Below are 53,287 nucleotides of genomic sequence, written 5' to 3'. Positions count from 1 at the left end.
TCGCGCGGAAGGATTGTTGCCTGTTACGCAAAACAGGTCGTGGGCGGTGAAGTGGAACTCCTGCGACACCTCCCCCCCGGCCTCCAGGCGAGCGATCATCAAGCTCGCGATGTAGAGGACGATTTCCTTGTCGTAGATCGTCGCGGCGCCCTTCGACGTCGGCACGATCTCGATCGATACCGACCCGTTCTCATAGGACAGCGGTTTCGTCCATTTGCCCTTGCTCAAGGCGAAGAACGGAAACGCCATGAGCGATCGTTCGCCACGCACGTCAGCGAGAAGGGGGCTATCCAGCACGAACAGGTCGCCTTGCTTTGCGGGCATCACCGTTGCCAATGCCCGACCTCCGTTGCCGCGTCATCCGCGAAAGCACGAACCCTTGGCCTTCGCGCATCCGCGATAGCACGAATCGAGGGCGCTTTCCCTTTGTGGAACGGGGGGAAAGCTGGCGATCGGGCTCCATCTTCGTGCTTTCGCGGATGGAGGGGACCGACCGGCATCTCTCTCTCAAACGATCGATTTTGAAGCGCCGCCATGTGAGAACACTTAACAGACGCATCGTCGTTCTCAAAACGCATTCTCTATTCATGCGCGCCATGCTAGGCATCGGTGATGAGTTCTGAGAACAATCCATGCTGATCGGCTACGCGCGGGTGTCTACCGCCGAGCAGGACCTTACGCCGCAGCTAGGCCCGTTGCGCGATGCAGGCTGCGAGAAGGTTTTTTCCGATAGGGCGAGCGGCGCAAAAGCAAACCGCCCCGGCTTGGCTGACGCGCTCTCGCACGCGCGCGCCGGCGACGTGCTGGTGGTGTGGAAACTCGACCGTCTCGGCCGAACGATGAAAGGGCTCGTCGACCTCGCGGCCGACCTGGCGGAGCGCGGCATCGGCCTTCGCTCCCTCACGGATGGAATCGACACCGCTGGCACTGCTGGCAAGCTCGTGTTTCACATCATGGCTGCGATGGCGGAGATGGAACGCGATTTGGTTCGCGAGCGCACGACGGCCGCGCTGATCGTAGCGCGGAGTGAGGGCAGGGTTGGGGGACGAAAGACGGTTATGACCCCGGAGCGGATCGCGGCGGCCCGCAAACTTCTCGCTTCCGGCATGAAGGGGCGCGAGATAGCGGCGGCGATCGGCGTCTCGGTCCCGACGCTCTACCGCCACCTGCCGGCGTCGGCTCAGGAGCCGGTCATCGTGGAAGGGGAAGGGGCGGGCGGGTGAACGTCTGGCTCTTTTCCGGGGCGCAAGGCCTGTCAGCCCTGACGGTCGACGGGGACGGGGGCAACCTCCCCGACGAGTTGGGGCCTTGGTCGAAGGTTCGGGCGGTCGAGCTGCAGAACGACACGCCCGACGAGCAGGAAGCCATCGCCCTGATTGGCGAGCATGGATTTTGCTGCTTCGATTGACCGCCGTCGCTAGCGGCTCGCTATTGCATCTAGGACCGTGCTGCAATGCGTTGAACGGTTCATCTAGCTCGTTCACTTTTCGTTCTGTCGCGCGTTACAAGGGCTGCGAAGGGAATCATGATGCTGCCACTGATGCAGCCGGTCCCGCTCGCCGACGTGCCGATGGGGACTGTCCTACGTGTCGTTGGTGCTGCGGGGGCCGGCTTTCCAAGCCCCGCCCAGGATTGGGAGGACGACGCGATCAGCCTGATCGAGCTGCTGCGGCTCGATCGACCGGCGAGCTTCGTCTTTCGGATCAGCGGGAGCAGCATGGTCGAGGCCGGCATCTACGATAACGACGTCGTAGTGGTGGACCGCGACACCCGCCCAGCAGAAGGGCATATCGTCATTGCGCTCGTCGACGGTGGGTTCGTCTGCCGCCAGCTCGTCCGTCGCCGCGGCGCGATCCAGCTCGAAGCGCGCAACAGTCAGCAATGCTATGAGCCCATCTCGGCCGAAGGCATCGAGATTTGGGGGGTCGTGCGGACCGGCGTCCGCGACTATCGGCGCTAGCCGCATGTCGTGGGCGATCGTCGACATAGCCAACTTCTACGTCAGCGCCGAACGGCTGTTCGACCCGAGCCTGCGGGGCGTGCCGGTTATCGTCCTGTCCAACAACGATGGGTGCGCGGTCGCCAGGAGCGAGGAAGCGAAGGCTCTCCACGTCCGCATGGGGGAGCCAGTCTTCAAAATCCGCGACCGCATCAAGCGGCACGGCATCCAACTCCGGTCTAGCAATTATGAGCTGTATGCGGACCTCAACCGGCGCTTCAACGCCGTCATCGCCGACCACGCCGACACGGTGGAGATCTACTCGATCGACGAAAGTTTCTTCCGGCTGCCGGTCCTCCGGACCGGCCTCGGCGATGTGAACGCCGCGCACCTGGTCCGGGAGGACATAGCGCGATCGGTCGGCTTGCCGACCCGGATCGGGCTGGGGCCGACCCGCACCCTGTCGAAAGTCGCCAATGCGCTAGCGAAGGCGACCGAGAAAGTGTGGGGCGGGGTGGTCGACCTGCACGACGTGGAGTTGCGCCGGCGACTATTCGAGCAATGGCCCGTCGGGGAGGTATGGGGGATTGGCGGGGCGCTGGAAGCGCGGCTCCGGCCCCTGGGCGTCAAGACGGCGGCCGATCTGACGGCGCTGACCCCTGCGGTCGCGCGTGACGTGGGGACGGTGGTGCTCGAACGCCTCGTGCGCGAGCTGGGCGGCGTCGAGTGCGATGACTTCAAGGTCGCACCCGAGCCGCTGAAGGCGACCGCGGTGACGCGGCAATTCGGCGAGCCCGTTACGGCGCTGGTCGAGCTGCGCGAGGCAATGGCGCGCCGCGCTGCGCGCGCGGCCGAGAAGATCAGGGCGCAGGGGCTGATGGCGAGTCGATTGATCGCGTTCGCGCACGGCTCCCGATACCGGCCCAACCCGCCGTCGGCGTCGCGCTCGGTTCGGCTCTCCCCTCCGACAAACGACTCTCGCGTGATCGTCGGATTCGCGGGAAAGATGATGGAGGCGATGTTTCAGCCGGGCGGCATCTATACGAAGTGCGGCGTGCTGCTGGAGGACCTGGTGCGCGAAGGGGAGGGGCAGGCGGACCTGTTCGCTGCTCCTGACCCCAAGGCGCCGGCGTTGCTCGCCGCGATGGACGGCCTCAACGATCGGTTCGGACGGAATACTGTCTTGCTGGCGGCCCAAGGGTGCGGGGCGCGGTCGTTCGACACCAAGCGGTCGCAGAAGAGTCCGGCCTGGACGACGCGGATCGGGGAGATACCCGTGGCGCGATAGTGTGCCACGTGGCACACTTACGCCGATGAAAACCGAGCCTGATGGATTTGAACAATCGGCCCGCATCGTCGCAGCCTTCGCGCAAGGCGAGGCGAACGATCGGGTGCTGACGTCGCTGGGTCAGATTGCCGAGGCGATCCGCGCCCGCCCAAGCGACGACTAGTCGCCGGCCATGTGCAATCGCGCCCGCATGTCGAACGAACCCGAAACCCTGTTCGGGTCGGCTGCGAAGCTCTTTAGCGAGCGGCCGCGCGACAATCGGTTCGACCCTCGCGAGCTGCGACCGAAGAGCCGCAATTACGTCATCCGGGAACAGGACGGGGAACGGGCCTGGGACGTGATGAGCTGGGACGTTCTCGGCGGTAAGGCTCGCTATCCCATGACCAACGTCCGCGACCTGGCGCTCCCACAATGGCGTAGGCTCGCGGCCAGCCGGAAAATCGGTGCGTCGTCCCGCTAACCAAGTTCTGCGAGTTCACCCCTGAGAAGCACGACCTGGGCGATGGCAAACCCCCGCTGAAAGGCGAGATGTGGTTTGGCGTCGTGGATCAGCCAGTGTTCGCGGTCGCGGGCTTCTGGCAACGAACCGAAGAGGGCAACGGCTTCACGATGGTCACGTGCGACCCCAACACGTTGGTCGCGCCGATCCATCCTAAGGCGATGATAACGATCCTAAGCCCCGAGGACGTCGATACCTGGCTGCGCGGTTCCTATGACGACGTGGTGGCCCTGCAGAAGCCCTACGACCCCGATCTGATGACGGTGCGCGGGCCTGTGTTCCCCACCCGTCGCCCCGAGCGGTGAAACCGCTCTAGCGGCTCCGATCCTTGTCGCGGGGCGGGGGAACTGCGCCGCGATCGGGGGTGCGGCCAAGGTCGGCGTTCAGCTCGCCCCCCGACTTGATCCGATCGGCGACAAGCTGGCGCGTCGACTCCGCGATCGTGGTCATCATGCGCGCGCTCTCGCCCCGATCGCGCGCGGTCTTCAACGCCGCGTCGACGATCGCCTGGGCGGGTGCGAGACGCGGATCGGCGTTGTTCTTCTCGGCCGTGTTCTTGAGGAACAGGGCGGCAAGGCGCTCCTGCCCCGGCGAATGGCCGGGGGGAAGAACGGGCTTCTCGAGCGCGCGAACCGCGCGCTGAAGGTGCGCGGGCTGCTGCGTGTTGATCTGGACGCCCAGCGCCGCGCCGATCTCGCGCACACGCTCAAGCGGCGTCTGCTGCTGGCTGATAACGGCGTCGACCTGCCGGACGCCCAAATAGGTGAGAAGGTGGGACTGATAGACCGGCCCCTTGGCGTGCCGGACATAGGCGAGTTCCGTGCGCGCATTCTCGATCGCGCTCGCCGGCGCATCCTCCTTCATCAATCCGCGAAGTCGCTCGGCCGCCTGCTGCCGCGCCACTGGAAGGAGACGCTCCAGTTCGTCGCGCACCTTGCCGAGCGTCATCCGGTAACGCTGTCCCTCGGGCGGCGCGCGCTGGGGGAGCATGGCGATGCCGGCGGGGCCGATGCGCGCCTCGGGCGCGAGCTCGCGCCGGATCGCCGCGGCGGCGAGGACCGCGCTCATGGCGCGGTGATCGCCGGTCAGAAAGCCGTGGCGGGAGGCTTCCATCCATGCCGTCTTGTCGATCGCCGAAATGCGGATCGGGTGGCCGGCCTCGCGCGCGACCTGGGCGGCGTGGTGCCGCATGGTGCGGCCATTGCCTTCGCGGAAGGGATGAACGGCGTTCAGCTCGTTAATGTGATTGCCAAGCCGGTCGAAGAAGTCCTCGCGCGCAAGGCCGCGAAAGCCGTTCTTCGCGGCCATGTCGCGGAAGACGGCATCAAGGCTGCTGGCGATATAGGGGGAATGTGCGAAGCGCGCCCCGCCCTTCGCGGTGTCGACGGTGCGGTCTTTGCCCGCCCACTCGTAGACGTCCTGAAACAGGTGCTTGTGAAGGGCGCGATAGCCGTTCGCCGTGTCCGGAAAGGTGAGGCGCGCGGCCTCCGCGCCGCGCGCCATCGTCAGCTTCAGCTCAAGCTCGGTTAGGGCTTTGTCGTCGGTGATCCCATGCAGATTCCGAAGCGTGTCGGTGCCGGGATAAACGTAAGGATCGTTCGCCAACGTCAGGCTGCGAGCTGGCCGGTTCCCGATTTATAGATGTCGAGGATAATCGACGGCATGAGCGCGGGCGGCACGCCCTCGTCCAGCATGAGCGCGAACATCGCATCGTCCTCGTCGGTCGGGATCATGTCCTCGATGACAAGATTGGCGCGCGATTCCGCGACGTCCTCGCGCCACAGCGCGACCTGCTCGGGGGTGCCACGCTCGAAGGTCATCGAGCGGATACGTCCGCGCAGCAGCTCAAGATCGATGTGGGCCATACCGTCTTCCTCTCGTCATAACCCTACGCTTTCCAAGGTGATTCCTCAACAAATCACTTTAAGCAACCGCCGAGAATCGCGTTGCGGACCGCGCTCGGGAGGCACGGTCCGCACGACGCTAACCGTCAGTATTCGCTCGCCAGCATGATGGTCAGCACGCGCTTGGTCCGCTCGGCATCCCACGGCGCGTCGCTGCCGAACGTCAAGGTCTGATCGTAGTAATCCACTTTCCAGAACACCGTCGCGGCGATCATCGTCTCGTCCCTCGGTCGGTCCTGCGTCCACGTGCGGTCGGGGAGCTGGTAGATCGCGCCGAAATCATGCTCGCCGTAAGGGTCGTTGTCGCCGTCGAACTTGGAGAACCGCATGATGGTCGACAGCGCGGCGAGGCGGTCCGCGTCGGGGAGGGACTGGAATCCGATCGTGACGTTCGCGAGCGTAGCGACGCCGGGGTTACTGCGCGCCTCGTCGTTGAGGCGACGGATGGCGTCGATATGGGCCGGGTCTCGCATTGCTGATCGTCCTTCTGGCATGGGCCGCAAGGCCGCTCGGCCTCACGGCCCTGCCGTTCCGGCGAGGAACGGGATGGGGAGGGGGAGCGAGAATCTTGGCGCTGGCGCGGGCGAGCCGCCTAGCGCGGCCGGAGCTGTGCGACGGGTGCCGCGCTTGGCGGATTACACGGGCGGCACGATTGTCGTTCGGGGACGAAAGGGCAGCGCCCTTGGTGTTCCCCTCGCGCCGATCGCGGCGGCGATCGGCGTCGGATGGTGCGGTGCGGATCTCCGCACGGCCTTTTCGCGCGCAAGCGCGCCCCCGTCAGGAGGGCGCGTTGCGTGCATCGCGAGCGGCCAAGACCAGTTCGACGATACGCGGCTGATGAAACAGCTCGCCGCGCTCGACCACGCCAAAGCCGGGACCGTCCAGCACGTCGCGGATGCGATCCTGCACGACCTCCTCCAGCTCGCCGACGAGAACCCAGAAGTGGATCGGGTCACGGTCACGCCCTGCGGCGCGGAACTGCTCGCTCTCGGCGACGGCCTGGGCCAGCGAACTGATCGCGGCCATGCCAAGCGCGCGCTCAAAGGCGAGCTGCGCGAACACGCGATGATGGGACATGGAAACCTCCGTGATGCCGTGATTGGCATCGCCATCGGGAGGGGCGCGCCGCGCCGGGTCACCGACCGCGGATGCGGCCGGCTTGCCGGGCGGCGGGGGAGCCGATTTGCGTGAGCCAAATTGGGGGGACCGCCGATCCTTGAGGCGGCGTGGCGCGTCCCTCACGATAGGAAGAGACTGACGAACTGCCTCTATAAACCACGCCCACCCGGCACGGGTGGTCCGCTGCCCTAGGCGCTTCTCTCGAAGCCCCCGGCGACTATGCGCCAGCAACGATTTTCTGCTTTCGTTCTCGACTCGGCTGACTCATAGACTCGTCATGCCGATCATGGCCGAACATCGCTGGCTCTACCCGATCGACTGGCCCGAACTGTCGAGGCTGATCCGCTTCGGCCGCGCCAAGGGCCGGTGCGAGCATTGTCAGCGTCCGCACGGTCGGCACGTGTTCCACCTGGGCGACGGCCGCTGGTGGGACGCCGATCGCCGGCAGTGGCGCGACGGGCGCGGGCGCCGGGTGCGAGCGCCAGGCCCCGGCACGTTGGCGTTCGTCCGCGTCACGCGGGTCTATATCGCGTGCGCGCATCTAAACCATGATCCGACCAACAACGCCCCGCGCAACCTCGCTGCGCTCTGCCAGCGCTGCCACATGATCCATGACGCGGCCGAGCATCGCCGTCGGCGCTGGCGGAACGCCTATCGCCGGCGGGCGCTGGGCGATCTGCTCGCCGTGCTCGATGCCTCTCCGGCGACCGTCAGGGGTGTGCCACGTGGCACACCTGCGGCGGTTCTAGCGGGCTAGATCCGCGGCGCGGTGTCAGCCGCCCGTCGACACGCCGAGCTTGCGACGACGTGGTTTGGGGGCTTCGGCGGGTGCGGCCGGCTTGCGGCCGAGCCCGATCTTCTTCGCCATCGCGCGGCGCGCCTCGCTGTAGGCGGGCGCGACCATCGGATAATCGGGCTTCAGGTTGTAGCGCGCGCGATACTCGTCGGGGGTGAGGCCGTGCGTGGAAAGGTGGCGGCGCAGCGTGCGATAGGGCTTGCCATCGATCATTGATATGATCCGCTCGGGCGAGGCGAGCGATTTCCGGGCGGTCACGGCCGGAACGTGCTGCTCGGCGATCTCGGCCGCGGCCTGGTCCGTGGCCGGCTCGCCGCCCTTAGCGAGCTGGGCGAGGGTGGCGTGAATGGCGTTCAGGAACGCCGGCACCGCATCGACCTCCGCGCGCGTATTGGGGTTGGCGAGCCATGCGGCGGTCAGCTCGGCCGCCAGCTCGAGCGTGTTCGGTGTGCCGTCCATTCGTCCCCCTGCGCGCGTGGTCGCCCATTTTCAGGATGGATCGTCATCCTGCTATTGGTTGTTAAGCCGGAAAGGCGTATATGGGCGATGCTTCATCGACTCAATCGATGCACCTACCTGGCCCCGTCGCGCTGTGAACGCGGCGGGGCCAAATAGTTGGGGCGGACACCCCTGTGAAGGCATCCGCCCCACCGGGTCAGTCCTTACGGTTCTGCCCCAGCTTCACAATCGCGATCACGAGCCCGAGGGCTGCGATCGTCAATTGCACTGCTTCAACATTACTCAATCAAATACACCTCCTTTGACCGGCGAGATTGCGATGCGGGCTGTGAACACCACACCGCTGCCGATCGAGATGATTGTAGCCGATCCGCGCTCACGCTGGCGATATTTCCGCCTCGCTCCCGAGCACGATCGCGTGAAGTCGCCACCGCGCCGCCCGGCCTTGGTCGGGCGGCGCGCGCGGGCCTGAAAGGACTGCGGGCGCGGGCCTGAAAGGACTGCGGGCGCGCCGGCGACGGGGCCGCTCCTGGGCGAACCGCTCGGAAAGAAAGGGGGTCCGATCAACACCGGACCCCCGATCGCTGTCATGCCATCTCGTCGTCGGCCATGCTCTCGTCGGCCATGTCCCCGAAGTCTTCGCCGTCCGTATCGGCGTCGAAGTCCTCGGGGTCGCGCTCGGCCCGGTCGAATGCGCCGATCTTCATCGGGGCGGGAAGCCAACCGGACGGAAGCCGCTCGGACACGTTGACGGCAAGGTCAGCCTTCTTCTTGATGGTCGCACAATTCTCGGCGCTCGGCGCGCCAACCTCCGCGCGCAACAGGTCGATCATCGCGGCACGGCGCATCTTGTCGAACAGGCCGATGGGTGCGGACCAACGCGCCGCAATGTCCACGCCGCTCGCCCGCGCGATCTGCTCGAAGTGGTGGTGGCGCTGACCGGGTGAACCGCCCGCGAACACCGTGCCGTCCAGCGTCATCGCGACAAGCCCGGCGAGCAACGTCATCTTGTCGTCGGCGCTCATGGCGCGGATCGCCTCGAACCGTCCGTCCTCGGGAATGGACGCGAAGCGGGTCGCCATCGTTTCCTCGATCGGGCGAACGTCGCTGGTCGCCATAAGCTCGTCGGGAACGGCGGTGGTGACGGTCTTGGCCTGAACCTCAAGCGCCATCTGGTAGCTGTGCGCGCCGTGGAGCAACTGGCCCGCAAGGCTGTCCAGCAACACGTCCAGCGCCAGCGTCGGGTCCGCTGCGACTGCCTCCTGCACGATCTGCGTCTTGATGCGCGACAGGTCCGCGAACAAGCTGTTGCTATAGAGCGGCTGCGGCTCGCTGCTGCCGGATTTCGGCTTCGGCTCCGCCTTCGCACGATAGAAGCTCTTGCCGAGCGAACCGTCATGCGAAACCCATAGCGCCACGCCTCCGACCGCGACCTGTGCGGCATTGAAGCCGCGCAAGCCCTCGGTGATCGCGTCCCGCTCGTCGGACAACGGGGCGATGCGGTTGCTGTCCTCGCCCTCGACTTCCGCGATGCTCTCGATCTCGGCCTCGATCTCCGCGATGCGCGCCGCCTCGGCCTCGGTCGGCTCGCGCGTGGACGGATACATGCTGCCCTTCATGTAGAGGTCGTAAGGCCGGTCCAGCGTGGCGCGGACCTGATGCCAACCGATCGCGCGATACTCGTCGGCAATGGCGTCCAGCTTTTCCTCCGCCAGCTCCTGCACAAGCTCGGGATTGTCCGCGAAGCCCTCGGCCCCTTGGCTGAACAGGTCCACCGTGATCGTGCCGCCCTTCGCCTCATAGGCTTCCCGCCCGACGAAGCGGAACGCGCCGCTGGTGGTGTCCACCTTCTCCGTGGTGAGCATCCGGCGGATGGTGTGGGCGTGGCCGTTCGCCGCCTTGCAGACCTTTAGCTGCTGGTCGTGGTCGTCGGTGAGGGTCAGCGCGCGCGCCGCCTCAAGCGACAACTGGTCCTTGGCGATCAGGTCGATCAACGCGGGTGCGAGCGCGGAAAGGCGAAGCATCTTATAGACGAAGCTGACCGCCTGACCGAACCGGGCCGCGATTTCCTCGGCGTCCATGCCCGCGTCCCGCATCGCCGCGAAAGAGCGGATGCTATCGGCGGGGTGCATATCCTCGCGCTGGAAGTTCTCGGCGAAGGAAAGCTCGATCGCCTCTTCCTTGGTCCGCAACTCGACGGGGATGGTGTCGCTGCTCTTGGCGTGCTTGCGCTTCACCAATACTTTGAGCGCGCGATACCGCCGCCCTCCGGCGAACACCCATAACAGGCCGTCCTCTTCATAGGCGATAAGGTTCTGCAACAGGCCGTGCGTCTGAATGTCGTCGGCCATGCTCTCGATGGCGGAAGGCTTCACGCGGCGCTGATTGAGCGGGGAAAGGCGAAGCTGCGACAGTTTGGGGTGGATGATAGCCATGATTGAAACTCCTGATCTGCGATGGTGTCGATGGTCGTGGGGAGGGGTCAGCCTTCGAGGCTGGCGAGTTCGTCAAACTCGGCCGATGCGCGCTTCGCGCTGCCGCCTGCGTAGGTGACGCCGGTGCGCGGATAGAAGAACACGCGCTCACCCTTGCGATAGGGGGTGCCGTCCGCGCTGGTGCCGCTCGTCTTCGCCCGTTTCCAGTACGGATCGCCGGTATATCGGGTGTAAGCCATTGTCCTTTCTCCTTCTTTCGAGGCGCAGCCGGTTGCCGCGGCAACCGGCTCTGCCTCTCCGGCGAGGAGCGGGATGGGGAGGGAGGAGGAAAATCGACGGCCTGGTGCGGGCAGGCCGCCTAGCGCGGCCGACACCCCAACGGGTGTCGGGTGCCGCGCTTGGCGGACCACACGGGGCTGTCTATTTTCCTTCGGGAACGAAAGGGCAGCAGCCCTGGTGTTCCCCGCGCTGGCGGGCCTCCGGGGGAGGGCCGCGGCGCCAGCCAAACTGCCTCGCGCCTCCCGCGCGTCTGCAGGTGTGCCACGTGGCACACCTCACGCGAGGATCGTTACCCGGCAGGGCCGAGACGCCGGCACGGTGGCTCGGTGGGTGCGCGCAAGCGCGCCGATAGAGCCGTGCCCGGCAGGGTCGCGCCGACGGCTTCTTCAAGGTTCGTATTTCGAGAACAGACGGTAGAGTGCAGCTCGCCGATAGAGCGGCGTTAACGCGGAGGGGGAACTATCAGACTGTGAGCTGGAGCTTGTTCATCGACGAATCCGGCCAGGATCAGCGTCACTCGCCGTATGAGGTGCTGGCCGGGATCGCGGTCGAAGATCGGCGCGTATGGCCGTTGATCCGCGACTTATCGGACGCACAGCAGCATATTTTCGGGATGCGCTTGTTCGAGGCGTATGGACGCGAGGCAAAGGCGCAGAAGCTCCTCGATCGCAAGACGTTCAAGCACGCCGCCCAGCTCGATCCGATCGCGCACGCCGAACGCACGCAGCTCGCGCGCGAATTGCTGCTCGACGGGACCGCCGTCACGAGGGCGCGACTGACGGCATTGGGGCAAGCAAAGATCGAATATAGCCGGTTCAGCCTCGATCTGGCGCGGCGACATGGGGCGAAGGTGTTTGCTACGATCGTCCCGCGCGAGGCGCCGCGCCCGGAGCGCGACGACGCTTTGCGCAAGGACTATGCGTTTCTGTTCGAGCGCTTCTACTATTTCCTGAACGGCCTTCCCGGCGATCCGATGGGGTATCTCGTGTTCGACGAGCTGGATCGCAGCGCCGCGCATATCCTGCTCGGCCAGGTGAAGAGCTATTTCATCAACACACAGAAGGGCCGGGTAAGGTCGCGGCTCATCATTCCCGAGCCGTTTTTCGTGCATAGCGATCTGACGACTCTGATCCAGACCGCCGACATCGTGGCCTATGTCATCAGTTGGGGGTTGCGCCTGCGCTGGATGACGGCACCCGCGCGCGCCGAGTTGCGCCCATTGGTGGATTTGGTCCACCGGCTCCAATTCAAGCGCGAGACGGAAGGGGGCGATCGGATCTTCGGGCTGAAGCTGATCGACGATCTGCGACCGAAGCCATTGCCCTGAAATGGAAGAAGGCAATGCTCGCGTCGCCGCGGACAAAGCCTCCGGGAACCCATTTAATCGATTCGTCCTGATTTTCAATGAATATCCGCGCAGCCGCGCCAATCGGCGCTGGCGCTTCAAAATTGCATCGGCGATCGATGTAGGATAGGGGGGTAGCCTATGGCGCACCTCTCCCGAACTAATGCCGACCTCGTGGCTCGCGTCCGACGCATCGCGGGGCAAGTCGGCGCGGTCGAACGGGCGCTTCAATCAGACTCCTCGTGTTCGGAGGTGTTGCACCTGGTCGCGGCCGTCCGCGGCGCGGTCAACGGCCTCATGGTCGAGATCATCGCCGAGCATCTGGAAGCACATGTGTCGCGCGCCGGGCTCGATGATGCCGAGCGCGCGGCGGGCGCCGAAGAACTGCTGGCGGTGATCCGCCGCTACTCCAAATAGGACTGCTTCATGGCGACATTGCCCGAAATCGACGCCTTCACGCACGAGCATGTATTCCTGGGCGCGGCGCATGACGACAACGCCCGTCGCACCCTTTGGGTGGTGGTGTTGACTGCCGCGATGATGGCGGTCGAGATCGTCGCCGGATACCTGACGGGCTCGATGGCGCTGCTCGCCGATGGTTTTCACATGGCGACGCATGCCGGCGCGCTCGGGGTCGCTGCAATCGCATACAGCTATGCCAAGCGCCACGCGCGCAACCCCGCTTATAGCTTCGGCACGGGCAAGGTTGGGGATCTTGCGGGGTTCGCATCGGCAATGGTGCTGGGCCTGATCGCGCTCGGGATCGGCGTCGAATCCGTGCTGCGCCTCTTTCAGCCGATCACGGTTGCCTTCGGAGAGGCGACGATCATCGCGGTGGTTGGCCTGAGCGTGAACATCGCCAGCGCCTTCCTGCTCTCGGGCGGGCACCATCACGGGCACGATCATCATGGACACGACCACGGCCACGGTCATGGTCCGCACGGCGGCGACAACAACCTGCGCTCGGCCTATATCCACGTCCTCGCCGATGCGCTCACCTCGGTCCTCGCCATCGCCGCGCTGCTGGCGGGCCGCTATCTCGGCTGGGTCTGGATGGACCCGGTGATGGGCATCGTCGGCGCGGTCGTCATCGCTCGATGGTCGTGGACGCTGATGCGTGACACCGCCTCGGTGCTACTTGACGCGACCGACGATCATGTCGCCGACGAAGTGCGCGAGCTGGTCGAGGCGGCCGGCGATGCCCGGATCGCGGACCTGCACGTCTGGCGGGTCGGCCCGGACGCGCACGCGGCGATCATCAGCGTTGCCGCTAAGGCCGGCGTGACGGCAGACATGATCCGCGATCGGCTGACGCCGGTCCACGAACTTCGGCACCTGACAGTTGAAACCCGGTGATGATTGTTCGGCCGCCCGCCAAACGTTACGCGAGGGACGTGCGGCAACTTATCGCCTTGTTGATGCTCTGCGTCCTGCTCCTCTCGCATGGGGGCATGGGCGGCGCTGTTCCGCATATCCATGCCGATGCCGTGGCGCATGGCGAGGTCCACACGGACGATGGATCGGAGCATGGCCATGCGGACGAGGCAATCGCTAGCGCGGTAGACGCTGCGGGCGACGATCGCTCCGACGGCTCCGCGAGCTTCACGCTGCACAGTCATGTGGTAGGCGATGTGAGCCGTCCGGTGGAGTGGGCCAGGTCGCCACTAACGTTGGCTGGCCCGAAGCTGATGGCGGCCGCAATTCCCGCTCTACCCTCACGTGGGGTTGCACCCTTGCTAAAGCCGCCCTCCGCCTGATCGTCGCGCCCGTGCGCCCGTAAAAGGGCCGCGCTGTTTCGTGAGGATCGGGAGAGAAAACCCATGTCACCCTATTTGCGCGCCGCCGTCGTGGCGGTGGCGCTGTCGTCGGCGACGGTCGGTCACGGCCAGACACTGACGCTTGAGGATGCGGTCGCGCGCGCGATCGCCGCCTCGCCGCAAGGTGCCGCGACTACCGCGCGCGCCGACGCGCTTACCGGCCCGTGATCGCGCTGTTCTCGATGACGGCGCTGATGGCACTCGCTGCGAGCTACGCCGTGCTTGGCACGCCGTTCACGATCCGCGCGGCTGAATGGTTCATCGCCTTCTCGATGTGTGTGCTGGCGCTGCTCAAGCTCCAGAATATCGAGAGCTTTTCGAGCATGTTTCTGAACTATGATCTGCTCGCCAAGCGATGGGTGCCTTACTCCTACATCTATCCCTTCGCGGAAGGCGGTGCTGGCGTGCTGATGATCGCGGGCGCGCTCACCTGGCTCTCGGTGCCGGTTGCCCTGTTCATCGGCTTGATCGGCGCTGCCTCGGTGTTCAAGGCCGTCTATATCGACAAGCGCGAGCTGAAATGCGCCTGCGTCGGCGGGGACAGCAACGTGCCGCTGGGCTTTATCTCACTCACGGAGAACGTGATGATGGTGGCGATGGCGCTATGGATGGCTGCCGCCGCGGTCGGCGTCGCCGGTGCGCACTGACGCTCGTTGACATTGGCTCGGAGAGGGTGCCGATACGCGGGATGACGAAGGGAGCGCCAGCCTTAACCCGCCCGCTTCGCACGGCCGTCCTGGTCGTGCTCGCGGTGCTGCTGCTCGTGCGCCTGGGACCGTTCTGCGAGGCAGCGGCGCAAGCCGCCCCGATCGCGTCGGCGATGGCTGGATGCGAGGGAAAGGGCACGGGTGCGCCCGAAGATAAGGCTCCATTGCCGGCCTGCGCCACGCCCTGCACGGCCGTTCCCGGAGAGGCCTTGGCGCGGGTCGAGCCGATTACGGTCCTTCCGGTAGCACCTTGGCCCGGACCGTCGGTCGGGCTAGCCGGTGCCCCGATCCCGCCCGCGACGCCCCCTCCTCGAACCGTGTGACACTTCGACAAACTCACACATTCATTCGACGGAGATTTTCGATGACGAAGTTTAAGCTGATCGGTGCCGCCCTGGCGCTCGCCCTTCCGACCGCGGCGTTCGCGGCCGGCTCCTGCTGCGCCGATATGGCGTGCTGCAAAGAGGGCGCGGACTGCTGCAAGGACAGCAAGAAGGACTGCTGCGCGGACATGAAGAAGAGCGGCGATCATGCCGGCCACGCTATGCCGACGAAGTAAGCCGGGGGAGGGGAGGCGTTCGCGCCTCCCCTCTTCTCGTCGAGGGGCTGCTACTCCGCGCTAAGTTGCGCACTCGCACAACGTGAAAGGATACAGGGGAGCACTAAGCACAGCCTGCGATCAGCGCAGGTCCAGGGTGAATGAGGTCAGCCGGAGGACAAAACGTCCTTCAGGTGCAGTTGGAAGCGCCATTCTCGACGCGAAAAGCATGGCTTGCCCTCTCACCCCTGTCGGAATGCCGACCTCGCCTTGCGCATTCGTCGTGACATGCTGGCGCTTACCGTCGAAGGTGGCGATCACCACCTCATGTCCGCTGACCGGAGCACCATTCTCGAGGAGACGGAAGCGGCCGTCCGACACGGCGACGAATTCCAACTCGAGACCGTGCGCTCCGATGCTTTGCAAGCCGACGCATCGCCCGGCGCAGACTGCGGTTTTAGCGAACCGCCGGGAGTCCACCTGTAGGACGCGAGGGCTTGGCAGGTTCGCTACCGCCGCCTTCGCCGCGGCACCTACGGGATATTCGTCGAGGATGAGATCGATGCGATCGTCGCGATATTCGACGTCGCGCGGCTTCAGAGTCAACGACACGATCGCCGGGCGCGGGGTGCTGCCGACGATCACCGAAAGCCCCTTTCCGGAAACCGGACCTAGGCGCACGTCGACCGATCCCGACGCCGTCATACCGCGTGCGCTGGCCACCCGATCCGGCGTTATCGCCGTTTCCGGCGTGGGGAAGGTCGAGCCGACAGTGGCAAAGATCTTACCCCGGGCATTGCCCACAGGCGGAAGCAGGAAGAAGTCGTGAGCAAACGCGGCGGCCGGCAGAACCGTGAACGCCCCCAAGGCGAGGGTTGGCAGCAGGCGTGACAGCTGGGGCATAGGCGTTCCTCTAGGTCAGACCCGTCGATTGTGTCCGCAACGCACCCCGTCTTCAAGCGGGATGGCACCGACTGGGCCTCGTTGTTGTCGAGCAGCACGCCTTCTTCGCCGCACCTTGGCGAGGGCCACTACAGCGTCGTATCATCAGGAGGAGCCGTCAGCGGGATTGCAGCAGAGCAAGATCCGGGGAGGAGGCGATGACGCTCCAACGCGAGGTCGCCTCGAAGCAGGAAAGATGACGCGGATCGACATATGCGACGACTACCGGATCACCCGGGAACGTTCGGGCTTCGAGCCGGCCGATCACGCGGTCCAGCACGGATGCGTCGAACGGGTTGTAAAGGTAAGCCAGCAGCGGCCCTTCCGGCGGCTGGAACGCTCCAGCATCGCCAAGAACGATCTCGGGAGGGTGAGCGGCGCCGCCTTTCATTACGAAGCTGCGGACATTATCGTTTGCGATAGCACATAGCTCCGGAGAAAATTCCACGCCGATCGCACGGCCGAACCCCATTGCGGCCGCCAACATGATGATCCGGCCTTTGCCGCTGCCGTAATCGACCAGGCTCCATTCGGCTGGATCGATGTCGAACCGGCTAACCGCCTCCTTCAGCGCTTCGCCGTTGCTTGCCTGATAGCGAACCCCATGACGCGCCCGGGCCGGGTCAATGGCCAAGCCCGACAGGTTCACTAACCCGCTCGTCTCGGTTCCCCAAAGACGGTCGAATTGCGCGTTTCTGCGCCGCGCTCGGACGGCGGCTGGACTTACCGAACAAATCACGTGCGCGATGTTCTTGCCGATCAGCCCTATGAGCTCTTCGCTGGTCCGTCCTGCCAAGCGCTGTCTAAGCGCGTCGCCCATAGCCGTTCTCCTACGATCGGTGAGTAGGCGTGGAGTGATTACCAGCCGGTTGCCTACTCCCTAGTGTATGGTGAGCATGGCTAGTCATTCGGCTTCGGTGCATGGTTCCGTGATGAACAGCGCTGCTGGTAAGGTCGGGACAAAGTGGCAGGGGGAGCTGCGGCTCCACGACCGTTGGGCTTCATGGCGAGGTGCTGTCGGTGACGGCGTGCTACACCGGCATTTCGCGGCGCAAGCCATTATCGCCGACCGACCGATCCGAGTGCGCGATGCTCAGGATCACCTCATCGAAGCGACATGCATCCTCATCGATCCGCTAACGCCGCACAGGATCGAGCCTGGTGGCGAAGCGCTCCTCGTATATGTCGAGCCGGGACGAAGCGTCGATCCAGAGTTTGAACAGCTTCTCCGCAGCATGGTCGCGCGGACCTCGCCTGCACTCGTCGAAAGACACGGAGGCGCTCGCTTCTGGACTTCCTGGCGAACGTCGGCCCTGACCGCGGTCGGCCCAATCGACCGCCGCTTAACGGCGGCGCTCGACTACATTGAGGGCGCTCTCCTCTCCGGTCCGGTGCCACTCCATCATGCCGCCGCGACAGCCTCTCTGTCGCCCGACCGCTTCCGGCATTTGTTTGCCGATCAGCTAGGTGTCCCGTACACGCGCTACGTTCTCTGGCGGCGCTTGCGCTTGGCGGCCGTCGAACTGGCGGCAGGCCGCGATGTCACTACCGCAGCTCACGCCGCCGGCTTCTCGGACTCGGCGCACCTCGCCAGAACGATAAAGACAACGTTCGGCGTGACGGCCGGTCAGGCGTTGCTGCCCGCTTAGCTTCGGCGCATCTCGCGTCCGTTCCGGCACCTTGAGGACCGGCAGTCACTCCATCGCTTCCGCCCCTTCGCCATACCGCCGTGGTCGCGCGCGCAATGGCTCGGCGAGCTGTTCGAGGTAGCTCATGGGATAATCCGGCCGCTTGCCGATGCCGAGGTCAGCGCTCGTGAACCGCTTTTCGGGTTCGTACACGGCCGTGCCGAGCAGGTGATCCCAGATGTTGGTGAACAGCCCGAAATTGACGTCTCCGACCCCGGCCCATTTCTGGTGATGGAAGCGGTGAAGCGGCGCCAGTGCGAGGACATAGCGCAGCGGGCCGATGCGCATGTTGGCGTTCGAGTGCTGAAGGAGCAGCTGGATCGTGATTGCGAAGCCGAGCAACAGCCCGACCTCCAGCGGCATACCGATGAGTATGAGCGGCGTCGTTCCCGCAGTCGTCTCGAGGAGTTGGTGAACCGGATGTTTGATCAGCCCGTTAAAGCCATACATGCGAGTAACCGAGTGGTGCGGGGCATGAAATCGCCAGAGCCATTCCACGCGGTGGCTGGCGTAGTGGCAGAGTGTGATGCCGAGGTCGGCGACAATTACCGCGAACAGCAACTGCCCCCAGAGCGGCCATGCGCTCGGCCAGGACCCCGGGAAGGGCGCGAGCAACGTCAGCAGCGGTATGAGCGCGACCGACGAGTAGACGCTCGCCTCATAGGCGACGGCGTAGGCGACGTCGCGCCAGGAGTCGCCGCGATCACGGTTCCATAGCGGCTCGTAAGGGATCAGGCGCTCAACCGCGAACGAGGTGGCGATCGCCGCCAGGAGCAGCGGAAGGAGCCAGAGCCGCGTAGCGCCGGACTCGACGGTCCAAACAGCCGCGCCGTTAAAGCCTAGGAGCATCATCGGGGCATAGAGGATCTGCAGAAGCGGACGCACGCCGTGTCTCCTCAACGGAAGGTCACGTCGCGATTTACGCTTAGACGGGCATTCTCACTTGAACGATCAGGCTAAATCTTCGCAGAGGGTCCACCAGTGCTCGTCGCCGGCCATGCACCTGCTGATGCGGCAGGCGTGCTGCAGAGGGCATGATGATATCGCTAGCCGGATGCCGAGAAGAAAACGCTAGCAAGACAGCGCCTTACTTCTTCTCAATGGCGCGCGAAAACCCTGCGGCCGGTCCGCCCAAACGCGATCACCTCGAACGCCTGCGCAGGTCGGCCCCGCACTTCCATTCCGGGCGAGCCGAGCGGCATTCCAGCAACCGCAAGGCCGCTGACGCCCTTCGGCCGCTGCGCGAGCGCGCGCTTCATGTCTGCGATTGGCACATGGCCCTCGAAGGTCATGCCGTAGATAACAGCGGTATGGCAGGAGGCAAGGTCGGCCGGGACGCCGCGAGCCTTCATCATCGCGGGCCGGTTCGCATCGTCCACTATCCGCACGGCGCGGCCGAATTGCGCCTTAACAATACTCGCCCATTCGCCGCAACAGCCGCATCCGGGATCGCGGTGCACGAGGATCGTATCTGCCGCGACCGCGGCGGCGGGAACGCCGAGCGCGAGAGCTGCCAAGGCGAGACGAATGCGCGTCATGATCGAAGCCTATCTACCGGCCCCGCCCGGTCCAGGGCGGGGCCGTATGGTTACTGAGCGGACTTGCCCATCTTCCGGAGCATCGCGTTAAGGGTCGCGATCTCGCGATTCTGGCTGGTAATGGTCTTTTGCGCCTCGCTACGGATCTCGGCATTCTGCGTGCTGCGAAGGGCGATCTGTGACATGGCGACTGCGCCGCGGTGATGCTCGATCATCTTGCGGATCCAGGTCTCGCCGGCGTCTGCCCCCTTCGCCGCCATCATCTTCTGGTGCATGTCCATCTCGGCCGGGCCGTACGGATTAGCCGCGGTCGGCTGCATCATCTTGGAATGATCCATGCCCTGATGGTTCATCCCCTGGTGGCCCGCCTGCTGGGCGAAGGCGGGGGTGGCGAACAAGGCGAGGATCGCCAGCATAGGTGTTAATCGCATCTCGATCTCCTTGGGCCGTGTTGATATTGTACGCGCCGGAGAGGCGTGCCCCTCGATCGCGCAGCAATAATCGCCGGTTGGCGCTTTCGTATCCGTCAGCGCCAACTCAAAGCCGAGATAGGATCGTCTTCATCTGGTCGATCTCGCGACGCTGCCCCTTAACGATCTCGCCGCACAGCGTCTTCAGCTCTGGATCGGTAAGCGACGCCTCCTGGCACATGAGGATCGCGCCGGAGTGGTGCGGGATCATCGACCGCGTAAACGCCCGGTCGCCGATCGTCGTCTGGGTCCGGATCAGCGCGTAGCTGCCGATAAAGACTGCGATCGAGCCGAAGATGAGCGCGTTGTTCGCCGCCTTGGAGGGAAACATATGGCGCATGGCAAGGATCATCGCGATGACCATCGGCGCGACCATCATCAGCGTCATGTAGAACATATTGAGGTTGTTGTAGAAGCTGCCGAGGCTGTCGATCATCACGAACATGACGAAATACATGATGATACCACTGACTAAGGTTTGGACACCCAAGCTGACATAGGCGTTCTTCATCATCGCTTATCTCCCCTGTTGATGCCGCCCGCCCGAATGAGATTACCCCGCCGCGTGGCGCGCCGCCGGACCGGCCAGCGCACCCACAGCAGAACCGCGCCGCCTACCCACAACACCAAGCCTCCGATCGCGAAGGCGAGCAGCCAAGGCGTGTTGAAGTCCTCGTGGTTCTTCCAATCCATGATGTGGAGGCCCCAGAAGAAGTCGTAGAGCCGCCAAGTGCCGGTCCTGACGGCAGTGATCCGTCCGGTCTCGCTGGCGACGAAAACGCGGGTGCTGTCAGCATCGTCAAATGCGACCCGCCATGCTGGGAGCGCTCCTCGATATTCGGGTGCGGCGCGTTCGATCCGTTCGACGCGGGCTGCTGGTCGACCTTGCCCGCGCCACGCGGCGCGCGCCACGGCCTCGGCCTGGGCGGCGGTCGCGGGCGGCAGCAGCGCACCCGTGGTCGCATCGGCAAGCCGGACGCCCTTGGCCGTCGTCAGCTCGGCGACGGGACGCCCAAGCAACATGCGATAGGTAAGCGATGTGACCGGCGTTCCTGCGCGTTGCGTCAAGGCCGCCGGCGACGCCAGCACTTCGCCGGTCGGGATAGGCGCGACGACCGTCCGATCAACGAGGTGATCGCCATGCACCTTATCGATCGGCAGGAAGCTCATCAGCGTCCCGCTCGCAAACCAGAGGAGGAGCTGGACGCCGATGATGATCGCGAGCCATTTATGCGTCTTGCTCGCCAGCTGATGAAGTCTCGCGCGCCGACTCCTCAGAACCACGTCCGCACGCCGACAACGAAGCTGGGTCCGCCCACACTCTCGCCCTCGGCGCGCGCGAAGCGGGCGCTATTGCCTAGCCGGCGGTCGTAGGACACGCCGATATAGGGCGCGAACTCGCGCTTGATCTCATAGCGGAGGCGAAGCCCCAGCTCGATATCGCTCAGGCCCGAACCGATGCCGTTTTCCGGCACGTCCTGCGCGGCGAAGTTGAGCTCGGCGCGCGGTTGCAGGATCAGCCGTTGGGTAATGCGCTGATCGTAAAAGCCTTCAAGTCGCCCCAGGACGTCGCCTTTGTCGGACAAGAACGCGGTTGCCTCCACGTCGAACCAATATGGCACTAGCGACTCGACGCCAACCGATAGATAGGTGCGCGAAGGATTGGGCTTGAAGTCGTAGCGCACACCCGCCTGAAAGAATGTGTACGGGCCAACGGATCGGCTATAGAGCGCCTGCACCTCCGCATCCTCAACGCCGCGCCCGAACTCGCCTTCGCCTTCCGTCCTGATGACCAGTCGGTTGATGTCTCCGCCGTACCAACCCTCGCCGTCCCACCGGAAGCTGTCGTCTCCGTCGCGTACCTGCACCTCGGCCAGGTTGAAGTTGACCTGCCAGAAATTGTAGCCGCCATGCTCGTTACGCAGATAGGCGCGGGCGGCGGCCATCCTCTCCGGCGAATAGACGCGATCGGCGTAGCTGGGCTCGGGCGCGACCGGAGCGGGTGCGTTACCGGGGGGAAGGGCGGTGCCGCCCGTTCCCATGTTCTGGCTCATCTCGCCCGTCATCCCGCTCATGTCGTGGCCGGCGTGCGGGTCGGGCGGGGCAGTGGTAGCCGGGCTGTCGGACATGGCGTGCCCCGCATGGGGGTCTGCCTGCGCCGGAGCGGTGGGCATCGCCATCCCCGACATATCGTGACCAGCGTGCGGGTCCGCTGCGGCGGGAGCGGGCGACGCCCGTTTCGGTGCGGCCGGCGCGGGCTTCGCCTTGGCGCGCGCGGGCGGCCGCGGCTTGGCGACCGGCTTCGCCTGGGGCTTCGCTGCCGGCTTCGCCGGCATGGTCATCCCCGGCATGTTGTGCATCGAATGGTCCTGCGCGACGGCCGGGGTGGCGAGCGCGATCGGGGCCGCGGCGATGGCGAAGGGAAGCGCCTTCATGCCGCGTCTCCCCCGCGCGGCCGGACGCTCACGACCTGCATCATGCCGGCGTGCATGTGGTAGAGCATGTGGCAGTGAAACGCCCAGTCACCGACGGCATCGGCTGTCACGTCGAACGTCGCGGTCCCGCCCGGCTGGACCATGACGGTGTGCTTGCGCGGCGCGAACTCGCCGTGGCCCGTCACCAGCTCAAAGTAGTGACCGTGAAGGTGGATCGGGTGTCCCATCATCGTGTCGTTGACGAGCGTCACGCGCACCCGCTCGCCTTCAAGGAACGGGATCGGGTCTTTGACCTCCGACAGCTTTTCGCCGTCGAACGCCCACATATAGCGTTCCATGTTACCGGTGAGGTGGATTTGCATCGCCCGGTCGGGCGCGCGCACGTCGGGGTTGCGATCCACCGCCATCAGGTCGCGATAGACGAGCACCTTGTGCCCGACATTCTCCAGCCCCTGGCCCGGCTCGCCCATGCGATCGACGGGCATCGGCGAGATGGTCTGCACGGTAGCGGTCTTCTTGACGCCTGGCGCATTGGAGAAGTCGCGCATCGAGTGGCTCATGCCGCCCGCGCTGTGGTCCATGCCCGCCATCTGACCGCCGGCGCTGCCCTGCATGGCCCCGTGGTCCATCCCGGCCATGCCTCCCGCTGCTGTGCCCTCGGCGGGCATCGCGTGGCCCATCGCGGCGTGATCCGCGGCGCTGCCGGCCTGGGCGGGCGCGCCGTGACTCATGCCGGCCATCGCCCCGGTTGCAGCGCCGGTCGCGGGCATGGCGTGGCCCATCGCGGCATGGTCCATGCCGCCCATCGAACCGTCGCTCATGTCCATCCCGCCCATGCCCATGTCCTTCATGCTCGCGAGCGGGCGCTTGCGAAGCGGCGGGACGGCCGCGGCCATGCCCTCGCGTGGCGCGAGTGTCGCGCGCGCCATGCCGGAGCGATCGACGCTCTCGCCGACCAGCGTGTAGGCGCGGTCGTCGGTCGGTGTGACGATCACGTCATAGGTCTCGGCGACGCCGATCTGGAACTCGTCGACTGTCACCGGACGGACGTTCAGCCCGTCGCTCGCCACCACGGTCATCTTCAGGCCAGGGATACGGACGTTGAAGGTGGTCATCGCGGAGGCATTGATGACGCGCAGCCGCACCCGCTCGCCGGGCCGGAACAGCCCGGTCCAATTATCCTTCGGGCCGTGGCCGTTGACGAGATAGGTATAGGTCGAGCCGGTCACGTCGGCGACGTCGGTGGGGTCCATCCGCATCTTGCCCCAATCGGCGCGCTCCTTCGCCGACTGGCCCTCGCCGCGCAGCAGCCCGGCGAGGGTCTGCTTCTGGTAGTTGAAATAGCCGCCCTGCATCTTGAGCTTGCGGAAGATGACGTGCGGGTGGAGCTGGCTGTGGTCGGAGAGCATGATGACATGCTCGCGGTCGGACGCGATCGGATCCTCGCCGGCAGGATCGATCACCAGCGGGCCATAATGCCCCATCTGCTCCTGCAAACCGGAATGGCTGTGATACCAGTAGGTGCCGGCCTGCTTGACGGGGAATTCATAGGTGAAGCTCTCGCCCGGTTCGACACCGGGGAAACTGATGCCGGGAACGCCGTCCATCTGGAACGGCAGGATCAGCCCGTGCCAGTGGATCGAGGTCTGCTCGTCGGGCAGCGCGTTCATAAGGGTCAGCCGCGCTTTCTGCCCTTCGCGCAACCGGATCAGCGGGGCGGGCGCGGTGCCGTTGATCCCGATCGCGTGGCTCTCGCGCCCGTCGATCATCATCATCTGATAGGCGACCCGCAGGCTGATATCGTCGCCCGAGACGGTCGGCATCGGTTTGACGATGCCCCCTGAAGTCGTCTGCGCCCATGCCGGCATGTAGGCCGACAGGGCGAGTCCGCCGCCTGCAAGAGTGGCGCCGCGCAAGAGCTGACGGCGATCGATGGTCCTGTTCATAAGGTTCCTGGTCGATGACATGCGTTGGTCCATTCACCGATGATACGCGTCGCGCTCACGTAGCCCTCAGCCTTTGACGATCGATCGAGCACGGCCTGCGAACCGTCCGGCGTGAACGGGCCGACTCAGAAGAGTCGGCGCACTTTTCCGGTGTAATGCTCGGTGTATCGCGCGAAGATTCCACACACGAGAACTGCCCAAGCGAGCGTAAGCACCACGAGCACCACATTAGTTACCGTTGGGGGAAGGCGGTCGGTGCCCATCAGGAGCGCCGCGGCGAACGCGAGTACCGGGAAATGCAGAGCATAGAGCGAGAAGCTGGCGCGCGCGCCATAGGCGGCAAGCGGCTCGATCCAACGGGGGGGAGACAGACCGACGCGCAGCAGAGTGTAGAGAAATAACGCGAATGCCGCCGCCAGTGCCAACTCGAGATAGGTCAGGCCAACCGTTCTCACGATGATGAGCATCGCCATCAGCACGACGCTGGCGACACCCACCCACATGCGATTAAGCGGCGGTCGACGGTCCGCACCCTTGCCTCTCCGGGTCGCCCAATGAAGCGCGGCACCGCACAGCCAGCAGCCAAAGCCGATCAGCATATGCGGCTCGATCCAAGCGAGGCCCATCGCCAGCAGGAACGGTGATGGTCGGCGTTTGCGCCAGCTAACGATGATGGCCGGGAACCAGATGTAGAACCAGAATTCGTATGCCAAGCTCCATAGGGGGCCGTTCGTGCCGAACGGCGCAACCAGAATGTCCTGTAGGAAAAGAATGTTGCCGATGAAAACACGCCAACCAAGCGCGTCAGCGACACTCCTGCGGAGCACATAGGTATGCGTCGCGCCGGTATGAGTTGACGATTCGAGAACATAGAGGCCGATCGCGTCGAGCGCGCCCCCGATCGCCAGCGCCGGCAACAGGACGACGAGAAGCCGGGTGAGACGATCGGTCAAATAGCTCGGCCAGTGCCATCCCTTGGCGACCCGCCCATCGACGCTGCGCGCGATCCAGTAGCCGCTGAGCACGAAGAAGAGAATGACGCTAGCGTGCGCATAGCCGGCCAGAAAGTAACCAATCGAAGCCGCGAGCGAAGCCTGCCCCCGATGATCTTCGATGAGTAAGTACCAGGCATGAGCGAACGCGACGGAGACCGCGAGCACGCAGCGCATGGCGTCCATGAGCACGAACGCGCCCTGGGCAAGACCCCGCTGCCCGCAAGCGCCGTTTTGCCCGCGTATCCCCGGCAGGCTGTCGTCACGGCTTGCGTCCTGTAGATCCCCCATATGGCACAATACGGATCGTGCAGCCCGACCCCTTACGCCGTCGCTTCCTTTTGGCCAGCGGGAGCAGCTATGCCAAAGAAACCGCCAATTTCTGTCGAGCGCGATAGAGCCGGGTTTCGACCGCCTTTTCGCTGATGCCGAGTACGGCCGCGGTGTCGGCCTGACTAAGCCCTTCGATGGTGTGAAGCACCAACGGTTCTTTCAAGGCGTCCGGTAGATCAGCGATGGCACGCCGAACTCGGTCCAGCTCCTGCCGGTCGCTGGTGGCGTCGTCGATCGCCACTTGACTATCAACGACGGCCTCGGCCTCGGCGCCGATCGGGACGGCGAACGACAAGAATCGCCGCACCTTTCGCTTTCGGCTCCAGTCACGGCACTTGTTGAGCGCGATCGCCGATAGCCAGGTCCGCATGGGGCGAGTGCCATCATAGCGTGCTAGCGCACGATGCGCCGCCACGAACGTCTCCTGGGTTAAATCCAGCGCTTCGTCGGCGTCCCCAATGCACCCGCGGGTCAATCGGAAAACAGCCCGTTCGTGACGCCGCATCAGCTCGGAAAACGCGGCCTGTCGTCCCGCAAGGCTCAGCGTGGCAAGCTCCCCGTCGGAAAGCGGGGTCCAGTCGAGGCTCACCCGCCGGAACTCACCGAGCGTCGTCGGTGAGCGCCTTCACCACGGCCTGATCAAACTGAGCGGTCTGATCGGGCCGCAAGAGCTGGCGCATCGCGAAGATGTGCGCCAGCGTCGCCTTCTGCAGCTCGCCCATGACGGCATGGCTCCGATCGACCGCCGCGGCCACCCGCGGACCATTGCCATGTTCGGCCTCGATCGCTTCGGCGAGCCGGGCATTGTCGGCCTTCAACTCCAGCTCGAACGCGCGGCGTTGAACGGCGAAACGCTGTTCCAACGCCGCAAGGCGCGCTTCCTGACTGGCATCCAACGCCAGCCTATGATGCAGCACGTCGTGCAGCTCCGAGCCGGGCTGGGCACGTGGCGGAAGTAGCGCCCGCCCCACGAACACACCGACGATCGCGGCAATGAAGCACGCGACAACGCCAAGCAGCAAGCGGGTGCGGCCGCTCATGGCGCGCCGACGAGCAGCGTGGAGGGCGCGAGCGGCGACACCGGCCCCAAGGGGGAGAGCGAAGCCGCGCTGGCTTCCTTCGCGGGCACACCAGCACCGAAGATGCCCATGACGAGCGCCGCAGCGATCATCATTGCGCCAACGCCCAAGCCGGCGCGCGCCGCTGAACGTGCGGCGATCCGCGCCAGCACGCGATCTTCCATACCATCAAGGCTCGCGGGCACGGGTGCTTGCGCCAGCCGCATCAATACTGCGTCGAGGTCCATGTCGTTCACTCCACCCCTCTAGCATGGATTACGCAAGCGACGCTCCCACCCCTCAAATCCGTCCGTGAGGGGTGGTCGATCGAGGCGCGTAATGAAGGACAGGAACCCTCCCGTCGAAAGGCCTCTCTATGCGCCGCCTATCCGTTCTGACTGCCGCTGCCGCTCTCGTCATGTTCGCCGGCACGGCGAACGCTCATCCTAAGCTTGTGTCGGCATCACCTGCCGCCAATGCAACGGTCGCAAAACCCGCTCGCATCGAACTTCATTTCAGCGAGAAGCTGATGCCAGCTTTTTCCAAGGCCGATCTCACGATGGCAGCGATGCCCGGCATGGCAGCCATGAAGATGGCCAGCACCTCCGCGCTCTCGTCCGATGGCCGGACCCTCATCATCACCCCGAAATCGCCGCTGCCATCGGGTCGATATAGCGTCGCGTGGAATGTCGTCTCGACCGACACCCACAAGGTCGCGGGAACCTACGTCTTCGCGGTGAAGTGAGGCGATGGGGGACTGGTCGCTTATCGGCGTCCGCTTCGCGCTCTACGTGACGCTGGCTGCGCTGTTCGGCCTTGCCGCATTCAGCCTTTATGGACTGCGGACACGCGAGCGTGGCGACGCGCTCGCGCTACGCCCCTGGCTGGTCGCCAGCGCCGCCCTGAGCCTGCTGCTCTCGGCCGCCTGGGTCGTGCTGATGGCGTCCTCGATGGCGGGAACGCCGGCGTGGCCGGTCGATCGTGAAGCGGTCGGTGCGTTGCTCACCGGCTCGGCGATCGGGGCGGCATGGAAGCTGCGCATGGTGATGCTCGCCCTCGCAGCGCTGGCGGCGCTCGTCGCGGGCGGGCGCGGCATCTGGCTGGGCGCGGTTGCACTCTGCTCGGCCGTGGCGCTGGCGACGCTGGCGTGGACCGGACATGGCGCGATGGATGAAGCGGCGATGGGTTGGGTCCACCTCATCGCCGACATTCTCCATCTGATCGCCTCGGGCGCCTGGGTTGGCGCACTACTGGGGCTTGTCCTGCTCGTCTCCCGACCCGCGGCACGCGTCGATTCGGCCCATCTGGGGCTGACGCACCGGGCGTTGCATGGGTTCGGTGCGGTCGGGACGATCGTGGTTGGCACAATCGTCGTCACCGGCCTGGTCAATGGCTGGATGCTGGTCGGGATCAACAACCTGGCCGCGCTCCAGACGACCCTCTACGGTCAGCTCCTGCTCACCAAGCTGGCGCTGTTCGCCGCTATGCTGGGGCTCGCCTCGCTTAATCGCTTCCGGCTCACCCCGGCGTTCGAGCGGTCAATCGCGGCGGACGATCATGGGGGCGCCCTCGCCGTGCTACGAACAAGCCTAGCGGTCGAAACCGCGTGCGTCGCCGCGATCCTCGGGCTGGTCGCCTGGCTCGGGACGCTCGCGCCGCCTGCATCGGCGATGTGATGCGCTGCCGGGGAGCCCTCGCGGTCCCCGGTCCGCAAGGCGGTCGCGCCTGATGGGTCAATCGATCCTGCTCGACGAAACGGGGAAGATGCTGGTCGTGGCCGGCCTGATCTGTGTTGTGCTGCTTGTGCCGATGATGATCGTCGGGCTGATAATCAGCATCATCCAGGCGGCGACGTCGATTAGCGAACAGACGCTGAGCTTCGTGCCCAAGCTCATTGCGCTCGGAGTGTGCCTGGTGGTGTTCGGGAGCGCGGCGATCGAGCTGCTGACGAAGTTCACGGCCGAGCTATTCGCCGTGATTGCGACGATAGGACGATAGCCCGCCAAGCAGGCCGCGCGGGCGGTCGGACCGCCCGCGCGGAGCACTGTTAGGCCGCCATCCGATCGCAAGCGTCGGCGCACTTGCGGCACGCCGCCACGCAATCCTCCATGCCGCCAAGCGCTTCGCAGCTCGCCGCGCACGCCCGGCAAATCTCGGCGCATTCGCGGCAGATATGCTGATGGTGGGCGGACTTGCGCGCCATGAAGTCGATCGCGACCGCGCAAATCTGCGCGCAGTCGGCCATGATCTTCATATGCTCCGGCGCGGCGTGCTGGCCGCCCATTTCGAGGCAGTGGTTCATCGCCATATGGAGACAGGTTACATGGCATTCGTGGCAGGCGTCCATGCACGCCTTCATGCCGGGGTCGATCTGGTGCATCGGTCATCTCCGTGTGAGCCCCCGCCTGCTCCTAGATACGCGCGCCGCGCGATCACCCCTTGCCGCGATCTCCGTCGGTCGGGGCAAGGCTACATGGCCCACCGACCGAACAGCGTCGCAACGATGATGCCCGCGCCAAGCATGACGAGCGTCAGCACCGTCATCGCGGCAATCTGCGGCGTGGTCACGCGCGTGGCCGTCGCCATGCCGCTCATCCCTGCCATCGCGTCGTGTCCCATGTCGGGCAGCGGCGTGGCCAGCCGGTCTGCGCCAACTTCGTGTCCACCATGCCCCAGCGCGCGTACCGTGCCCATCCCGTGCTTCAATCGCACGCCGACCAGCCAAAGGTTGATCGGATAGGCGACGGCGAACCCGACCAGCGTCGCCAGCGACATGACGCCCCAAAAGCGAAGCGAGCTGGCGTGCATCGCGGCCATGTCGCGGCTCATCAATATCACCATCGTCGGGATCATCCCGGCCATGACGGCATTCATCGAAAGCCATTCGGGGATGAACGACATGCGAAGCGCGCCCCAATAAGAACCGCCCGCCATGTCGCGCATGAACAGTGCCTGGAAAATCAGCAGCCCGAACGCGAAGCCGAACACATATTCCGCGATCACGTCTTGCCACATCGGTAGGCCCAGCGCCGTGGTGATCGCGGCCGCGGCGATCACCCCGGTCGCGTCGCCCGCCATGCAATGAATGGCCGAGCCGAACGCCTGCTTCCAGAGCGGCCGAACGAAGTCTTCGTGCCGCTCGTCTGCCGGCTCCTGGCAGGACAGGACATAGGCCGCGGCCATGATCGGGCCACCATAGAGCGTGACCAACAGCCACCCCCATTTCATCACGCGCAGCTCGGGGTTGCGGGTGAAGGCATCCCACGCGACGTAGGCGACCGAAAGGGCGGTCAGCACGAACCAACCGACCAGCACGGCGTAGAGCCAGGGGGCCGGGGAAGGCATCGTCACGGCAGCTCTCCTCTACTGTTAGAGGATACGCGGCTTCCGGCTCTAGCCCTCGCGCGGGCGTATCAGGCGAGTTTGCTCGATACCGCCTTGATCGCTTTCAGCCCCGATCCGAACCGGGCGATGGCCTCGCGGTTCTTCTCCAGCTCGCCATAGGGAAGATAGGCTATGTCGAGGTCGGCGACGCGGCTGAATGCGGGCCGCTGCAACTGCGCACGAACGTCCGCCTCGCGCGCGTCGGGCGCGACGAGGAACAGCCCCGCGGTCGCCTGAAGCTCACTGCCGCTCAAGGCCAGGTCGAGCATCCTGACGATGCCCGAATAGATCGAGGTGGAATGCTCCACCTCGAACGCCGCGGCGACGTGATCGCCGGCCTTCTCAAGCCATAGCACGTCGATCAGCCGGATGGAGTCCGCGCCCTTCGACGTCGCGATCGTGTCGGGCAGGCGCTCAAGGCATCCTGCGCCCAAGGGCGATCCGTTGAAGGCTCGGCTGCGGTCGTTCGCGGCGATCCACACGTCATAGCCGAGCGCCAGCCCTAGATCGCGAAGCCAAGCCTGGATCTCGGTATGGGTGCGCTCGTTCTCGCCCTCGCGCTGCGCGGCCTTGCTGAGCGTGCGGGCTTCCTCGCGCGCGGCTTCAAGCCGCTGCCCCCAGCTCGCCAGTGTCACCCCGCTCACGTCGAGGGGCGGGGCCGGATAGCGATCGGAGCCGATGTCGAACAACAGCCCGCCGATCGCGCCCAGGTCGTTTGATAGCAAGTCGCGGAAGCGGTCATTGAGGTCGAGGATGCCGGTCCGCATCGCCAGGAAGTGTTTCCAGCTCCCGAGCTTCACGTTGGCGCCGGTCAGCGCGTTGTAGCCCTTGACGATCGCGGTGTTGAAGGGCGGCACCAACGTCGGGTGAAGGAAGTAGAGCAGGTTGGCGACAGCCGGGCCGAGCCCCTTGATCTTCAAGAGGTCGATCGCGTGGATATGGCCGATGATCTCCTCGGCCGTGTCGCAACACGAACAGGCGTCGAGCAAGCGGCCGAACGCGCGTTGGTTCTCCGGGCTTTCGTAGATGTCGGGGATGCGCAGCTTCGGCTTCCAGAGAAACGCATGGTCCGCGCCTTTGAAGATCTGGCGCTGTTCGGCGACGGAGTGGACCACCGTTTCGAGCGACGATCCACGGTAAGCGACGCCGAAGGTGCCGTGCTCGATCTCGCCGACGACCTGGGTGATGCCGCGCCGGATCGAGCGGAAGTTTTTCAGCCGCTCATCCCATAGGAACCAGCTCCGATAGGTCGCGCCTGGGTCATCGCGCCAGCGGGCAATCAGCCGACGGACAAGGCCGTCGTGACTGGTGCCAGTGAAATGAATATCGATTTGCGCTGCCATACGTCCCCATTCTGTCCCGCTCGCCTAGGCGAGCGGGACATAGGCCTAAGCGGCGGGCGTTATGGCGTCGAGAGCTTCTAAGATTCTGAAGTAATTGCTCAGATATAAGACGCTTTAAGCGCTATTACCCGAACTGCGCTGACCGAGTTGAACGATCGATGGTTGAGTGCAGGCCACCTTGCAGCTCCACGTCGAAACCAAAACAACCAGCGGCCGAACCGATAACCTATCTTGATGACCTGCAACGAATCGCGGATGGGGGTTGTTTAGTTCTTGGCGGCAGCCCGGCCATACCAATAGCTTCCCATCGTCAAGCTCGTGTGAGGAAGCGAGAAACGCAGGGGAGGGTAGGGTATGCCGAAAGTCGAACAGTACGTCGGCATGGTGGCGCTCGCGTGGGCGCTTTGCGCCCAAAGCGCATGGGCTCAAACCGTCGATCCGGACGAGGGCGCTCTTCAAGGTACAGAGGCGGCGACCGCTCCTCAAAGCGTCGAGCAAACGAGTGCCACTCAGGGGGATATCGTGGTCACCGGAACCCGCCGCGCGGACCTACGGGCTGCCGACGCCGCTCTGCCGATCGACATCATCTCAGGTGAGAGGCTCACCCGGCAAGGCAGTTCGGACATCAACGACGTGCTCCGCGCTGAGGTGCCCTCACTGAACATTCAGCGGTTTGTCAGCAACGATGGCGCAGTCTTCACCCGCCCGTTCTCGCTGCGCGGTCTGCCGCCCGACCAAACACTGGTCCTCGTCAACGGCAAGCGGTTCCACCGGGGCGCAACCGTCCAGTTTACAAACATTCCTTACATCCGCGGGTCGCAGGGTCCCGATCTGAGCGCGATCCCCTCAATCGCCATCGGCCAGCTTGAGGTACTGCGCGACGGTGCCTCTGCCTTGTACGGTTCCGATGCAATCGCCGGCGTGCTGAACTTCCGTCTACGGACGGAGCGCGAAGGCGGAACTCTGATCGCGCGCTACGGTCAATTTTATGAAGGGGACGGCCGCGACTTCCTGGTCCAAGGCAATGTAGGTTTGCCGTTCACCGATGCCGGCTTCGTCAATATCAGCGGCGAGTATGTCAATAGCGATCCGACGTCCCGCGGTATTCAGCGAGCCGACGCGCAAGCCCTAATCAACGCCGGCGTGCAAGGAGTGCCCGTTCCGGCGCAACGCTGGGGGAACCCGCGGGTGGAAGCGGCGAGGATGTTCGTCAACGCCGGTGTCGACCTGTCTGACTCGCTGAAATTCTACACATTCGGCAACTACAGTTGGAGCACAGGCGACACCGAGTTCTTTTACCGTAATCCAAACTCGAGCTTCATCGCCACCAGCGTTCCGCTTACCACTGCACCCGGCGGCGCTCGTTTCAGCTTTCGCGAACTGTATCCGGGCGGTTTCACTCCCACTTTTGGGGCCACTGTGACCGACGCATCCCTGGTCGGTGGCCTGAGGGGAGAAGCCAGTTTTGGACTTACCTACGACCTCAGCGCCTCTTTCGGGCGCAACACGGCCAAGTATCGGATCTTCGACACCGTCAACCCGTCGCTCGGCCGGGCCTCTCCAACCGACTTCCGACCTGGCAAGCTCGAGCAGCGCGAGCTGAACTTCAACCTGGATCTCGCCTATCCTCTCGATCTCGGCCTTGCTGAACCGTTCACGCTCGCCGGCGGCGGCGAGTGGCGTCGCGAGACGTACGAGATCACGGCTGGCGACATTCCCTCTTACCAGATCGGACCATTTGCGTCCGTCATCGACCCGGATACGGGACGGCGTACCGGCCTGCCGGTCGGCTCGAACGGCTTTCCGGGCTTCAGTCCCACCCAGGCTGGGGTTTTCTCACGAAGCAATTGGGCCGTCTATTCCTCATTGGAAGGCAATCTGACCAAAAGGCTTCAATTCGGGCTGGCCGGGCGCTTTGAGGATTTCACCGATTTCGGCAGCCGTTTTACCTGGAAGGTGAATGCGCGTGTCGATCTCATCGACGAGTTCGCCGTCAGAGGCTCGGTGAATACGGGATTTCGTGCGCCAACTCCTGGCCAGTTCAACTCCTCGCAAGTTCAGACGAATATTGATTCGGTAACGGGAGCGCCGCTTACGTCGGGCATTGTCGCTCCGAGCAACCCCGTCGCGCAGTTTTTTGGAGCGACCTCGCTGAGACCCGAACGCTCATTCAACATAGCAGGTGGCGTGGTCGTCACTCCCGCCCGCCGGGTCACGCTCACCGTGGATTATTTCAACATCAAGGTCGAAGACCGCATCGCGGTTTCCGGCAACTTCAACCTCTCCCAAGCGCAACGCGACCAGCTTGCCGCTCTCGGCATTCCCGGAGGAGAGTCTTTCCAGCAGGTGAGCTTTTTCACCAACTCGTTTGACAGTCGCACTCAAGGCGTCGACGCCGTGCTGACGGTAGGCTTTGACCTCCCCGGTGGGCAGGGCACCTTCGGCGTCAACGCGAACTACACGGATACCAAGGTCGTCCGAGCAACTCCGGTGATCGCGGCCGACCGCGAGCGGATACTGGAGCTGGAGCGCTTCATCCCGAGGTGGAAGGGTAACACGTCCTTCAATTATGAGGGTGAGCGCGTAAGCTTTCTTGCTCGGGCCAATTATTACGGAAAATGGACCGACTACGGGGCGATAGCTTCTGCTGACCAGACCGGCGGTGCCGAGATACTCGTCGATCTTGAAGCGTCATATAAGCTGACCGAGATGTTCCGCGTCGCGGTCGGAGCCGAGAACGTCTTCGATAACTATCCGGACAAGGAGCGTCGCCCGTCCCAGATCGCCAACGGCATCCGCTATCTGCGGTTCGCGCCGACCGGCTTCAACGGCGGCTTTTGGTACGTGCGAGGTACGGCAAAATTCTAGTCGAGCGCTCCGCCTGTGCGGCTCGAAACGAAGGCCGTCCGATGTTCCTCCAAGACGGCGATGAACGCCTTTGTCACCTGTGACATCGGCCTCAGACTCGACGTGAACAGCATGTACTCGAACAGCACTTCCGGCCTGAATGGCCGGACGATCAACCCTCGCTCAACATAGTCGTGGGCCGTGATGGGATTTAAGATGGAGCAGCCGAGCCCCTGCAATACCAGAGCACAGATCGTCATGGCGTATTGCGTCTCGATGACCACTTCGCGCTGCACACCCGCGTCCTCGAAAACTCGGTCGATCCGATGACGGGTACGGTCCTCGAGCGCGAGCGAGATGAAGGGCTCGCCCTCCAGGTCGGGCGGCGTGATCACCGCCCTGTCCGTCAGCGGATGGCCGGTCGGCAGCACGCAGGCTCCTGCACATCGCAGGAACGTCTCCATGGCGACTCCAGGCATCTCGCGCGCCGGAGTTGCCAGACCGATATCGAACTGCCGGTTCGCGATCCATTGCCGCACCGTAGAGGAGCTTCGGGTCTGGAGTTGCACCGTCACGCCCGGATAACGGCTTCGAAAGGTGCGAATGACAGCGGGCAGGAAGCTGACGCCCAGCGCAGGCAAGGCTGCCACGCGCAGGGTCCCGGCGGAAGCGTTACGGATGTCGGCTGCGGCCTGTTTGAGTGCGGCGATTCCAGCGAAGTTGCGCTCCACTTCAACGAGAAACAGGTCGGCCTCGGGGGTGACCGCAAGCGCCACGCCCTTGGAGCGGGTGAAGAGCGGGAATCCGAGCTGATGCTCAAGATCGGCGAGGAGCTTGCTTACGGCCGGTTGGGATATGTGAAGCGCGACCGCCGCCTGCGTGACCGATCCCGACAGCATAACCGCGCGGAACGCTTCCAACTGACGCAAATTCATTCAGGGCGCTCCGCGGCTATTCCGTACGCTTATAGCCGGACCGCTCGGCTGGTTCGCAAGACATGACTTCGGAACGGCCCGTCCAGCTCCGATCAAAGCGCCCTCTGAAGTTAGAGACGCCAGTCAAGCCAGCCTATCTGTCGCCGCGGCAGCCTACATCCGGTGCTAGCCGCGTAGATGGAACGGTATGCCGACACGTTCCGGGTTCTACTAATCGGCTGCCTTCAAAAACCCTTGCAACATCGGACCTCTAAAAATGAACAACCTAACCGCGGGCGCTGGGGAAACGAGCGCCGAAGATGACATCGTCTCCGACCTAACAGCGCTGATCCACTCGACCTCGCCGTCCGCTCAAGAAGCCGGCGTTCTGAACCCGCCCGTGCATCGGGCGACGACCATCGTCTATGATAACGTCGAGGCCTATATCGACCGGCATAGCCGTCTGTATGACGGGGTGACCTACGGCCTGTATGGGACCGAGACCACCTTCGCTCTCGCGTCGGCGATCGCCCGGTTGGAACGGGGGCACCAGACGGTGCTCACTTCCTCTGGCACCTCTGCGATCACGCTCAGCCTTTCCGCCTTTCTCCAAGCAGGCGATCACCTCCTCGTGATCGATACCGTATACCGCTCAACCCGTCGGTTCTGCGACGAGGTGCTGAAAAGCTACGGAGTGGAGGTGTCATACTTCCCTCCCGCGATCGGCGGGGACATCGCTTCGCTGATCCGACCCAACACGCGCATGGTCTTTCTGGAAACGCCTGGGTCGCTCACGTTCGAGCTTGTCGACGTCGCTGCGATCACCGCAGTCACGCGATCGCGCGGCATCGTCACAGCGCTCGACAACACCTGGGCGACTCCGCTGCTCTTTCGGCCGATCGAGCACGGGGTCGACATCTCCATCGCCTCCGCCTCCAAATACCTGTCCGGCCATTCGGACGTGATGCTCGGTGCCATGAGTGCGGCGTCAGATGAGATTTATAGGCGGCTGAAGGACACGGCGGCACGCTGGGGGAGCTCGGCGAGCCCGGATGATTGCTACCTCGTCCATCGCGGCCTTCGCACACTCGACGTTCGGCTGGAGCGGCACCAGCGAACGGCGTCGGAGCTGGTGGCCTGGTTCCAAAAACAGCCGGAGGTGCGGAAGGTGCTCTATCCTTCGCTGCCGACCTCTCCCGACCACGGGATTTGGAGCCGCGATTTCGAAGGGGCCTCAGGCCTTTTCGGCGTGTTGATGAACCCGATGTCTTCTGCGGAGCGCTCGTCGTTTTTCAATGGGTTGCGCCTATTCAAACTGGGGTCGAGCTGGGGCGGCTTTGAAAGTCTGATGGTCCCGGCGTGGCCGCTGCCGGCGCGCAGTTGCTCGGAGATCGAGGAAGGCTCCCTGATCCGTGTGCATGCCGGTCTTGAGAGCGGACCCGATCTCATCCACGATCTTGAACAAGCGTTCGCCCGCCTCCGGTCAACTGCCCAGGCCGTATGATGATCACGGCCTACCCACATTTGTGTGCAGCTGCACGAGCATCCTGGCGCCTGCCCGGCGAACTTTGCTTGGCTGCGACGCTCTCGGGATTGAAGCCTCTCCAGAAGGACGGCCCGATGGGGAAAGATAAGGCCGCGCTCTTCGTGGCGACGTCCAACAGCTATAAAAACCTTGCAGATGCGGCGAACGCGACGTGAGGCGACCATCAGCGCCCGACTCGTTGCTGCGTCGCGAGATCGGCAGGATCGGCGTGGCGACGATCGCTATGAACGGCGTCGTCGGCTCCGGGATCTTCGCTTTACCGGCGGTGGCAATCGCCCAGGCCGGCTATTTCAGCCCGTGGCTGTTCATCCTCTGCGGCGTTCTGATCCTTACCGTCGCCTTGTCCCTGGCGCGAGCGGCAAGCTTCTTCGATACCACCGGCGGTCCGATCGTTTATACGACCCACGCATTTGGACGTTTCGTCGGCTTTCAGACCGGACTGTTGATCTATGTGAGCCGGGTCGCTGCAATTGCGGCGAGCGCCAACCTGATCGTCAGCTATGCGGTGCCCTTTTGGGCTCCATTGTCATCAGGATTTCCGCGGACGATCGCAATCAGCTCTTATATCGCGCTTGCAACGGTTCTGAATGCGGCCGGGGTGCGCGCCGGGATGACGGCAGTTTATGCGATCAGCATCCTGAAGCTGGTGCCTTTGTTGCTTCTGATCCTAGTCGGTTTGCCAGAGGTTGAGTGGGGGCTGGTGACTAGCGCGGACGGGTTGGAGCCTGAGCCGCTCGGGCGAACCATGCTCGTCTTGCTCTACGCATTCATTGGTTTCGAGTTCAGCTTGATCAACGCAGGCGAAACGCGGAACGCTCGATCGGAGATACCGCGGGCGTTGGTGACCACCGTCGTTGCGATCGCCATCTGTTACGCTCTGATCCAACTCGTCGCCGTATCGGTCGGTCCCGACCTGGGGAATAGCGATCGGCCGCTGGTGGACCTAGCCAGTCGCCTCATGGGTCCACTAGGCGCGCTGGCGCTCGGCTTAGGCGTCATCTTCTCGATAGGCGGTGGAAGCCTGACGTCCCTACTAACTGCGCCACGGCTCACTTTTGCTCTTTCGCGGGACGGTACGCTACCGGCGTGGTTCGGTGTCGTTAACGATCGAACCAATGTACCCGTCAACTCGATCCTGTTCTGCGGGGCGTTCAGTATGGTGCTGGCCCTGGGCCAGCACTTTATCTGGCTCGCAACCCTCAGCACTTTCGTGCGCCTGTTGACATACGCCTTGTGCATCGCCTCGCTACCCTTCATCGAGAGGAGTGTTCCTGAGCAAGCTGGGCAGTTTCGTCTTCCCGGTCGCCTCTTGATACCTATCGTGGCCTTTGTGTTCACGCTATGGCTGCTCGGCCAGTCGACTGGTCAGCACCTTCTCATAGCTGGTCTCATCGTTTCGTTGGGAGCGATCATCTTCTGGTTTTGCACGCGCAGTCGGTAACGCAACCGCCGTTTTTCCTTCACCCGGAGTTAGAGTCCGACCCCAAGAGTGAGGATCCCCCGGTTTCTCAGCCAGGTCGAGGGTGAGTACCGAAACCGTCCAGCGGGTGAGAACCGTCGTACAAATCTTCACGCACTTCGTGCGTCACAGGATGACCTGACAGCTTCTTATCAGCAACTTCAGCAGAGCTGTGATTTTCATCTTTCGTTCCGGGTGCGCCTGACTCATAGAATGGTCATGCCGATCGCGCGTGAACATCGCTGGCTTTACCCGATCGACTGGCGCGAGTTGTCCAGCCTGATCCGGTTCAGCCGCGCCAAGGGACGGTGCGAGCATTGCCGTCGGCCGCACGGCCGGGACGTGCTGCACCTCGGCGATGGTATCTGGTGGGACGAGGATACAGCGACCTGGCGCGACGGGCAGGGCAGGGGGCTTCGCCGCCTGCCATCGCCCGACGAGCTGGCGCGTGTGCAACCCGGGTTGGCTGGCATCGACCCGCCCGCACAAACGCGGATCACGCGCGTGGTTCTCGCCAGCGCGCACCTGAACCATGATCCCGGCGATAACCGGCCGCGCAACCTGGCCGCGCTCTGTCAGCGTTGCCACATGGTCCACGACGCGACCGAGCATCGCCGGCGCCGGTGGCTCAACGCATTCCGGGTGCGCGCAATCGGCGACCTGTTCGCCTGACTGCCGGGCCGCAGACCCGGTCCCAAGGGTTGGGTGGGTGGGACAAAGACGCAGCCGTCGAACAGACGGCCTCTGCTACGCCGTCGGGCCTAGCGAGCTGCGCCCGCCGGGAATATGCCGGTAGAGCGTCGACGGCTGCACCCCGAGCTGCGCGGCTACCTCCTCAACGGTGATAGTTGGATCGGCGAGCATGGCTTTGGCGCGCTTAATCTCGGCTGGCCCCATCGCCGGCTTGCGCCCGCCACGCCGTCCTAGCGCCTTGGCTTGAGCAAGCCCGGCATGGGTGCGCTCCAAGGTCAGCTCGCGCTCAAACTCCGCCACGGCTGCGAAAACGTGGAACACAAGCCGCCCGCCAGGGCTCGTGGTGTCGATCGCCTGGGTAAGCACGCGAAGGCCGATCTCGCGCTTGGCGAGATCTTCCGCCGTCTCGACGAGCTGCCGGACGGAGCGCGCGAGCCGGTCGAGCTTCCACACCGCCAACGTGTCGCCGGCGCGTAGATAGTCGAGCGCCGCCTTCAATTCCGGCCGATCGCGCTGCGCACCCGATGCTTTCTCGGTGAATACCTTCTCGCATCCGGCCTGACAAAGCGCGTCGAGCTGAAGGGCAGGGGATTGGTCCCTGGTGGACACGCGCGCATAGCCGACTAGCAAGGGGCTTCTCCGAAAACTCAACGCAACCTATCCGGATTTCGGAGAAAGAAACAAGACACAGTTGTCGGAAGCTAGATGAGCCGTTTTAGCGGCCTCGGTCGCGATCGGTGCGGTCCTCTCGCAATCGACCGTTTACGCGAGACGGGGTGATTGCAGCACCTAGGCAGTCGCATGTTGGTCGAGCAAGTCGATTACGGCCTTCTCGCCCGACTGACCGATGTTCAGAAATTTGTGCCCCCTTCACGCTCGCGGGAAGGCGTCGCCCGATTCAGGCCTGATCGGCGCAGAAGCTGCCGCGACCGTTGCGGAACGCGCCGACGACGTTGCCCTTATCCCAATGGCCGGAGAGGATGCCGCGCCGAGTGACGCTCCCGACGGGTTTGCGGCGCGCGGCGAGCAGCCGCGCGCGCCGCGTGTCGCGGTCGACCAGCTCGCCGGTGATGAAGTCGACGGCGGTGCGCAGCGGCCTCATGCGGGCCGCCACTGTTCGACCAGCGCCACCATCGCGTCGCGATAGCCCCAGGCGTCGGCATAGACGGTCGGTTCCTGCGCGAGATACGCCATGACGATCAGCATATCCTCGGCGATGATCGCGTCACAGTTGCAGAGGTGGAGGATCGGGAAGTGGCCATTGTCCGGGCCGTTCCACCACGCCAGCAGGAAGTCGGCCGCGCGCGCGGCCTGGCCGGTGTCGGACCCTGCGACGACGATCAGGCGGGCGACGGCCTCGCCGACTTCCTCGAAGGCGACGGCGCGGATGGCGGGGCGGCGTTGGGGTGGGGACATGCGGGCGGCTCCTGTCAGGGTTTAGATCATCCGGGGAAGGGGACGGGGACAAGCAGGGCGTCCTCAATCGGCGCGACGTCGCGCAGCTCGATCAGCGCCACCTTGTCGGTTCTCTCCGCTCCAATGGGGTCGAGATAGACATAGGTGTGATCGGCAAAGACGGGGCTGCACAAGCGCCAGATGACGCCGATCCGCCCAACGCGCCGATCGGCGCGGCCGTCATAGGACGCGAACGAACCGACGATCCGGACGCGCTGGCCGATGCGAAGCCAGTTGGGCGCGCCGCGAATGACGGCGGCTTTCTCGTCCTCGGTCAAGGCCGGTCGGCCGATGCCGAACGTCGCGCCCGGATCGCGCGCGATGCGCGCCAGCTTTTCGGCAACCGGCTCGGGCTGCCAGTCACAGACCGGACCCGGCTTCGCCTTGTGCATGTGCGTCGTCGGCTTCGCCCCGAACAGGTCGTGCTGCACGCCCACCAAGCGCCGGTTGAACATCGCCGCGTGATAGGCGCGCCGCCATTGCGCCTCGGGGGTGAGGGGCTTGCGCGCCGGGCCGTCGCGCATCAGCGCGACCAGCTCGTTGAACTCCTCCTCGGTGACGGTCGCGAAGCTCGGATCATAGACCAGTCGCCCCGCGATGCCCCGGCCCTCGTCGGGGCCGGAGTCGTGCGGATCGGTCATGCCGCCTGCTCCAAGTCGGAAGCCGCCTCGATCGCCATGCGGCTCAACAGCCAATCGGCCGCGTCCTGGGCCTGACGGGCGGCGGTGAAAATGCACCGCTTGTCGTTGCGGAGCGCGTGAAGCCAGTTTGCCAGATAGGCGGCGTGATCCTCGCGGTCGTGGAGCTTGATGCCGATCGCGCCGCTGATGAACGCGGCCCCCAGCTCGGCAACCAGTTCCTCGCGGGCATAGTCCTCGCGCTTCGTGGAAATGAGCGAGGGGCGGGCGAGCCGATCGATGTGGCCCGTGGCGTGGCATAGCTCGTGCGCGAGGGTCGAATAATAGTCGTCGCTGGTGTGGAAGTCGGCAAACTCCGGCATGACGACATGATCGCCGCTCGGCTGATAATAGGGCTGCGACCCGTGATGACGGACGGTGACGGGAACGCGGCCAAAGAGCGCGTCCAGCTCGGCGTCCCGCTCGTCGGGATTGGTCGCGGTGATGATCGGTGCGGGGGCCGGATATTTCGCCTCGATGCCGTCGATCTGCTCGGCATTGAAGACGGTGTATCGCTTCAGGAACGCGACCTGACGCTTGCCGTCCTCGCCCCGCTCGCCGCCCTTGGCGTCGTCCACCTCGATCTTGTTGGCATAGACGACGGTCGAGCCCTTCTCGCCCTTCCTGACGCATCCTCCAAGCTCCAGCGCCTGCTTGAAGGTAAGCCAATGCGGGGAGACATAGCCCTTCGTCATGGCGGCAACCCACAGGGTCAGCACGTTGATGCCGCGATAGGGCGCGCCGGTCGAGCGCAGCGGGATATGGGGCGTAGGGGCACCGTTCCACGATTTCGACCAAGGCCGGGTTCCCGCCTCGATCATGGCGATCATCTGATCGGTGATTTCCTGATAGACGTCGGCTCGGTTGTCGGTGATCCGTCCCATCACTTTTTCCTTTCCTTTGAGGCTGAAAGCCGGTCGCAACAGCAACCGGCTCTGCCTTTCCGGCGAGGAACGGGATGGGGAGGGAGAGCGAGAATCTACCGCTGGCGCGGGCGAGCCGCCCTAGCGTGGCCGGCGCCCTGCAGGGCGTCGGGCGCCACGCTTGGCGGATTACACGGGCGGTCGATTGTCGTTCGGGAACGAAAGGGCAGCCGCCCTTGGTGTTCCCCGCGAACGGGGGCGTCCGGGGGACGGCTCCGGTTCGCCGCGAACTCACCTCGCGCCGATCGGCGCGGCGATTGTTGTCAGCAGCGCCGCCAGCTCGGCCGCGGCGCGATCGGCGCGATGCCGTTGCCAGTCGATGCGATGCTCCCGGTGGAAGCCGCCGCGCATGAAGAACGGGTGCGCGTCATCGACCAGGTCGTAGAGCGCGGGGGCAATGGCGAGCCCTTCGGCTGTCGCGACCTGGGCGGCGCGCCGTAGATCATGGCCGATGCGGCGGTTCGCATCGTCGGTGTGGCCGCGCACGATCAGATAGCTTTTCAGCGCCAGCTCGAGCGCGATGGCGAGGCGATGGTATCGGGTCTGAAGCTGACGATCGTCCTCCTGTCCAGGAAGGTCGCGAAGGAAACCTCGCGCATTGGCGGCGAGGGTGCGCGCGAGATCCAGGTCGGGGTGTGCCACGTGGCACACCTCCCGATCGCCACTCATAGCCATAGCCCGCGTAGGCTGTCGTTGAACTCGATACCGAGGACGACGACGCCGGCGACGGTGGCGGCGAGCGCGAAGAGCGCGAGCCGCTTAGGCGCGGCGAGGCGTGGGCCGCTGCCGTGGGTGATGATGGTGGCGACGCCGATCGCGATGCCGAGAACCAGGCCCGGCCCCAGCTCGTAGAGCAGGAGGCCGGGGAGCCGGTTCGGGAGTAGGTGAGGATACGTGCGCACGACGCGACCGAGCAGCACGGCGCCGGCGACGATGGACAGCGCCATGCCCCAGCGGCCGACCAGCATCGCGGTCGGGGAGCCTCGCTCAATCATGGGATCGAGCGCCCCTGCAAACCACGCCCGCCCGCAAGGGCGGTCCGCGCCAGCCTAGCTGATCGTCACCCGCATGGGCGGAAACCCGCTCGCGGGGTTCCGCGGAGCGGCGCGCCAGCACCGCGGAGTAGAGCGCGGGCCGAAGGCAGGCCCCGCCTACTTCTTGATCGTCTCGACGCTGCACCCTTTCGGAACCTGAGCCCTCCGAACCGCAAGTCGGCGCATCCCTTCGTAATCGACCCCCCATAGTCCTGCTCGTGCTGCTGCTGCCTTTTGCATCAAGTCGACATAAGCGCCGCCTGAATAGACCCGGTAATCAACCGCATATCCTTGAGCGACCATCGTTGCGCCAACACTGGCTTTATTCGCGGGAAAGCGACATGCCAGATTCAAACGATCGAAGCTCTTCGGATCGGTCCGACACTGATTTTCACGTCGAAGCGCATAATCGAACATCGATACCGAACAATCCAACCCACCATCGCGCGTCGCCAAATCCAGCAAAGCCCGGCTCGACAGTGATTTCAGGTGCGGCAAGTCATCATCCGGTGCATCGATCCCGACGATACGCACCCGCCCATTTTGAAAATCGACGGTATCCCCATCGATGATTCGCGGACTCGGCGACGTCAGACGGGTTTTCGACGCTTCCGTGATTTGCTCTTTGTTCTGCGAGATCGAATACACCGCGACGATCACGAACGTCACGCCCATCATCCACCGCTGAAATGGCGGCGCTCCCGGGAACAGCTTCATAGGCTCCGGATCGCGCGCAAGAGATCGTTCCAGTCGCCAGCATGGGGCGGCAGCTTGCTGACGAGCTGACGGCCGTTGGCCGTCAGGTGCGGGGTGGCGCGCTCGATCGCGCGCGCCGCCTCGCGCCCATGCTGGCTGTAGATCACGACGGTATGGACGCTCTCGGGGATGGCGATAGCCTGATATCGCTCGATCCCCAGCGCCGGCCATACGAACCGGCCAGGCTCAAGCATGTTCATCACGCTCGCAGCTTCCTCGACGCCTTCGGCGAGGCGCAGGATGCCGTCGATCGGGATGCCGCCCCAGCGGACCGCACCCTGGCCCGGGTTGCCGAGCATCCACTTGGGCTCGGGCATATCGGCCTTGCCGCGGCCGTCAGGCGCCAGAAAGGTCCGATGAATGGCGACGACGCCGGCGTCCTCCTCGATCGGCACGATCAGCGCCGGCGCGAACGCCTTGGCGGCGCCGGCGCCGAACTGGCAGCGGGGATCGAAGCGGATGTTGAGGCCGCTGAGGCTGTCGGGGACGATCGCGCGCGAGCGCAGATAGCGATCGGCGAGCGACCCGGCGAACGGCTCGGCGTGCCGCCATACCGCAAGCGCGACCTTGTTGTGGTCGGCCTTGCTCTCCTGGCGCTGGCCCGGGTCGTGGTCGGCGGGCGCGAGGATCTTGCCCGAGCGCAGCGCGGACATGATCGCGTCGGCGGTGCAGCCGGCGAAGCAATGGAACAGCACGGCCTTGGTCCCGACGCGGATCGACAGGCTCGCCGTGCCGTCGGCGTGGGCCGGACAGCGGCACATCGCGAAATCGCCCTGCCACTTCCCCCCGAGCTGGCGAACGACGCGCTCGGCCTGGTCCTCAATGCTCGCGGTCTGACGCTGTGCCATCTCTGGACACCCTCGTTGAAGCAAGCATACTTGGTACATTACGGTGACATATATCACCAGCGAAAACCTATGGAATCGCTTTTGGCGGGGGCGGCATGGAATGTGAGTTGTTATTGGAGCGGGAGCTTACAACGCACCGCCCCCCCGGCGGTTCGATCACGGACGTTCACGTGTGGCAGCATGAAACCGGGAAATGGCACATCAATGTGCGGGTGAGCTGGCGCGGGACAGCGCTGTTTCATGTGGGACTTTATGATAAGAAGCGGATCAGATTGTATAAAAAGGCTGCCTCTGCCATTCGCCGAATTGTCATAGGCTATGGCTACGATGGTGTCATTGCCGTGCATCCGTTTTGCGGTTTACGCGACGACACGGCTTTCTGAGCGCTCCCGCATCAGTGATGCCTTGAGCACATTTGCAGTGATTTTAGGGGTATACAGCTACAACGCGACGGGTTAGCTTGCCTTTCGTAGTGAAGCGAAACCATGGTGAATCGCTTGAGTAGTGTTTGCGTATCTTGTGCCATGAGACGGCCTGCGCCGCTAAGGTGCCTCGCCTTGCAGCGAGCTAATCGGTTCCCAGCCCGAAAGGGCGGGAGCGCCTAGTGCCGCTCTCCGCCGCAATCATTCTCGGTCTCGCCGCACAATGCGCGCCTAGTGTGGCACCCGAGACGATCGCGGCGATCGTGAAAACTGAAAGCGGCGGCAACGAACTGGCGATCAACGTCAACGGCCTCGGGCGCAAGGTCGCGCAACCGACGAGCGTAGCGCAGGCGATCGAGGTCGCGCGCTTCTATGTCGGCAAGGGCTATTCGGTCGATCTCGGCTTGGGTCAGATCAACTCGCGCAACATGAAGCGGCTCGGGTTGACCTGGGACACGGTTTTCGAGCCTTGCACGAACCTCGCCGCGGCTGCGGCGGTCCTCTCGGGCAATTACCATAGCGTGCGTGCGGGGCTTCACCCCCAGCGCGCGCTCCGCATTGCCCTATCCATGTATAACACCGGGTCGCAGTCGCGTGGCTTCACCAACGGCTATGTCGGGAAGGTGGTCGGCAACGCCGGCGTCGCCGACGGCATCCGACCCGTGTCGGTCCGGGTCGCCGCGACTTCCGGGTCCATCGATTCCGGCCAGGCGAGCGCGGCAACGCAGCTCGCCGAGCTGGTAGCAGAGAACACGTCCGCGCCGGTGCAGCGCCAAGCTGCACCACCCCCACCGCCGCCATCGTGGGACGTGTTTGCGAGGGCGGAATATGAGCGAGCGCGTCTCGCCGAAGGAGAAAACAGATGAATCTCGCATCTTCGATCGGTGGGCCGACGCGCGCCCTCCGATCCAAAGTCACGGCCCGGGTCGAGGCGATGACGCCCCGGCAGCGCAAGGTCTCGCGGCTGCTGTCGATGTTCGGGGCCGTGGCGTTCGCGTCGCTGGCGTCTGCGGAGCCGGCATTCGCGCAGACCAACCTCGAGAGTTTCAGCCAGTCGGTGCTCAACCTCCTGAGCAACGGCCTCCTGCGGACGGTGGCGATCCTCGCGCTGATCGCGGCGGGTTTCGGGTGGCTTACGGGTCGGGTGAACACCGGGGCGCTCGTCACCGTCATCATCGGCATCGCGATCATCTTCTCGGCGCCGTGGATCGTTGGGCAGCTCGCCGGCGGGGCAGGCTGATCGTCATGGACGCGGGGCGCGGGTCGCGCCCCGCTATCGCCTGTGTAGCTCGGAGTAGAATGCGTGGATGAAGACCGGGAAGTGATGGCACGCAACCCGCTGTTCCTGGCGGTGACGCGGCCCGCCTTGTTCGCGGGCATCCCGATCGAGGCGGCGGTGGTGATCCTGCTGGCCTCGGTCATTACCCTGATCGGGACCACGAACCCGATCTATGGCGGCGTCGTGGCGGCCGTCATGTTCGGCATCTCGCGCCTCGTCGTGCGCCACGACGTCAACGCCTTCCGGCTCATCTTCCTGTGGGGCCGCACCAAGGCGGCGAACCGCAACCGCGTCTTTTGGGGCGGGTCCAGCTACACGCCGCTGCCCCTGAAGGGCATCAAGCGAAAGGGGTTCGGCCGCAATGGCTAGGGCCAACCGCCTCTCCGAACAGGTGCCGATGAAGGTCGCACTCAAGGAAGTGCTGCCGACCAAGTTCCTGCCCTATGCGCGGCACGTCACCGACGAAGTGGTGATGCTCGATTCCGGCGCAATCATGCTGACGTTCGAGCTGCAGGGCCGCGCCTTCGAGACCGCGGACGTCCGCGACCTGAACGATTGGCACGCCAAGCTCAACGGGATGCTCCGAAACCTGCACGATGATCGCCTGTCGATCTGGACGCACCTCGTGCGGTCGCGCGTCGAGCAATATCCGGGCGGGAACTTCCGCTCGCGCTTCGCGCGCGATCTCGACGCGGCTTACTTCGCCCGGATGAACAAGGAGCGGATGTTCATCAACCGCTTCTTCGTGACGCTGGTGCTGCGCCCCGCGATCCACGGGGCCGATATTCTCGTCCAGCTTTTCAAGAACAAGTCGAGGGCGACGGCGGAGGCCGATGCGGTCGACGCCGATCTGCTGGAGGCGCTGGAGGACAAGGCGCGCGATTTCGAGAAGCTGATGGATCGCTGCTCGCCGCGGCGGCTGTCGATCTACGGGCATAACGGCCTGAAGTTCTCGGAGACGATGGAGGTCGCGGAAATGGTGATGACGGGTCGGCATCGCCGCGTGCCCGTGATCCGCGGCCACCTGGGCAGCGCCCTCTACCGCCAGCGCGTCGTCTTCGGCGGCGAGACGGTCGAGGTCCGCGACGCCGATCGCAGCGCGTTCGGCGGCATCTTCGGCATCCGCGAATATCCGGCGACCACGACGCCCCGCCAGCTCGAATCCCTGCTGGCCGTCGATTTCGCGTTCGTGCTGACGCAATCCTTCACCTTCCTCGGTCGCGCTGCGGCCTCCGAACGGTTCCGTCTGCGGCAAAAGCAGATGGAGAACGCCGACGATCGCGCCGTCAGTCAGATGCTCGATCTCGTCGAAGCGGCCGACGATCTCATGTCGAACCGCTTCGTCCTGGGCGATCATCACTTCACGCTCGCGGTCTACTCGGACAGCCTCAAGGGACTGCGCGACAATATGTCGATCGCGCGCGCCGCGCTCGCCGACACCGGTATGGTCGCGGCGCGCGAGGGTGCGGCGTTGGAAGCCGCCTATTGGAGCCAGCTCGTCGGTAACTTCGCGTGGCGCGCGAGGCCGGCGCCGATCACGTCGCTCAACTTCGCGGCGTTCTCGCCCTTCCACACCTATCCCGCCGGCCTCGCCACCGGGAATCATTGGGGCGACGCGATCGCGCTGCTCAAGACCAGCGCGCGCAGCCCCTATTTCTTCAGCTTCCACAAGCGCGACCTGGGCCACACGCTCGTCATCGGCCCGTCGGGCGGCGGCAAGACGGTGATCGTCAACTTCCTCATGGCGCAAGCCGAGAAGACGGGCGCGCGCCAGATATTCATCGACAAGGATAAGGGCGCGCAGATCTTCGTGCTGGCCTCCGGCGGCACGTATCTGACGCTCACCAACGGCACGCCGACCGGCTTCGCGCCCCTGAAGGCGCTCGACAACAACGCGGAGGACCGGGCCTGGCTGTCGCTGTGGGTGCGCCAGCTCGTTCGCGCCGAAAGTCGCCCGATCACGGTTCAGGAAGAACGGATGATCGATGAGGGCATCGCCGCGGTGATGCGGCTCCCTCGCGAGGCGCGTTCGCTCGACGCGCTGCGCACGATGCTCGGCATGGCCGACGCGGGCGGCATCGGCGCGCGCTTGGAGAAGTGGACCTCGCGCGGGGCGATGGGGTGGGTCTTCGACAACGCGGAAGACGAAATGAAGCTCGACACCCGGTTCATGGGCTTCGACATGACGGACTTCCTCGACAACGGCGAAATCCGCACGCCGCTGATGCTTTACCTGTTCCACCGGATCGACAAGCTGCTGACCGGCGAGCGGACGATCATCGCCGTTGACGAGTTCTGGAAGGCGCTCGGCGACGATGCGTTCCGGAGCTTCGCGCAAGATGGCCTGAAGACATACCGCAAGCGCAACGCGCTGATGGTATTCGCCACACAGTCGCCGGCCGATGCGCTCAAGAGCGACATCGCGCACTCGATCCTCGAACAGGTCGCAACCCAGGTGATGCTCCCCAATCCCAAGGGAGCGCGTCGCGACTATGTTGAGGGCTTCTCGCTGACCGACGCGGAATACCAGCTCATCCGCGAAGAGTTGTCGCCGGAGTCGCGCAAGTTCCTCGTCAAGCAAGGCCATGACAGCGTTGTGGTCGAGCTGGACCTGACCGGGCTCGATGATGAGCTGGCGGTCCTGTCGGGGCGGGCGGAAACGACGTCGATCGCCGTCCAGGTCGCAGCCGAGTTCGGGCCGGACCCCGCGACCTGGCTCCCCGTCTTCCACCAACGTCGTCGTCCAAGCTGAAGGAGAAGGGACATGCGTAGAATGAAGCTCGCCACCCTCGCGCTGTCAGGATCAGCGCTCATGTTCGCCGGCGCCGCGCACGCGCAGTTCGGCGGCATTGTCCACGATCCCAGCGCCTTCGCGCGCCAGCTCCAAGAGTTGAACCAGGCTCGCGCCGCCTTTGCCGAGACGCAGAAGATCGTCGCGCAGACCCGCCAACAGATCGACGAAGCGCAGAAGCTCTATCGCGACCTCAACAAGGCGACGGACATTGGCGCTCAAGCGCAGCGCCTCAAGAACGACGTGCTGCGCGGCAGCAACGTGTCGTCCAGCAGCCTCGATGGTTATACCAACGGCAATATCGACGTCGTGGGCGGCCTGCGGGGCAAGGCGAACGACGTCTATCAGGACCTGATCGGCCGCATCTCGGGTTCGGCGACGGCCGAGCAGCGCGCCGCATCCGAGCAGGGCGCTCGCGAGGCGGCCGTCACGGCGGGCTTGGCCGGCAACGTCGGCGATGCGGTGTCGAACCGCCGCCTGGGACTGGAAGAGCTACGAAGCCGCCTCAACACCGCGACTTCGGCCGCGGAGCGTGCCGATATGTCGGCGCGGCTCCAGCTCGAACAAGCGCAGATGATGAACGATCAGATGGCTTTGCAGGCGATCGAGATTCAGCGCCGGGCAAAGGTCGAGGCGGACTATCAGCGTAGTCAATCGTCGCGTCGCACGGAAACTCAACAGTTGCTTGAGGCAGGTCGATGAACCGCACGGCCTGGTCAGGCCTCCTGATGCTGACGCTTGCGGGGTGCGGATCGAACAAGACAGCAGCACCGGAAAATGAATTGCGGTCCGACATGCCGGCGCGGACGGTCAGCTATTACGTCGCAAACAACGCCGAAATGAGAGAGATGGACGCAATTTGCGGCACGTGGAGGGCTTCGCAGCGTCCTGTTGCTACTTGGCCGTCAGTAGTATTTCAGAACTGCAATAATGTTAACGGTGCGAAGCAGTCGCTGTCGCACCGGGCGGAAAACGATAAACTACAAAACGCCGGTAAATAGCACTCGGCTAGAGGACTAACATGAGCTTTAGTATCTTCGAGCAAATGTTTACAGCCCTCGACGGTGCCTTAGCCGGCATCATTGCTGTCTATGCCGGAATGGTTGGATGGATTTCGGGTCCGCTTCGTGTCGGCGTCACAATATACATCATCCTGTTGGGCATCGCGGTTCTTCGGGGTGCGGTCGAATACCCTTTCCGGGAGCTTGTATATCGGGCGACGAAGCTGGCCGCAGTCGTCTTCGCGGTAACATCGCTTTATGGAGCTTCTGTCGGGCTCCTAGCAATGGACGGCTTGCCGAGTGAAGTAGCTAACGCGGTCGGGGCTTCAAACGTCAACGGCTTAGGCGACTTCTTCGACGATATGATGAACGGCTCTTTGAGGGCCATCGGACGGATGAGGGAAATCGTTCAAGAACATACCGATCAGGAAGGAACGAACTGGGCCGGCTTCTCGAATAACTGGGACGAGATTATTGCCTGCGAAGTAATCTCGGTCGTGGTAATCATCAGCGCGCTTCTAGCCGCAGCTTTGGGATTTGCGATATGTGCTTTTGCGCTGTTCGCGCTCGCTCTGCTTGCGGCAGTCGGGCCGGTCTTTGTCGCGTCATTACTGTTTGACGCTACCCGCTCGTTCTTCTTTCAGTGGCTGGGAACCATCGTCAATTACGTGGTGCTTGTCGCCTTCGCGCTTCTAGTGACCGTTTTTATTACCAACACCGGCGACGCCTTCATCGACTCGATAACCAACGATGATCCTCTGGTGTTCGCTGCTGCAAAGGCGTTGGGTTTTTATGCGCTAGGATTCTTTTTCTTCCTCCAGATTCCCGGTTTGGCTGCTGGTCTCGGCGGGGGTGGTGCGTCGCTCGCTACGCAGTTCGCCAACGCTGTCGTCACAGCCCCGTTCGCATCGTCCGTGAGAGCAGCGGGCAGTGGGACAGCCTTCGCAGCTCGTGCCGCTTACTCCCGGATACGCGGTGGAAGCGGCGGGACGCTGCGAAACAATACATAGCAGGAGTTCGACATGAAGTTCGGTTCAGCGCTGGCGACTCTCGCCCTGGTGACATTGATCCCCTCGGTTCCTGCAACCGCTGCGAAGGACGAAAAGCTGCCGCGCTGTAGCGGGCGTCAGAAGCGGCCCGCTAATCCATACGGGACGGTCCTGCCGACCGTGCCGCCCAGGAACATGACGTCCGCTGTTGGCCCGGCGAGCGCGCCAGGTGTGCCACGTGGCACACCTGCGCCCGAGGCTGCACCGGCGCCGACTACCAACCTGTTCCCAGCGGAAGGGGCGGCCTCGCCCTCACAGGGGCCGAACACAAGCCGGGCGGGCAAGGTGCCGGCGATCGGCGCGATTGAACCCAGCGCCGGCCCGACGGCGGCTCTGCCAACCACATACGCGAGCTGCTGACATGGCGATCGGGGTCAAAGACAAGGAAGAAGATCTCAAGGCGTATTTCGCGGAAGCGGAGAGCTGGGATCGGGATAGGTTCGTAGCTGCGACCCGCTCGCGCCGCGTCGCTTGGACGGTCGCCGGTGTCGCGAGCGCGCTGGCGATCGTCGGCGTCGGCTCGGTCATGGCGCTCTCGCCGCTTAAGACGGTCGTTCCCTACGTGGTCACGGTCGATCGCTCGACGGGGGCGACGGAAGTTACCCAGGAGCTGCGCGGCGATAAGACGATCACCTATGACGAGGCAATCCGGAAATACTTCCTCGCGGATTACGTCCGCACGCGCGAGGGCTGGATCCCGCAAGCGCGGGAGGAGTTCTATCGCAAGGTGCTGGCGCTGTCGGCGCGCGAGGAACAGAACCGCTGGACCACCTTCTACAAGAAGGACAATCCAGACTCGCCGCAAAACCAGTTCACCGCCAGCGACGCGGTGTTCGTCGCGATCCGCTCGGTCGCGTTCATCTCCCCCAACGTGGCGCAGGTGCGGTTCGTCAAGCGCCTCCAGCGCGATCAGCAGGTGATCGAGACCCCCGCTATCGCGACCATCACTTTCGATGTGCTGTCGAAGCCGGAAACCGAAGCTGGCCGATACGCCAACCCGCTCGGGTTTCAGGTCAAATCCTACCGAGCCGACGTGGAGGTTCCGACACGATGAAACCCGTCCTCCTCATGGCCGCGGCGGCGATCGGCGCGCTCACCGGCTCGTCCGTGCTGGCGCAAACGCCCATCCAGCTCGGCCCCGACCATCGCATTCGCGAGGTCAACTATACCGACGGCAACGTGATCCAAATCCGGAGCGCTTTCCGCACCGCGACGCAGATCGAGTTCGCCCCCGGCGAGGTCATCAAGTTCGTCGCGATGGGTGACACGATCTCCTGGGAGGTCGCCCCGGCCGACAACTCGCTGTTCGTCAAGCCGCGCGAGCGCGCCGGTGCGACCAACCTGATCGTGGTGACGGAGTTCCAAGGCACCAAGCGCAACTACACGTTCGAGCTGTCGGCCGTCGCTGGCGCACGATCGCCGGGGACGTTCTTCAAGGTGCGCCTCCGCTACCCGGTCTATGAGGCGGAACAGGCCCGCCTCGCGGCGCAGCGCGCGCAGCTCGCCGCCGCGCTCGCCGCTCAGAACGGGGCGATCAAGACGGCGCTCGACCTTGGCGTCCTCGAAGGGACACGCAACCTCAACTACAAGGTCCAGGGCGCGACCGCCCTGCAACCGTCTGAAGTCAGCGACAACGGGCAGTTCACCGTCCTGCGATTCCCGAACCAGCGCGAGATCCCCGCCATTTTCATCGTGAACCCTGACGGGAGCGAGGCGACGGCTTCATTCGACGTGCGCGACGAGTTCGTCGTCGTCCACGGCGTCTATCAGCAAATGCGCCTGCGCCGGGGAAAGGTGGTCCTCTGCATCTACAACGAAAGCCCGAGCTTCTACGGCCGCGATCCCAAGTCGGACACGGCCTCCGAAGTCGTAGAGCGCAGCACGACGGAGAACTGACGTGTCCGATAAAAGATTCGACGTCGACGCCACGCCCGATGTGACGGAAATCGATCGCACCGCCGCGGTCGATCGGCCCAACCGCATCCCGTCGCTGAACACGGTCCAGTGGGACAATAAGAAGATGATCGTGGGTGCCGGCCTCGCCGGCGCGGTCGTATTCGGCGTGCTGTCGCTCGTCACCGGCGTTGGAGGCAACAACCAGGTACAGCAAGCGCAGAAGAAGGCCCCGCCCCCTGCGGCCGAAGCGCCTTACGATCCGAACTCGGTGATCGCGCCGACGCTCGCGACGGCGCCGCGCGATCCGAACGCACCCGTCCAGCTCACCGGCGAACAGGTGCCGGCGATCGGCCCCGACGGTCAGCCGATCACGCCCTATGCGTCGAACACGGGCCAACAGGGGCAGCTCAGCGCCCGCCAGGCCGAAGCGCAGCGCCGGGCGA

At 64.5% G+C, this 53,287-nt stretch carries 65 protein-coding genes and 3 pseudogenes (1 of these 68 cut by a window edge); 34 read left to right on the top strand and 34 right to left on the bottom strand.

The annotated features are described in order from the left end of the window. Positions 1-324 carry the 5' portion of a replication initiator protein A gene (locus tag GO308_RS17920; protein ID WP_240886397.1) on the bottom strand. Its footprint begins 528 nt before the window's first position, so 324 of the gene's 852 nt are visible here — the first part of the coding sequence; the start codon lies at positions 322-324; its stop codon lies beyond the left edge, outside the window. A gap of 308 nt (positions 325-632) precedes the next feature. On the opposite strand from GO308_RS17920, the gene GO308_RS17915 reads away from it, so the two are divergent. The 6 genes and pseudogenes from GO308_RS17915 (at position 633) to GO308_RS17890 (ending at position 4,031) form a co-directional block, all read left to right on the top strand. Continuing rightward, positions 633-1,223, top strand: coding sequence for a recombinase family protein (locus tag GO308_RS17915; RefSeq protein WP_240886381.1), 591 nt, complete (start codon positions 633-635; stop codon positions 1,221-1,223). Then, positions 1,220-1,408 (top strand): hypothetical protein, encoded by a 189-nt coding sequence (locus GO308_RS17910; protein WP_240886380.1) that lies wholly within the window; start codon positions 1,220-1,222, stop codon positions 1,406-1,408. The genes GO308_RS17915 and GO308_RS17910 overlap by 4 nt, the downstream gene beginning before the upstream one ends. A 117-nt stretch (positions 1,409-1,525) precedes the next feature. Continuing rightward, positions 1,526-1,960 carry a S24 family peptidase gene (locus GO308_RS17905; protein WP_240886379.1) on the top strand — a complete coding sequence of 145 codons (435 nt, stop codon included), beginning with the start codon at positions 1,526-1,528 and terminating at the stop codon, positions 1,958-1,960. Between the two features lie 4 nt (positions 1,961-1,964). Next, complete coding sequence (locus GO308_RS17900; protein WP_240886378.1) at positions 1,965-3,227, top strand: Y-family DNA polymerase; 1,263 nt, start codon at positions 1,965-1,967, stop codon at positions 3,225-3,227. 25 nt (positions 3,228-3,252) lie between these two features. Continuing rightward, entirely contained in the window at positions 3,253-3,390 is a 138-nt protein-coding gene (locus GO308_RS17895) for a hypothetical protein (protein WP_240886377.1), read from the top strand. Positions 3,391-3,399: 9 nt separating this feature from the next. Beyond that, positions 3,400-4,031: pseudogene (locus GO308_RS17890) on the top strand (SOS response-associated peptidase family protein). 7 nt (positions 4,032-4,038) lie between these two features. Here the strand turns inward: GO308_RS17890 and GO308_RS17885 are convergent. The 4 genes from GO308_RS17885 to GO308_RS17870 form a co-directional block, all read right to left on the bottom strand. Further along, positions 4,039-5,331 (bottom strand): Fic family protein, encoded by a 1,293-nt coding sequence (locus GO308_RS17885; RefSeq protein ID WP_240886376.1) that lies wholly within the window; start codon positions 5,329-5,331, stop codon positions 4,039-4,041. A gap of 2 nt (positions 5,332-5,333) precedes the next feature. Beyond that, positions 5,334-5,591, bottom strand: a complete 258-nt coding sequence (locus GO308_RS17880) for a hypothetical protein (RefSeq protein ID WP_240886375.1) — start codon at positions 5,589-5,591, stop codon at positions 5,334-5,336. Between the two features lie 125 nt (positions 5,592-5,716). Beyond that, positions 5,717-6,103 (bottom strand): DUF3768 domain-containing protein, encoded by a 387-nt coding sequence (locus GO308_RS17875; protein ID WP_240886374.1) that lies wholly within the window; start codon positions 6,101-6,103, stop codon positions 5,717-5,719. A 304-nt stretch (positions 6,104-6,407) separates the two neighbouring features. Further along, entirely contained in the window at positions 6,408-6,707 is a 300-nt protein-coding gene (locus tag GO308_RS17870; RefSeq protein WP_240886373.1) for a hypothetical protein, read from the bottom strand. A 319-nt stretch (positions 6,708-7,026) separates the two neighbouring features. On the opposite strand from GO308_RS17870, the gene GO308_RS17865 reads away from it, so the two are divergent. Then, positions 7,027-7,506 carry a hypothetical protein gene (locus GO308_RS17865; protein ID WP_240886372.1) on the top strand — a complete coding sequence of 160 codons (480 nt, stop codon included), beginning with the start codon at positions 7,027-7,029 and terminating at the stop codon, positions 7,504-7,506. A 15-nt stretch (positions 7,507-7,521) separates the two neighbouring features. Here GO308_RS17865 and GO308_RS17860 read toward each other — a convergent pair whose 3' ends face one another. The 3 genes from GO308_RS17860 to GO308_RS17850 form a co-directional block, all read right to left on the bottom strand. Continuing rightward, complete coding sequence (locus GO308_RS17860; protein WP_240886371.1) at positions 7,522-8,004, bottom strand: MucR family transcriptional regulator; 483 nt, start codon at positions 8,002-8,004, stop codon at positions 7,522-7,524. Positions 8,005-8,591: 587 nt separating this feature from the next. Beyond that, positions 8,592-10,439, bottom strand: coding sequence for a ParB/RepB/Spo0J family partition protein (locus tag GO308_RS17855; RefSeq protein WP_240886370.1), 1,848 nt, complete (start codon positions 10,437-10,439; stop codon positions 8,592-8,594). Positions 10,440-10,486: 47 nt separating this feature from the next. Further along, entirely contained in the window at positions 10,487-10,678 is a 192-nt protein-coding gene (locus GO308_RS17850) for a hypothetical protein (protein ID WP_240886369.1), read from the bottom strand. A gap of 458 nt (positions 10,679-11,136) precedes the next feature. Between GO308_RS17850 and GO308_RS17845 the strand changes: the two genes are divergently transcribed. From GO308_RS17845 to GO308_RS17815, 7 genes and pseudogenes are all read left to right on the top strand, one after another. Next, positions 11,137-12,045: a DUF3800 domain-containing protein gene (locus GO308_RS17845; protein WP_240886368.1), complete on the top strand. Its 909-nt coding sequence runs from the start codon at positions 11,137-11,139 to the stop codon at positions 12,043-12,045. 1 nt (position 12,046) lies between these two features. Beyond that, positions 12,047-12,193: a hypothetical protein gene (locus GO308_RS17840; RefSeq protein ID WP_240886367.1), complete on the top strand. Its 147-nt coding sequence runs from the start codon at positions 12,047-12,049 to the stop codon at positions 12,191-12,193. Positions 12,194-12,204: 11 nt separating this feature from the next. Next, a complete protein-coding gene (locus GO308_RS17835; protein WP_240886366.1) occupies positions 12,205-12,480 on the top strand; it encodes a metal/formaldehyde-sensitive transcriptional repressor in 276 nt (91 codons plus the stop codon). Between the two features lie 9 nt (positions 12,481-12,489). Continuing rightward, positions 12,490-13,419 (top strand): CDF family Co(II)/Ni(II) efflux transporter DmeF, encoded by a 930-nt coding sequence (gene dmeF, locus GO308_RS17830; protein ID WP_240886365.1) that lies wholly within the window; start codon positions 12,490-12,492, stop codon positions 13,417-13,419. Between the two features lie 464 nt (positions 13,420-13,883). Then, complete coding sequence (locus tag GO308_RS17825) at positions 13,884-14,048, top strand: hypothetical protein (RefSeq protein ID WP_240886364.1); 165 nt, start codon at positions 13,884-13,886, stop codon at positions 14,046-14,048. Next, positions 14,036-14,527 (top strand): annotated as a pseudogene (locus GO308_RS17820) (MauE/DoxX family redox-associated membrane protein); the annotation flags it as partial. The gene GO308_RS17825 and the pseudogene GO308_RS17820, both read left to right, overlap by 13 nt. Before the next feature lie 424 nt (positions 14,528-14,951). Further along, positions 14,952-15,146 (top strand): hypothetical protein, encoded by a 195-nt coding sequence (locus GO308_RS17815; RefSeq protein WP_066671082.1) that lies wholly within the window; start codon positions 14,952-14,954, stop codon positions 15,144-15,146. A 120-nt stretch (positions 15,147-15,266) separates the two neighbouring features. On the opposite strand, the gene GO308_RS17810 is transcribed toward GO308_RS17815, so the two are convergent. After that, on the bottom strand, positions 15,267-16,028 hold the full coding sequence (locus GO308_RS17810) for a DUF4198 domain-containing protein (protein ID WP_240886363.1): 762 nt from the start codon (positions 16,026-16,028) through the stop codon (positions 15,267-15,269). 157 nt (positions 16,029-16,185) lie between these two features. Continuing rightward, positions 16,186-16,887, bottom strand: coding sequence for a class I SAM-dependent methyltransferase (locus tag GO308_RS17805; protein ID WP_240886362.1), 702 nt, complete (start codon positions 16,885-16,887; stop codon positions 16,186-16,188). A gap of 112 nt (positions 16,888-16,999) precedes the next feature. On the opposite strand from GO308_RS17805, the gene GO308_RS17800 reads away from it, so the two are divergent. Beyond that, positions 17,000-17,716 carry a helix-turn-helix transcriptional regulator gene (locus GO308_RS17800; RefSeq protein ID WP_240886361.1) on the top strand — a complete coding sequence of 239 codons (717 nt, stop codon included), beginning with the start codon at positions 17,000-17,002 and terminating at the stop codon, positions 17,714-17,716. Between the two features lie 45 nt (positions 17,717-17,761). Here the strand turns inward: GO308_RS17800 and GO308_RS17795 are convergent, their stop codons facing one another. The 11 genes from GO308_RS17795 to GO308_RS17745 all read right to left on the bottom strand — a co-directional run bounded on the left by GO308_RS17795 (position 17,762) and on the right by GO308_RS17745 (position 26,775). Further along, a complete protein-coding gene (locus GO308_RS17795; RefSeq protein WP_240886360.1) occupies positions 17,762-18,640 on the bottom strand; it encodes a sterol desaturase family protein in 879 nt (292 codons plus the stop codon). A 212-nt stretch (positions 18,641-18,852) separates the two neighbouring features. Then, positions 18,853-19,293, bottom strand: coding sequence for a DUF411 domain-containing protein (locus GO308_RS17790; protein WP_240886359.1), 441 nt, complete (start codon positions 19,291-19,293; stop codon positions 18,853-18,855). 50 nt (positions 19,294-19,343) lie between these two features. Then, complete coding sequence (locus GO308_RS17785) at positions 19,344-19,709, bottom strand: DUF305 domain-containing protein (RefSeq protein ID WP_066674154.1); 366 nt, start codon at positions 19,707-19,709, stop codon at positions 19,344-19,346. 121 nt (positions 19,710-19,830) lie between these two features. Continuing rightward, positions 19,831-20,277, bottom strand: a complete 447-nt coding sequence (locus GO308_RS17780) for a DUF305 domain-containing protein (RefSeq protein ID WP_240886358.1) — start codon at positions 20,275-20,277, stop codon at positions 19,831-19,833. Continuing rightward, on the bottom strand, positions 20,274-21,047 hold the full coding sequence (locus tag GO308_RS17775) for a PepSY domain-containing protein (protein WP_240886357.1): 774 nt from the start codon (positions 21,045-21,047) through the stop codon (positions 20,274-20,276). Before GO308_RS17775 ends, GO308_RS17780 begins: the two co-directional genes overlap by 4 nt. After that, positions 21,038-22,198, bottom strand: coding sequence for a copper resistance protein B (locus GO308_RS17770; protein ID WP_240886356.1), 1,161 nt, complete (start codon positions 22,196-22,198; stop codon positions 21,038-21,040). Before GO308_RS17770 ends, GO308_RS17775 begins: the two co-directional genes overlap by 10 nt. Beyond that, positions 22,195-24,144, bottom strand: coding sequence for a copper resistance system multicopper oxidase (locus tag GO308_RS17765; protein WP_240886355.1), 1,950 nt, complete (start codon positions 24,142-24,144; stop codon positions 22,195-22,197). Before GO308_RS17765 ends, GO308_RS17770 begins: the two co-directional genes overlap by 4 nt. A 125-nt stretch (positions 24,145-24,269) precedes the next feature. After that, entirely contained in the window at positions 24,270-25,427 is a 1,158-nt protein-coding gene (locus GO308_RS17760; RefSeq protein WP_240886354.1) for an acyltransferase family protein, read from the bottom strand. 67 nt (positions 25,428-25,494) lie between these two features. Beyond that, complete coding sequence (locus GO308_RS17755; protein ID WP_240886353.1) at positions 25,495-26,058, bottom strand: RNA polymerase sigma factor; 564 nt, start codon at positions 26,056-26,058, stop codon at positions 25,495-25,497. Positions 26,059-26,068: 10 nt separating this feature from the next. Then, positions 26,069-26,509, bottom strand: coding sequence for a periplasmic heavy metal sensor (locus GO308_RS17750; protein WP_240886352.1), 441 nt, complete (start codon positions 26,507-26,509; stop codon positions 26,069-26,071). Continuing rightward, entirely contained in the window at positions 26,506-26,775 is a 270-nt protein-coding gene (locus GO308_RS17745) for a hypothetical protein (RefSeq protein ID WP_240886351.1), read from the bottom strand. The genes GO308_RS17750 and GO308_RS17745 overlap by 4 nt, the downstream gene beginning before the upstream one ends. Positions 26,776-26,903: 128 nt before the next feature. Between GO308_RS17745 and copC the strand changes: the two genes are divergently transcribed. Genes copC through GO308_RS17730 form a run of 3 tightly spaced genes read left to right on the top strand, consistent with a single transcriptional unit; the run spans position 26,904 to position 28,525 of the window. Then, positions 26,904-27,272, top strand: a complete 369-nt coding sequence (copC, locus tag GO308_RS17740; RefSeq protein WP_066674138.1) for a copper homeostasis periplasmic binding protein CopC — start codon at positions 26,904-26,906, stop codon at positions 27,270-27,272. Between the two features lie 4 nt (positions 27,273-27,276). Further along, positions 27,277-28,203 carry a copper homeostasis membrane protein CopD gene (gene copD, locus GO308_RS17735; protein WP_240886350.1) on the top strand — a complete coding sequence of 309 codons (927 nt, stop codon included), beginning with the start codon at positions 27,277-27,279 and terminating at the stop codon, positions 28,201-28,203. A gap of 52 nt (positions 28,204-28,255) precedes the next feature. Next, complete coding sequence (locus GO308_RS17730; protein ID WP_240886349.1) at positions 28,256-28,525, top strand: flagellar biosynthetic protein FliQ; 270 nt, start codon at positions 28,256-28,258, stop codon at positions 28,523-28,525. A gap of 49 nt (positions 28,526-28,574) precedes the next feature. Here the strand turns inward: GO308_RS17730 and GO308_RS17725 are convergent, their stop codons facing one another. The 3 genes from GO308_RS17725 to GO308_RS17715 form a co-directional block, all read right to left on the bottom strand. After that, on the bottom strand, positions 28,575-28,907 hold the full coding sequence (locus GO308_RS17725) for a four-helix bundle copper-binding protein (protein WP_240886348.1): 333 nt from the start codon (positions 28,905-28,907) through the stop codon (positions 28,575-28,577). Positions 28,908-28,996: 89 nt separating this feature from the next. Beyond that, the gene (locus GO308_RS17720; RefSeq protein ID WP_240886396.1) at positions 28,997-29,872 is read right to left on the bottom strand and encodes a DUF4396 domain-containing protein; all 876 of its coding nucleotides are present in this window, start codon (positions 29,870-29,872) and stop codon (positions 28,997-28,999) included. Between the two features lie 68 nt (positions 29,873-29,940). After that, a complete protein-coding gene (locus GO308_RS17715) occupies positions 29,941-31,254 on the bottom strand; it encodes a type II restriction endonuclease (protein WP_240886347.1) in 1,314 nt (437 codons plus the stop codon). Between the two features lie 354 nt (positions 31,255-31,608). Here GO308_RS17715 and GO308_RS17710 point away from each other — a divergent pair, with 354 nt between their 5' ends. After that, entirely contained in the window at positions 31,609-34,122 is a 2,514-nt protein-coding gene (locus GO308_RS17710; RefSeq protein ID WP_240886346.1) for a TonB-dependent receptor, read from the top strand. On the opposite strand, the gene GO308_RS17705 is transcribed toward GO308_RS17710, so the two are convergent. Further along, on the bottom strand, positions 34,119-35,036 hold the full coding sequence (locus GO308_RS17705) for a LysR family transcriptional regulator (protein ID WP_240886345.1): 918 nt from the start codon (positions 35,034-35,036) through the stop codon (positions 34,119-34,121). The two genes, GO308_RS17710 and GO308_RS17705, sit on opposite strands and share 4 nt — an antisense overlap. Before the next feature lie 256 nt (positions 35,037-35,292). Between GO308_RS17705 and metC the strand changes: the two genes are divergently transcribed. The 4 genes from metC (at position 35,293) to GO308_RS17685 (ending at position 38,692) form a co-directional block, all read left to right on the top strand. After that, positions 35,293-36,519 (top strand): cystathionine beta-lyase, encoded by a 1,227-nt coding sequence (gene metC / locus GO308_RS17700; RefSeq protein WP_240886344.1) that lies wholly within the window; start codon positions 35,293-35,295, stop codon positions 36,517-36,519. Beyond that, positions 36,519-36,716 (top strand): hypothetical protein, encoded by a 198-nt coding sequence (locus GO308_RS17695; RefSeq protein ID WP_240886343.1) that lies wholly within the window; start codon positions 36,519-36,521, stop codon positions 36,714-36,716. The genes metC and GO308_RS17695 overlap by 1 nt, the downstream gene beginning before the upstream one ends. A gap of 53 nt (positions 36,717-36,769) precedes the next feature. Continuing rightward, positions 36,770-38,002 carry an APC family permease gene (locus GO308_RS17690; protein WP_240886342.1) on the top strand — a complete coding sequence of 411 codons (1,233 nt, stop codon included), beginning with the start codon at positions 36,770-36,772 and terminating at the stop codon, positions 38,000-38,002. Between the two features lie 237 nt (positions 38,003-38,239). Then, positions 38,240-38,692, top strand: coding sequence for a hypothetical protein (locus GO308_RS17685; RefSeq protein ID WP_066478497.1), 453 nt, complete (start codon positions 38,240-38,242; stop codon positions 38,690-38,692). A gap of 75 nt (positions 38,693-38,767) precedes the next feature. Here GO308_RS17685 and GO308_RS17680 read toward each other — a convergent pair whose 3' ends face one another. The 9 genes from GO308_RS17680 to GO308_RS17640 form a co-directional block, all read right to left on the bottom strand. After that, positions 38,768-39,343, bottom strand: coding sequence for a recombinase family protein (locus GO308_RS17680; RefSeq protein ID WP_240886341.1), 576 nt, complete (start codon positions 39,341-39,343; stop codon positions 38,768-38,770). Between the two features lie 268 nt (positions 39,344-39,611). Then, on the bottom strand, positions 39,612-39,815 hold the full coding sequence (locus GO308_RS17675; protein WP_240886340.1) for a hypothetical protein: 204 nt from the start codon (positions 39,813-39,815) through the stop codon (positions 39,612-39,614). Beyond that, positions 39,812-40,129, bottom strand: a complete 318-nt coding sequence (locus GO308_RS17670) for a hypothetical protein (RefSeq protein ID WP_240886339.1) — start codon at positions 40,127-40,129, stop codon at positions 39,812-39,814. Before GO308_RS17670 ends, GO308_RS17675 begins: the two co-directional genes overlap by 4 nt. A 26-nt stretch (positions 40,130-40,155) precedes the next feature. Beyond that, positions 40,156-40,809: a hypothetical protein gene (locus tag GO308_RS17665; RefSeq protein WP_240886338.1), complete on the bottom strand. Its 654-nt coding sequence runs from the start codon at positions 40,807-40,809 to the stop codon at positions 40,156-40,158. Further along, complete coding sequence (locus tag GO308_RS17660; protein WP_240886337.1) at positions 40,806-41,729, bottom strand: zincin-like metallopeptidase domain-containing protein; 924 nt, start codon at positions 41,727-41,729, stop codon at positions 40,806-40,808. The genes GO308_RS17665 and GO308_RS17660 overlap by 4 nt, the downstream gene beginning before the upstream one ends. A 270-nt stretch (positions 41,730-41,999) precedes the next feature. Beyond that, positions 42,000-42,410: a hypothetical protein gene (locus tag GO308_RS17655; RefSeq protein WP_240886336.1), complete on the bottom strand. Its 411-nt coding sequence runs from the start codon at positions 42,408-42,410 to the stop codon at positions 42,000-42,002. 23 nt (positions 42,411-42,433) lie between these two features. Then, positions 42,434-42,736, bottom strand: coding sequence for a hypothetical protein (locus GO308_RS17650; protein ID WP_240886335.1), 303 nt, complete (start codon positions 42,734-42,736; stop codon positions 42,434-42,436). 183 nt (positions 42,737-42,919) lie between these two features. Then, the gene (locus GO308_RS17645; protein WP_240886334.1) at positions 42,920-43,519 is read right to left on the bottom strand and encodes a thermonuclease family protein; all 600 of its coding nucleotides are present in this window, start codon (positions 43,517-43,519) and stop codon (positions 42,920-42,922) included. After that, positions 43,516-44,406, bottom strand: a complete 891-nt coding sequence (locus GO308_RS17640; protein ID WP_240886333.1) for a toprim domain-containing protein — start codon at positions 44,404-44,406, stop codon at positions 43,516-43,518. The genes GO308_RS17645 and GO308_RS17640 overlap by 4 nt, the downstream gene beginning before the upstream one ends. A 170-nt stretch (positions 44,407-44,576) precedes the next feature. On the opposite strand from GO308_RS17640, the gene GO308_RS17635 reads away from it, so the two are divergent. The 11 genes and pseudogenes from GO308_RS17635 to GO308_RS17585 all read left to right on the top strand — a co-directional run. Beyond that, positions 44,577-44,789 (top strand): hypothetical protein, encoded by a 213-nt coding sequence (locus GO308_RS17635; protein WP_240886332.1) that lies wholly within the window; start codon positions 44,577-44,579, stop codon positions 44,787-44,789. A gap of 221 nt (positions 44,790-45,010) precedes the next feature. Next, the gene (locus tag GO308_RS17630; RefSeq protein WP_346769098.1) at positions 45,011-45,694 is read left to right on the top strand and encodes a lytic transglycosylase domain-containing protein; all 684 of its coding nucleotides are present in this window, start codon (positions 45,011-45,013) and stop codon (positions 45,692-45,694) included. Beyond that, entirely contained in the window at positions 45,691-46,068 is a 378-nt protein-coding gene (locus tag GO308_RS17625) for a TrbC/VirB2 family protein (RefSeq protein WP_240886330.1), read from the top strand. The genes GO308_RS17630 and GO308_RS17625 overlap by 4 nt, the downstream gene beginning before the upstream one ends. Positions 46,069-46,152: 84 nt before the next feature. Further along, positions 46,153-46,476, top strand: a complete 324-nt coding sequence (locus tag GO308_RS17620) for a VirB3 family type IV secretion system protein (RefSeq protein WP_066671220.1) — start codon at positions 46,153-46,155, stop codon at positions 46,474-46,476. Continuing rightward, complete coding sequence (locus GO308_RS17615; RefSeq protein ID WP_240886329.1) at positions 46,469-48,859, top strand: VirB4 family type IV secretion/conjugal transfer ATPase; 2,391 nt, start codon at positions 46,469-46,471, stop codon at positions 48,857-48,859. The genes GO308_RS17620 and GO308_RS17615 overlap by 8 nt, the downstream gene beginning before the upstream one ends. A gap of 12 nt (positions 48,860-48,871) precedes the next feature. Further along, entirely contained in the window at positions 48,872-49,600 is a 729-nt protein-coding gene (locus tag GO308_RS17610; RefSeq protein ID WP_240886328.1) for a type IV secretion system protein, read from the top strand. After that, the gene (locus GO308_RS17605) at positions 49,597-49,899 is read left to right on the top strand and encodes a hypothetical protein (RefSeq protein WP_240886327.1); all 303 of its coding nucleotides are present in this window, start codon (positions 49,597-49,599) and stop codon (positions 49,897-49,899) included. Before GO308_RS17610 ends, GO308_RS17605 begins: the two co-directional genes overlap by 4 nt. A 20-nt stretch (positions 49,900-49,919) precedes the next feature. After that, positions 49,920-50,909 carry a type IV secretion system protein gene (locus tag GO308_RS17600; protein WP_240886326.1) on the top strand — a complete coding sequence of 330 codons (990 nt, stop codon included), beginning with the start codon at positions 49,920-49,922 and terminating at the stop codon, positions 50,907-50,909. A 400-nt stretch (positions 50,910-51,309) separates the two neighbouring features. Continuing rightward, positions 51,310-52,002 carry a type IV secretion system protein gene (locus GO308_RS17595; protein WP_240886325.1) on the top strand — a complete coding sequence of 231 codons (693 nt, stop codon included), beginning with the start codon at positions 51,310-51,312 and terminating at the stop codon, positions 52,000-52,002. Next, the gene (locus GO308_RS17590) at positions 51,999-52,844 is read left to right on the top strand and encodes a TrbG/VirB9 family P-type conjugative transfer protein (RefSeq protein ID WP_240886324.1); all 846 of its coding nucleotides are present in this window, start codon (positions 51,999-52,001) and stop codon (positions 52,842-52,844) included. The genes GO308_RS17595 and GO308_RS17590 overlap by 4 nt, the downstream gene beginning before the upstream one ends. 1 nt (position 52,845) lies before the next feature. Beyond that, a pseudogene (locus tag GO308_RS17585) lies at positions 52,846-53,287 on the top strand (type IV secretion system protein VirB10); the annotation flags it as partial.

The sequence above is a fragment of the Sphingomonas sp. SFZ2018-12 genome, from assembly GCF_022496715.1.
In the GTDB taxonomy this organism is placed as follows: Bacteria; Pseudomonadota; Alphaproteobacteria; order Sphingomonadales; family Sphingomonadaceae; genus Sphingomonas.
Note: the sequence above shows the minus strand (reverse complement) of the source record. Positions and strands in the feature narration are given on the sequence as shown.

Excerpts from the sequence above, each read along its gene's own strand:
- copC (WP_066674138.1), top strand. The coding sequence starts at position 26,904 with ATGCGCCGCCTATCCGTTCTGACTGCCGCTGCCGCTCTCGTCATGTTC.
- copD (WP_240886350.1), top strand. The coding sequence starts at position 27,277 with ATGGGGGACTGGTCGCTTATCGGCGTCCGCTTCGCGCTCTACGTGACG.
- dmeF (WP_240886365.1), top strand. The coding sequence starts at position 12,490 with ATGGCGACATTGCCCGAAATCGACGCCTTCACGCACGAGCATGTATTC.
- GO308_RS17815 (WP_066671082.1), top strand. The coding sequence starts at position 14,952 with ATGACGAAGTTTAAGCTGATCGGTGCCGCCCTGGCGCTCGCCCTTCCG.
- GO308_RS17605 (WP_240886327.1), top strand. The coding sequence starts at position 49,597 with ATGAACCGCACGGCCTGGTCAGGCCTCCTGATGCTGACGCTTGCGGGG.
- GO308_RS17590 (WP_240886324.1), top strand. The coding sequence starts at position 51,999 with ATGAAACCCGTCCTCCTCATGGCCGCGGCGGCGATCGGCGCGCTCACC.
- GO308_RS17705 (WP_240886345.1), bottom strand. The coding sequence starts at position 35,036 with ATGAATTTGCGTCAGTTGGAAGCGTTCCGCGCGGTTATGCTGTCGGGA.
- GO308_RS17765 (WP_240886355.1), bottom strand. The coding sequence starts at position 24,144 with ATGAACAGGACCATCGATCGCCGTCAGCTCTTGCGCGGCGCCACTCTT.
- GO308_RS17695 (WP_240886343.1), top strand. The coding sequence starts at position 36,519 with ATGATCACGGCCTACCCACATTTGTGTGCAGCTGCACGAGCATCCTGG.
- GO308_RS17880 (WP_240886375.1), bottom strand. The coding sequence starts at position 5,591 with ATGGCCCACATCGATCTTGAGCTGCTGCGCGGACGTATCCGCTCGATG.
- GO308_RS17670 (WP_240886339.1), bottom strand. The coding sequence starts at position 40,129 with ATGTCCCCACCCCAACGCCGCCCCGCCATCCGCGCCGTCGCCTTCGAG.
- GO308_RS17640 (WP_240886333.1), bottom strand. The coding sequence starts at position 44,406 with ATGGCACAGCGTCAGACCGCGAGCATTGAGGACCAGGCCGAGCGCGTC.
- GO308_RS17810 (WP_240886363.1), bottom strand. The coding sequence starts at position 16,028 with ATGCCCCAGCTGTCACGCCTGCTGCCAACCCTCGCCTTGGGGGCGTTC.
- GO308_RS17685 (WP_066478497.1), top strand. The coding sequence starts at position 38,240 with ATGCCGATCGCGCGTGAACATCGCTGGCTTTACCCGATCGACTGGCGC.
- GO308_RS17905 (WP_240886379.1), top strand. The coding sequence starts at position 1,526 with ATGATGCTGCCACTGATGCAGCCGGTCCCGCTCGCCGACGTGCCGATG.
- GO308_RS17645 (WP_240886334.1), bottom strand. The coding sequence starts at position 43,519 with ATGAAGCTGTTCCCGGGAGCGCCGCCATTTCAGCGGTGGATGATGGGC.
- GO308_RS17660 (WP_240886337.1), bottom strand. The coding sequence starts at position 41,729 with ATGGGACGGATCACCGACAACCGAGCCGACGTCTATCAGGAAATCACC.
- GO308_RS17730 (WP_240886349.1), top strand. The coding sequence starts at position 28,256 with ATGGGTCAATCGATCCTGCTCGACGAAACGGGGAAGATGCTGGTCGTG.
- GO308_RS17895 (WP_240886377.1), top strand. The coding sequence starts at position 3,253 with ATGAAAACCGAGCCTGATGGATTTGAACAATCGGCCCGCATCGTCGCA.
- GO308_RS17620 (WP_066671220.1), top strand. The coding sequence starts at position 46,153 with ATGGCACGCAACCCGCTGTTCCTGGCGGTGACGCGGCCCGCCTTGTTC.
- GO308_RS17715 (WP_240886347.1), bottom strand. The coding sequence starts at position 31,254 with ATGGCAGCGCAAATCGATATTCATTTCACTGGCACCAGTCACGACGGC.
- GO308_RS17760 (WP_240886354.1), bottom strand. The coding sequence starts at position 25,427 with ATGGGGGATCTACAGGACGCAAGCCGTGACGACAGCCTGCCGGGGATA.
- GO308_RS17650 (WP_240886335.1), bottom strand. The coding sequence starts at position 42,736 with ATGCTGGTCGGCCGCTGGGGCATGGCGCTGTCCATCGTCGCCGGCGCC.
- GO308_RS17745 (WP_240886351.1), bottom strand. The coding sequence starts at position 26,775 with ATGGACCTCGACGCAGTATTGATGCGGCTGGCGCAAGCACCCGTGCCC.
- GO308_RS17875 (WP_240886374.1), bottom strand. The coding sequence starts at position 6,103 with ATGCGAGACCCGGCCCATATCGACGCCATCCGTCGCCTCAACGACGAG.
- GO308_RS17625 (WP_240886330.1), top strand. The coding sequence starts at position 45,691 with ATGAATCTCGCATCTTCGATCGGTGGGCCGACGCGCGCCCTCCGATCC.
- GO308_RS17615 (WP_240886329.1), top strand. The coding sequence starts at position 46,469 with ATGGCTAGGGCCAACCGCCTCTCCGAACAGGTGCCGATGAAGGTCGCA.
- GO308_RS17870 (WP_240886373.1), bottom strand. The coding sequence starts at position 6,707 with ATGTCCCATCATCGCGTGTTCGCGCAGCTCGCCTTTGAGCGCGCGCTT.
- GO308_RS17850 (WP_240886369.1), bottom strand. The coding sequence starts at position 10,678 with ATGGCTTACACCCGATATACCGGCGATCCGTACTGGAAACGGGCGAAG.
- GO308_RS17710 (WP_240886346.1), top strand. The coding sequence starts at position 31,609 with ATGCCGAAAGTCGAACAGTACGTCGGCATGGTGGCGCTCGCGTGGGCG.
- GO308_RS17785 (WP_066674154.1), bottom strand. The coding sequence starts at position 19,709 with ATGCTGGCGATCCTCGCCTTGTTCGCCACCCCCGCCTTCGCCCAGCAG.
- GO308_RS17900 (WP_240886378.1), top strand. The coding sequence starts at position 1,965 with ATGTCGTGGGCGATCGTCGACATAGCCAACTTCTACGTCAGCGCCGAA.
- GO308_RS17915 (WP_240886381.1), top strand. The coding sequence starts at position 633 with ATGCTGATCGGCTACGCGCGGGTGTCTACCGCCGAGCAGGACCTTACG.
- GO308_RS17835 (WP_240886366.1), top strand. The coding sequence starts at position 12,205 with ATGGCGCACCTCTCCCGAACTAATGCCGACCTCGTGGCTCGCGTCCGA.
- GO308_RS17860 (WP_240886371.1), bottom strand. The coding sequence starts at position 8,004 with ATGGACGGCACACCGAACACGCTCGAGCTGGCGGCCGAGCTGACCGCC.
- GO308_RS17725 (WP_240886348.1), bottom strand. The coding sequence starts at position 28,907 with ATGCACCAGATCGACCCCGGCATGAAGGCGTGCATGGACGCCTGCCAC.
- GO308_RS17800 (WP_240886361.1), top strand. The coding sequence starts at position 17,000 with ATGAACAGCGCTGCTGGTAAGGTCGGGACAAAGTGGCAGGGGGAGCTG.
- GO308_RS17780 (WP_240886358.1), bottom strand. The coding sequence starts at position 20,277 with ATGATGAAGAACGCCTATGTCAGCTTGGGTGTCCAAACCTTAGTCAGT.
- GO308_RS17665 (WP_240886338.1), bottom strand. The coding sequence starts at position 40,809 with ATGACCGATCCGCACGACTCCGGCCCCGACGAGGGCCGGGGCATCGCG.
- GO308_RS17770 (WP_240886356.1), bottom strand. The coding sequence starts at position 22,198 with ATGAAGGCGCTTCCCTTCGCCATCGCCGCGGCCCCGATCGCGCTCGCC.
- GO308_RS17855 (WP_240886370.1), bottom strand. The coding sequence starts at position 10,439 with ATGGCTATCATCCACCCCAAACTGTCGCAGCTTCGCCTTTCCCCGCTC.
- GO308_RS17610 (WP_240886328.1), top strand. The coding sequence starts at position 48,872 with ATGCGTAGAATGAAGCTCGCCACCCTCGCGCTGTCAGGATCAGCGCTC.
- GO308_RS17840 (WP_240886367.1), top strand. The coding sequence starts at position 12,047 with ATGGAAGAAGGCAATGCTCGCGTCGCCGCGGACAAAGCCTCCGGGAAC.
- metC (WP_240886344.1), top strand. The coding sequence starts at position 35,293 with ATGAACAACCTAACCGCGGGCGCTGGGGAAACGAGCGCCGAAGATGAC.
- GO308_RS17805 (WP_240886362.1), bottom strand. The coding sequence starts at position 16,887 with ATGGGCGACGCGCTTAGACAGCGCTTGGCAGGACGGACCAGCGAAGAG.
- GO308_RS17600 (WP_240886326.1), top strand. The coding sequence starts at position 49,920 with ATGAGCTTTAGTATCTTCGAGCAAATGTTTACAGCCCTCGACGGTGCC.
- GO308_RS17675 (WP_240886340.1), bottom strand. The coding sequence starts at position 39,815 with ATGAGGCCGCTGCGCACCGCCGTCGACTTCATCACCGGCGAGCTGGTC.
- GO308_RS17720 (WP_240886396.1), bottom strand. The coding sequence starts at position 29,872 with ATGCCTTCCCCGGCCCCCTGGCTCTACGCCGTGCTGGTCGGTTGGTTC.
- GO308_RS17595 (WP_240886325.1), top strand. The coding sequence starts at position 51,310 with ATGGCGATCGGGGTCAAAGACAAGGAAGAAGATCTCAAGGCGTATTTC.
- GO308_RS17750 (WP_240886352.1), bottom strand. The coding sequence starts at position 26,509 with ATGAGCGGCCGCACCCGCTTGCTGCTTGGCGTTGTCGCGTGCTTCATT.
- GO308_RS17825 (WP_240886364.1), top strand. The coding sequence starts at position 13,884 with ATGTCACCCTATTTGCGCGCCGCCGTCGTGGCGGTGGCGCTGTCGTCG.
- GO308_RS17865 (WP_240886372.1), top strand. The coding sequence starts at position 7,027 with ATGCCGATCATGGCCGAACATCGCTGGCTCTACCCGATCGACTGGCCC.
- GO308_RS17790 (WP_240886359.1), bottom strand. The coding sequence starts at position 19,293 with ATGACGCGCATTCGTCTCGCCTTGGCAGCTCTCGCGCTCGGCGTTCCC.